The organism is Streptomyces anulatus, assembly GCF_000721175.1.
Lineage (GTDB): Bacteria > Actinomycetota > Actinomycetes > Streptomycetales > Streptomycetaceae > Streptomyces > Streptomyces anulatus_C.
Genome location: NZ_JOEZ01000015.1, coordinates 108816 through 164328, shown reverse-complemented (window position 1 = coordinate 164328; position 55513 = coordinate 108816). Strand labels below are relative to the sequence as shown.

Annotated in this window: 54 protein-coding genes and 3 pseudogenes (1 of these 57 running past the window's edge); 30 read left to right on the top strand and 27 right to left on the bottom strand. The window is 71.7% G+C overall.

Annotated elements, in window-relative coordinates; all coding sequences use genetic code 11:
* Positions 1-238 precede the first annotated feature (238 nt).
* Positions 239-571, top strand: a complete 333-nt coding sequence (locus tag IG90_RS44330) for a histidine phosphatase family protein (RefSeq protein WP_157846317.1) — start codon at positions 239-241, stop codon at positions 569-571.
* 240 nt (positions 572-811) lie between these two features.
* On the opposite strand, the gene IG90_RS0118085 is transcribed toward IG90_RS44330, so the two are convergent.
* The 3 genes from IG90_RS0118085 to IG90_RS0118075 all read right to left on the bottom strand — a co-directional run bounded on the left by IG90_RS0118085 (position 812) and on the right by IG90_RS0118075 (position 2882).
* Positions 812-1300: a GNAT family N-acetyltransferase gene (locus IG90_RS0118085; RefSeq protein ID WP_030585169.1), complete on the bottom strand. Its 489-nt coding sequence runs from the start codon at positions 1298-1300 to the stop codon at positions 812-814.
* A 39-nt stretch (positions 1301-1339) separates the two neighbouring features.
* Entirely contained in the window at positions 1340-2350 is a 1011-nt protein-coding gene (locus IG90_RS0118080) for a DUF6397 family protein (protein ID WP_030585166.1), read from the bottom strand.
* Positions 2351-2468: 118 nt separating this feature from the next.
* Positions 2469-2882, bottom strand: a complete 414-nt coding sequence (locus IG90_RS0118075; protein WP_030585163.1) for a roadblock/LC7 domain-containing protein — start codon at positions 2880-2882, stop codon at positions 2469-2471.
* Between the two features lie 140 nt (positions 2883-3022).
* Here IG90_RS0118075 and IG90_RS0118070 point away from each other — a divergent pair, with 140 nt between their 5' ends.
* Entirely contained in the window at positions 3023-3451 is a 429-nt protein-coding gene (locus tag IG90_RS0118070) for a PPOX class F420-dependent oxidoreductase (protein ID WP_030585160.1), read from the top strand.
* A gap of 25 nt (positions 3452-3476) precedes the next feature.
* On the opposite strand, the gene IG90_RS0118065 is transcribed toward IG90_RS0118070, so the two are convergent.
* Positions 3477-4133, bottom strand: coding sequence for a GTP-binding protein (locus tag IG90_RS0118065; protein ID WP_030585157.1), 657 nt, complete (start codon positions 4131-4133; stop codon positions 3477-3479).
* 350 nt (positions 4134-4483) lie between these two features.
* On the opposite strand from IG90_RS0118065, the gene IG90_RS0118060 reads away from it, so the two are divergent.
* The 5 genes and pseudogenes from IG90_RS0118060 to IG90_RS0118040 all read left to right on the top strand — a co-directional run bounded on the left by IG90_RS0118060 (position 4484) and on the right by IG90_RS0118040 (position 8187).
* Positions 4484-4849, top strand: a complete 366-nt coding sequence (locus tag IG90_RS0118060; RefSeq protein WP_030585154.1) for an ArsR/SmtB family transcription factor — start codon at positions 4484-4486, stop codon at positions 4847-4849.
* A 255-nt stretch (positions 4850-5104) separates the two neighbouring features.
* Positions 5105-6483 (top strand): annotated as a pseudogene (locus IG90_RS39515) (HAD-IC family P-type ATPase); the annotation flags it as partial.
* A 92-nt stretch (positions 6484-6575) separates the two neighbouring features.
* Positions 6576-6740, top strand: a complete 165-nt coding sequence (tatA, locus tag IG90_RS0118050) for a Sec-independent protein translocase subunit TatA (RefSeq protein ID WP_030585151.1) — start codon at positions 6576-6578, stop codon at positions 6738-6740.
* 212 nt (positions 6741-6952) lie between these two features.
* Positions 6953-7528 (top strand): TerD family protein, encoded by a 576-nt coding sequence (locus tag IG90_RS0118045; protein ID WP_030585148.1) that lies wholly within the window; start codon positions 6953-6955, stop codon positions 7526-7528.
* Positions 7529-7587: 59 nt separating this feature from the next.
* The gene (locus IG90_RS0118040) at positions 7588-8187 is read left to right on the top strand and encodes a class I SAM-dependent methyltransferase (protein WP_030585145.1); all 600 of its coding nucleotides are present in this window, start codon (positions 7588-7590) and stop codon (positions 8185-8187) included.
* 255 nt (positions 8188-8442) lie between these two features.
* Here the strand turns inward: IG90_RS0118040 and IG90_RS0118035 are convergent, their stop codons facing one another.
* Entirely contained in the window at positions 8443-9354 is a 912-nt protein-coding gene (locus IG90_RS0118035; RefSeq protein WP_030585142.1) for an oxygenase MpaB family protein, read from the bottom strand.
* Between the two features lie 202 nt (positions 9355-9556).
* On the opposite strand from IG90_RS0118035, the gene IG90_RS0118030 reads away from it, so the two are divergent.
* Positions 9557-10417: a hypothetical protein gene (locus IG90_RS0118030; RefSeq protein ID WP_030585139.1), complete on the top strand. Its 861-nt coding sequence runs from the start codon at positions 9557-9559 to the stop codon at positions 10415-10417.
* Positions 10418-10439: 22 nt separating this feature from the next.
* Here the strand turns inward: IG90_RS0118030 and IG90_RS0118025 are convergent, their stop codons facing one another.
* Together IG90_RS0118025 and IG90_RS0118020 are read right to left on the bottom strand one after the other, a co-directional pair.
* Positions 10440-10622 carry a hypothetical protein gene (locus IG90_RS0118025; protein ID WP_030585137.1) on the bottom strand — a complete coding sequence of 61 codons (183 nt, stop codon included), beginning with the start codon at positions 10620-10622 and terminating at the stop codon, positions 10440-10442.
* An 81-nt stretch (positions 10623-10703) separates the two neighbouring features.
* The gene (locus IG90_RS0118020) at positions 10704-11774 is read right to left on the bottom strand and encodes an acyl-CoA desaturase (RefSeq protein ID WP_030585135.1); all 1071 of its coding nucleotides are present in this window, start codon (positions 11772-11774) and stop codon (positions 10704-10706) included.
* 255 nt (positions 11775-12029) lie between these two features.
* On the opposite strand from IG90_RS0118020, the gene IG90_RS0118015 reads away from it, so the two are divergent.
* From IG90_RS0118015 to IG90_RS0117990, 5 genes are all read left to right on the top strand, one after another.
* Entirely contained in the window at positions 12030-15047 is a 3018-nt protein-coding gene (locus IG90_RS0118015; RefSeq protein WP_030585133.1) for a DEAD/DEAH box helicase, read from the top strand.
* Positions 15044-16468, top strand: coding sequence for an SWIM zinc finger family protein (locus IG90_RS0118010; protein WP_030585132.1), 1425 nt, complete (start codon positions 15044-15046; stop codon positions 16466-16468). Before IG90_RS0118015 ends, IG90_RS0118010 begins: the two co-directional genes overlap by 4 nt.
* Before the next feature lie 336 nt (positions 16469-16804).
* The gene (locus IG90_RS0118005) at positions 16805-17389 is read left to right on the top strand and encodes an N-acetylmuramoyl-L-alanine amidase (protein WP_030585129.1); all 585 of its coding nucleotides are present in this window, start codon (positions 16805-16807) and stop codon (positions 17387-17389) included.
* Positions 17390-18051: 662 nt separating this feature from the next.
* Positions 18052-18798, top strand: a complete 747-nt coding sequence (locus tag IG90_RS0117995) for an ABC transporter ATP-binding protein (RefSeq protein WP_106972937.1) — start codon at positions 18052-18054, stop codon at positions 18796-18798.
* A 2-nt stretch (positions 18799-18800) separates the two neighbouring features.
* Positions 18801-21737, top strand: a complete 2937-nt coding sequence (locus IG90_RS0117990; protein ID WP_030585123.1) for an ABC transporter permease — start codon at positions 18801-18803, stop codon at positions 21735-21737.
* Positions 21738-22654: 917 nt separating this feature from the next.
* Here the strand turns inward: IG90_RS0117990 and IG90_RS40735 are convergent.
* Together IG90_RS40735 and IG90_RS0117980 are read right to left on the bottom strand one after the other, a co-directional pair.
* Positions 22655-23323 carry a hypothetical protein gene (locus IG90_RS40735; protein WP_051860117.1) on the bottom strand — a complete coding sequence of 223 codons (669 nt, stop codon included), beginning with the start codon at positions 23321-23323 and terminating at the stop codon, positions 22655-22657.
* A gap of 493 nt (positions 23324-23816) precedes the next feature.
* Positions 23817-24494 (bottom strand): FadR/GntR family transcriptional regulator, encoded by a 678-nt coding sequence (locus IG90_RS0117980; protein WP_030585116.1) that lies wholly within the window; start codon positions 24492-24494, stop codon positions 23817-23819.
* 92 nt (positions 24495-24586) lie between these two features.
* Between IG90_RS0117980 and IG90_RS0117975 the strand changes: the two genes are divergently transcribed.
* The 3 genes from IG90_RS0117975 (at position 24587) to IG90_RS0117965 (ending at position 27036) form a co-directional block, all read left to right on the top strand.
* On the top strand, positions 24587-25024 hold the full coding sequence (locus IG90_RS0117975) for a RidA family protein (RefSeq protein WP_206433929.1): 438 nt from the start codon (positions 24587-24589) through the stop codon (positions 25022-25024).
* A 111-nt stretch (positions 25025-25135) separates the two neighbouring features.
* Positions 25136-25660 carry a cupin domain-containing protein gene (locus IG90_RS0117970; protein ID WP_030585110.1) on the top strand — a complete coding sequence of 175 codons (525 nt, stop codon included), beginning with the start codon at positions 25136-25138 and terminating at the stop codon, positions 25658-25660.
* Between the two features lie 602 nt (positions 25661-26262).
* Positions 26263-27036 carry a PASTA domain-containing protein gene (locus IG90_RS0117965; protein WP_030585107.1) on the top strand — a complete coding sequence of 258 codons (774 nt, stop codon included), beginning with the start codon at positions 26263-26265 and terminating at the stop codon, positions 27034-27036.
* 473 nt (positions 27037-27509) lie between these two features.
* Here the strand turns inward: IG90_RS0117965 and IG90_RS0117960 are convergent, their stop codons facing one another.
* Positions 27510-28079, bottom strand: a complete 570-nt coding sequence (locus IG90_RS0117960) for a TetR/AcrR family transcriptional regulator (RefSeq protein ID WP_030585104.1) — start codon at positions 28077-28079, stop codon at positions 27510-27512.
* A gap of 103 nt (positions 28080-28182) precedes the next feature.
* Between IG90_RS0117960 and IG90_RS0117955 the strand changes: the two are divergent.
* A pseudogene (locus IG90_RS0117955) lies at positions 28183-28449 on the top strand (alpha/beta hydrolase); the annotation flags it as partial.
* Here IG90_RS0117955 and IG90_RS0117950 read toward each other — a convergent pair.
* Positions 28430-28600: a hypothetical protein gene (locus IG90_RS0117950; RefSeq protein WP_411572628.1), complete on the bottom strand. Its 171-nt coding sequence runs from the start codon at positions 28598-28600 to the stop codon at positions 28430-28432. The pseudogene IG90_RS0117955 and the gene IG90_RS0117950 overlap by 20 nt on opposite strands.
* 9 nt (positions 28601-28609) lie before the next feature.
* Here IG90_RS0117950 and IG90_RS43575 point away from each other — a divergent pair, with 9 nt between their 5' ends.
* Positions 28610-28876 (top strand): hypothetical protein, encoded by a 267-nt coding sequence (locus IG90_RS43575; protein WP_411572627.1) that lies wholly within the window; start codon positions 28610-28612, stop codon positions 28874-28876.
* Positions 28877-29405: 529 nt separating this feature from the next.
* Entirely contained in the window at positions 29406-29846 is a 441-nt protein-coding gene (locus IG90_RS0117940; protein WP_030585095.1) for a hypothetical protein, read from the top strand.
* Between the two features lie 38 nt (positions 29847-29884).
* Here the strand turns inward: IG90_RS0117940 and IG90_RS0117935 are convergent, their stop codons facing one another.
* The 10 genes from IG90_RS0117935 to IG90_RS0117890 form a co-directional block, all read right to left on the bottom strand.
* Positions 29885-31393 carry an ABC transporter ATP-binding protein gene (locus tag IG90_RS0117935; protein WP_078585292.1) on the bottom strand — a complete coding sequence of 503 codons (1509 nt, stop codon included), beginning with the start codon at positions 31391-31393 and terminating at the stop codon, positions 29885-29887.
* Between the two features lie 5 nt (positions 31394-31398).
* On the bottom strand, positions 31399-32184 hold the full coding sequence (locus IG90_RS45925) for an ABC transporter permease (protein WP_030585091.1): 786 nt from the start codon (positions 32182-32184) through the stop codon (positions 31399-31401).
* Positions 32181-33143, bottom strand: coding sequence for an ABC transporter permease (locus IG90_RS0117925; protein ID WP_411572626.1), 963 nt, complete (start codon positions 33141-33143; stop codon positions 32181-32183). Before IG90_RS0117925 ends, IG90_RS45925 begins: the two co-directional genes overlap by 4 nt.
* Positions 33131-34723 carry an ABC transporter substrate-binding protein gene (locus IG90_RS0117920; protein ID WP_411572625.1) on the bottom strand — a complete coding sequence of 531 codons (1593 nt, stop codon included), beginning with the start codon at positions 34721-34723 and terminating at the stop codon, positions 33131-33133. Before IG90_RS0117920 ends, IG90_RS0117925 begins: the two co-directional genes overlap by 13 nt.
* Positions 34724-34831: 108 nt before the next feature.
* Positions 34832-35635 carry a class I SAM-dependent methyltransferase gene (locus IG90_RS0117915; protein ID WP_030585082.1) on the bottom strand — a complete coding sequence of 268 codons (804 nt, stop codon included), beginning with the start codon at positions 35633-35635 and terminating at the stop codon, positions 34832-34834.
* Positions 35632-36945, bottom strand: a complete 1314-nt coding sequence (locus IG90_RS0117910) for an MFS transporter (protein WP_033894337.1) — start codon at positions 36943-36945, stop codon at positions 35632-35634. Before IG90_RS0117910 ends, IG90_RS0117915 begins: the two co-directional genes overlap by 4 nt.
* Complete coding sequence (locus tag IG90_RS0117905; RefSeq protein WP_030585077.1) at positions 36942-38000, bottom strand: enolase C-terminal domain-like protein; 1059 nt, start codon at positions 37998-38000, stop codon at positions 36942-36944. The genes IG90_RS0117910 and IG90_RS0117905 overlap by 4 nt, the downstream gene beginning before the upstream one ends.
* Positions 37997-39064 carry a PLP-dependent cysteine synthase family protein gene (locus IG90_RS0117900; protein WP_030585075.1) on the bottom strand — a complete coding sequence of 356 codons (1068 nt, stop codon included), beginning with the start codon at positions 39062-39064 and terminating at the stop codon, positions 37997-37999. The genes IG90_RS0117905 and IG90_RS0117900 overlap by 4 nt, the downstream gene beginning before the upstream one ends.
* 44 nt (positions 39065-39108) lie before the next feature.
* On the bottom strand, positions 39109-39942 hold the full coding sequence (locus IG90_RS0117895; protein ID WP_030585067.1) for a hypothetical protein: 834 nt from the start codon (positions 39940-39942) through the stop codon (positions 39109-39111).
* Entirely contained in the window at positions 39939-41195 is a 1257-nt protein-coding gene (locus IG90_RS0117890) for an ATP-grasp domain-containing protein (RefSeq protein WP_030585064.1), read from the bottom strand. Before IG90_RS0117890 ends, IG90_RS0117895 begins: the two co-directional genes overlap by 4 nt.
* A 194-nt stretch (positions 41196-41389) precedes the next feature.
* On the opposite strand from IG90_RS0117890, the gene IG90_RS0117885 reads away from it, so the two are divergent.
* Together IG90_RS0117885 and IG90_RS0117880 are read left to right on the top strand one after the other, a co-directional pair.
* Positions 41390-41950: a GNAT family N-acetyltransferase gene (locus IG90_RS0117885; protein WP_030585061.1), complete on the top strand. Its 561-nt coding sequence runs from the start codon at positions 41390-41392 to the stop codon at positions 41948-41950.
* Between the two features lie 68 nt (positions 41951-42018).
* Positions 42019-42369: pseudogene (locus IG90_RS0117880) on the top strand (DNA alkylation response protein); the annotation flags it as partial.
* A gap of 9 nt (positions 42370-42378) precedes the next feature.
* Here the strand turns inward: IG90_RS0117880 and IG90_RS0117875 are convergent.
* Entirely contained in the window at positions 42379-43155 is a 777-nt protein-coding gene (locus IG90_RS0117875; protein ID WP_030585055.1) for a TioE family transcriptional regulator, read from the bottom strand.
* 59 nt (positions 43156-43214) lie between these two features.
* Between IG90_RS0117875 and IG90_RS0117870 the strand changes: the two genes are divergently transcribed.
* The 8 genes from IG90_RS0117870 to IG90_RS0117835 all read left to right on the top strand — a co-directional run bounded on the left by IG90_RS0117870 (position 43215) and on the right by IG90_RS0117835 (position 51841).
* Positions 43215-44417, top strand: a complete 1203-nt coding sequence (locus tag IG90_RS0117870; RefSeq protein WP_030585052.1) for an erythromycin esterase family protein — start codon at positions 43215-43217, stop codon at positions 44415-44417.
* 66 nt (positions 44418-44483) lie between these two features.
* Positions 44484-45383 (top strand): TIGR03620 family F420-dependent LLM class oxidoreductase, encoded by a 900-nt coding sequence (locus tag IG90_RS0117865; protein ID WP_030585049.1) that lies wholly within the window; start codon positions 44484-44486, stop codon positions 45381-45383.
* A gap of 432 nt (positions 45384-45815) precedes the next feature.
* Complete coding sequence (locus tag IG90_RS0117860; protein WP_030585046.1) at positions 45816-46577, top strand: DeoR/GlpR family DNA-binding transcription regulator; 762 nt, start codon at positions 45816-45818, stop codon at positions 46575-46577.
* Between the two features lie 126 nt (positions 46578-46703).
* Positions 46704-48071, top strand: a complete 1368-nt coding sequence (locus IG90_RS0117855) for an ABC transporter substrate-binding protein (RefSeq protein ID WP_030585043.1) — start codon at positions 46704-46706, stop codon at positions 48069-48071.
* Positions 48068-49030 carry a carbohydrate ABC transporter permease gene (locus IG90_RS0117850; protein WP_030585040.1) on the top strand — a complete coding sequence of 321 codons (963 nt, stop codon included), beginning with the start codon at positions 48068-48070 and terminating at the stop codon, positions 49028-49030. The genes IG90_RS0117855 and IG90_RS0117850 overlap by 4 nt, the downstream gene beginning before the upstream one ends.
* On the top strand, positions 49027-49914 hold the full coding sequence (locus IG90_RS0117845) for a carbohydrate ABC transporter permease (RefSeq protein ID WP_030585037.1): 888 nt from the start codon (positions 49027-49029) through the stop codon (positions 49912-49914). The genes IG90_RS0117850 and IG90_RS0117845 overlap by 4 nt, the downstream gene beginning before the upstream one ends.
* Positions 49911-50900, top strand: coding sequence for a zinc-dependent alcohol dehydrogenase family protein (locus IG90_RS0117840; protein WP_030585034.1), 990 nt, complete (start codon positions 49911-49913; stop codon positions 50898-50900). Before IG90_RS0117845 ends, IG90_RS0117840 begins: the two co-directional genes overlap by 4 nt.
* Positions 50897-51841, top strand: coding sequence for a PfkB family carbohydrate kinase (locus IG90_RS0117835; RefSeq protein WP_233435998.1), 945 nt, complete (start codon positions 50897-50899; stop codon positions 51839-51841). The genes IG90_RS0117840 and IG90_RS0117835 overlap by 4 nt, the downstream gene beginning before the upstream one ends.
* A 117-nt stretch (positions 51842-51958) precedes the next feature.
* On the opposite strand, the gene IG90_RS47105 is transcribed toward IG90_RS0117835, so the two are convergent.
* From IG90_RS47105 to IG90_RS0117815, 5 genes are all read right to left on the bottom strand, one after another.
* On the bottom strand, positions 51959-52036 hold the full coding sequence (locus IG90_RS47105) for a 50S ribosomal protein bL37 (protein ID WP_370454205.1): 78 nt from the start codon (positions 52034-52036) through the stop codon (positions 51959-51961).
* Positions 52037-52373: 337 nt separating this feature from the next.
* Positions 52374-52760 (bottom strand): VOC family protein, encoded by a 387-nt coding sequence (locus IG90_RS0117830; RefSeq protein ID WP_030585028.1) that lies wholly within the window; start codon positions 52758-52760, stop codon positions 52374-52376.
* A 50-nt stretch (positions 52761-52810) separates the two neighbouring features.
* On the bottom strand, positions 52811-53239 hold the full coding sequence (locus tag IG90_RS0117825) for a hypothetical protein (RefSeq protein WP_030585025.1): 429 nt from the start codon (positions 53237-53239) through the stop codon (positions 52811-52813).
* Between the two features lie 55 nt (positions 53240-53294).
* Positions 53295-53891: a nitrobindin family protein gene (locus IG90_RS0117820; protein WP_051860114.1), complete on the bottom strand. Its 597-nt coding sequence runs from the start codon at positions 53889-53891 to the stop codon at positions 53295-53297.
* A gap of 318 nt (positions 53892-54209) precedes the next feature.
* Positions 54210-55106, bottom strand: coding sequence for a siderophore-interacting protein (locus IG90_RS0117815; RefSeq protein ID WP_030585019.1), 897 nt, complete (start codon positions 55104-55106; stop codon positions 54210-54212).
* 152 nt (positions 55107-55258) lie between these two features.
* Between IG90_RS0117815 and IG90_RS0117810 the strand changes: the two genes are divergently transcribed.
* Positions 55259-55513, top strand: partial view of a S66 family peptidase gene (locus IG90_RS0117810; RefSeq protein ID WP_033894332.1) — the 5' portion only. Its footprint extends 774 nt past the window's final position; 255 of the gene's 1029 nt are visible here — the first part of the coding sequence; it begins with the start codon at positions 55259-55261; its stop codon lies beyond the right edge, outside the window.

The window sequence follows — 55513 nt, the reverse complement described above, 5'->3', positions numbered from 1 at the left end:
GGATTCTTCCTCCAGATGCTTCTCATCGCCCGAATGGCGGTGGGGCGCACAGTACTGTCATCACCCAGGCACGGCGCAGTCGCCCCGCGCCTATCCTCTCGCACCAACTCCGCCCATAACACCGTCACTTCCGGCAAGGCGGGCAGACCCCCCTGTCGCACTGTCCTCCGACGGTGGCCGAATGAGAGGGTGGGTTGGGGGATCTGTCTGCCGCCGGCCGCTCGCCGGAGCCTGGAGCGTGACCCGTTCTATGCGAATGCTGCTGATCCGTCACGGTCAGACACCGTCCAACCTCGGCCACTTCCTGGACACCGCGCGGCCTGGGCCGGCCTCACCGACCTGGGTCAGCGGCAGGCGGCGGCGCTGCCCGGAGCGCCCGCCGGGGAGGACATCGCCGCGTTTGTACGCCTCCACCCTGGCGCGTACGCAACTCACGGCCGCGCCGCTGGCCCCAGAGCGGGGCATCGAGGTCCGGATCCGTGACGGGATCCGGGAACTGTCGGCCGGTGACCTGGAGATGCGGGCCGACGAGGACGCCGTCAGGCGGTATCTGACGACCGCCTTCTCCTGATCCGGCGGGGACATCGCCCGCCGGATGCCCGGGGGCGAGAGCGGGACGGGCACGGGACAGCACTTTCCTGGGCCGGGACGGTCGTCCCGGCGGTCACCGCGAGCGGTGCGGCGGACGGCGGCCCGGCCGGGCGCACGCTTCCGGGCCCGGAGCTGTGACCGACAGCTGATCATCCCTTCGGCTGATCGCCGCGCTCGCCCCCTCCGGCGGGGGGCGGGGCGCTGGCAGGACGCTACGGCGTCACAGTGCTTTGTGCATGATGTGCAGCCCCACATAGCCCTGGGTCGGGTGGTGGAAGCCCTCCGGAAGGGTGCCGATCACGTCGAAGCCGATCGACCGGTATAGCTTGACGGCGTGGGTGTTGGTCTCGACCACCGCGTTGAACTGCATGGCCCGATACCCTTCGGCGCGAGCCCAGTCGACCGAGTGTTCGCACAGCGCGCGCCCCACTCCCCGGCCGGAGTGAGCGGGGTCGACCATATAGGTGGCGCTGGCTATGTGGGACCCGTTGCCCATGTGGTTGCGGTTCATCTTCGCCGTGCCGAGCACCGTCCCGGCATCGTCCACGGCGACGACCACTCGACTCGGCGCCGCGACGAACCACCATCCCTCGGCGTCCTCCTCACCGAGCTCGAGCGGATAGGTGAGCGTCTCGCCCGCGGAGACGATCGCATGGAAGAACGGCCAGATGGCGGGCCAGTCCTCGGAGGTTGCTTCCCTGATCAACATCCGGACAGGATGACCTATCCGAACGATCGGCGCGGAACTTTATCCGGCGCCCCGCCCACGCCACCCCAGCCTGGCGAGGAACCCCTTTCCGGTCGGCACGCCCACCGCTGCGGACTCGGACAGGACGGCCGGCGCCGCCCGGACTCGCCCGCCGTCGTCCCCGGGACGCGGGGCCGGCCGGTCCTCGCGTGCCCGGTCCAGCTCCAGCGTCAGGTTGACCCGCCGCCAGAGGATTTCGTCGGGGTCGTCGGCCAGCGTCAACTCCCCCATGGCCTCTCTCGCCACCATCGACCCCGGACGTCCGAAGACCGACTCCGGCCGGACCCGTACGAGATAGGCGCGTTCATAGGGGTCGTCCACCACTTCCGCCAGTTGCACCGGGTCCAGTGCCGACGCCTGGACCGCCGATCGCGCCCAGGGGTCCCACGTGCGGTTCAGCAGCCGGTCGATGCGCTGCGAACGCCAGTTGCGTGCCCGCCAGTCGGCACCGGACTCCAGCATCGTGCGCATCCCCAGGGGCGTCCGCCCGGCAAGCAGCTCGGGCTCCCGGGCCGCGAACGCCGCAAGCTCGTCGGCGAGGTAGAGCCAGACCACCGCACGATACCGGTTCAGATAGAACGTGACCGGTGAGACGCAGCCCGCCCGTGCGAGCCGGGTGAACCGTGCCGGAGCGATGTCCAGCAGGCCCGCTCCTTCCGCCGTGCCGACAGTGCGGACCCGCTCCGCCAGGCCGTCGGGGAAGCCCGGCTGCTCCCGCAGGCGCGCGATCTCCTCCTCATGCACCCGTGACCGCCCACCGCCCGGTGCACCGACGACGGCGATCAGCCCCAGGTGCACCGCGAGCTCGAACTGCGCACGCCGGAGGCCCAGTTCCTGGGCCGCGCGCCCGGCCGCCACCGTCGCCGCCGGGGCGGCGGACGAGGTGTGCCCGCCCTCACTCTCTGCCTCCGCGCTCACACCCCCGGCATGAGCGCCGACCCGCACGCTCGTGCGCTCGGCCCGCGCGTCCTGAGTCCTGGCGTGTGCTCGGAGCACTTCCCTGACCGTCATGACTGTCCTCCCCCGTCGGCTCGAATACTCTCCGTGATCACGGTAGCCCGAGGGAGTCATCGTCCGTCAGCCCTGTGGATAACTCGCCACCGGCGACGAGAATTGCAGGTCAGACAGGTCAGAAGGGCCCGATGTCCTCGGGACCGCCCTGGCGGACGGAGACTCCGAGGTGCTCTCCGACCCGGTTGACGAGCAGGGTCATCTCGTAGGCGACCTGGCCGACGTCGGCTTCGGCCGCCGTCAGCACGCACAGGCAGCTGCCGTCGCCCGCGGCCGTCACGAAGAGCAGTGCCTCGTCGAACTCGACCATCGTCTGGCGGGCACGGCCAGCCCGGAAGTGGCGCCCCGACCCGCGCGCCAGACTCTGCAGCCCGGAGGAGACCGCCGCCAGGTGCTCCGCGTCCTCACGGGCGAGCCCGGTGCTGGCCCCGGTGACCAGTCCGTCGTTCGACAGCACCAAGGCGTGCCGTACGTATTGCACCCTGCTGGTGAGATCGTCAAGGAGCCAGTCAAGTCCCCGGTCAAGCGGCATGTGCTCGTCCTCCCCGTACCTTCGTTCCCCGTACCCCGCTACGCGCGTAAGCCTTGCGCAACGGCCTCGTGGGGGCAAGCGCCCCTCACCGCCCAAGGTGCCGCTTCGCGCCACGCGGGGATCGGGCTCAGGATGGGCCCATGGCACACCACATGACCGATGAAGAATGGCGGGCCTTCCTCTCGGAGGGCACGCGCACGGCGAAGGTTTCCACGGTGCGGGCCGACGGCAGTCCGCACATCGCGCCCGTCTGGTTCCTTCTCGACGGCGACTCGGTGGTCTTCAACACCGGCAAGGAAAGCGTGAAGGGGCGCAATCTCGCACGCGACGGGCGGGTAGCCCTGTGCGTCGACGACGACCGGCCTCCCTACGCGTTCGCGGTGGTGCAGGGGCATGCCGAGCTGAGCGAGGACCCGGGCGAACTCCTTCGCTGGGCGACGCTGATCGCCGGCCGATACGTGGCGGCCGACGCCGCCGAGGAGTTCGGCCGGCGCAACGGCGTGCCCGGCGAACTGATCGTGCGGGTGCGGATCGACAAGGTGGTCGCGATGGCCGACATGGCCGGCTGACCGACGGGGCCTCGGCGCCGGGCCGTCAGCCGACGGAGGCGAGGAGGCGGGCGGTGTGCATGCGCCCGGCATACTCGACCGTACGGATCAGGACTTCTTTTCCGGAGGCCCGGTCGCGGGCGTCGCACGGCACGACCGGCGTGCCGGGGTCGAGGTCGAGCGCCTGCGCGACCTCGTGCTCCGTATGGTCAGGAGCGCCGGGGAAGCCGTTGACGGCGACGACGAACGGAATCCTGCTGCGCTCGAAGTGGTCGACAGCGGCGAAGCAGTCCTCCAGCCGCCGGGTGTCGGCCAGCACGATCGCCGCGAGGGCGCCCTCGCACAGCTCGTCCCACAGGAACCGGAAGCGGTCCTGGCCCGGCGTGCCGAACAGGTGGAGCGACAGGCCGGAGTGGACGGTGATACGGCCGAAATCCATCGCTACGGTCGTGGTGGCCCTCCGCTCCACGTCGCCGGTCTCGTCCTTGTGCCGCCCGCTCTCGCCCAGCGCCTCCTCCGAGTACAGCGGGCGGATCTCGCTGACCGCGCCGACCAGGGTCGTCTTCCCGGCCCCGCAGCCGCCCGCCACGACGATCTTCAGGGTGAGCGCGATGTCCTCTACGCTCATGCTCCTGCCGACGCTCCCGGAGGTGCGGTGGGCGGTGCTGGGGCTCTCGTCGCTGTCGACGTGCTCGGAGGGCATGCGTCCCCTCTTCTCTCTTCTGGAACCGCTTCGGCTTCCGGAATCGCTTCAGGTTTCAGGAATCGCTTCAGGTTTCAGGAATCGCTTCGGAGTGGTGGAATCGCTTGGGCCGACAGCATGGCAACCTGTCCGCTTCGTTCGAGCGCGTTGATCGTTCTTGACCGATGCGACTTCTCCACGGTCATTCCTTGCCGCATCCCGACCTCAATGAGTCTCTCTTCGACGGGCCGGATGCCTCGCGCGGGCCCCGGGCCCTTCCGGCACGGCCCCTACACTGGTCCTTTCGGCTGCCCGCGACGGGCAGCGGTGTCGGGTCCGTGCGTACGGCCCGGGAACGAGGAGATACGAGCGTGTCGACAGGTTCCGGCGGCGGCTTCCAGGATCCGCCCGCTGAGGTGCTCACGGAGGCCGCAGCGGCGTTCGGGCTCCTGGCGACACCGGCACGGCTGCACATCGTGTGGGCGCTGGCCCAGGGCGAGAGCGATGTGACAGGGCTCGCCGAGCGGGTGGGCGGCACGCTTCCCTCGGTCAGCCAGCATCTGACGAAGCTGAAGCTGGCCGGTCTGGTCCGTTCCCGCCGCGAAGGCCGACGGCAGGTCTACCTGGTCGACGATCCCGATGTGGTGACGGTCGTCCGGCTCATGGTCGGCCAATTGGCCGAACGCGCCGGGCACTTCTCCCAAGGGCCCGTCCGCCTGCGTGAGCTCGGTGCCTGAGAGCAGTTCAGTCGCGGGTCACGGACACATCACCGGCCGCACGGCGGCCTCCGTCACACCGTTTCCCCGGACCGGCACGAATGCCGCAACGGGAACCGGCGGAGGCCGTGAGACCGCCGCCCCGGCCTCCGCCACCGGGCCCACCTCACTGCAGCCGCTGCGCACCCTCGACAGCGGGCCGCGGGGGCTGCTGGAGACGGAGGCCGAGATCCGCCTCGGGCGGACGGGCGAGAACCTGCTGCCCGCCCGGCGGCCCGTGCCCTGGAGATGCTGCCGTTCGCCATGGCCGTCGCCGTGGGGCTCACCCCGGAGATGCTGCCGGTCATCGTCACGACGACGCTCGCGCGTGGCGCATCCCGCCTGGCCCGCACCAGCGGAGTGATCGTCAAGCGGCTCCCGGCGCTGCACGACCTGGGGGCGGTCGATGTGCTGTCCCTGGACAAGACCGGCACCCTGACCGAGGATCGGCCCGTCGTCGCAGGTTCGACCGACGGTACGGACCGGCCCGATCCGGATGTACTGCGGTGGGCGGCGATCAGCGCGCTGTGGACGCTCCAGCTGGCGGAGCTGCCCGCCGCCGACGCGCTCGACGAGGCGGTTCTGGACGCCGCCGAGGAGTGCGGTCCGTCCGCTGCCGGGGAGGTGGATCCGGACGCGCACGAGGGCGTTGCGGTAGTGCCCTTCGATCCGGTGCGCCGCGTCGCGACCGCCGTGGTCACCCCCGCGCACAAGGCCCGGATCGTCTCGGCCCTGCGCGCCAGAGGTCACACGACCGGCTTCCTCGGCGACGGCGTCAACGACCTGCACGCCCTGCACGCCGCCGATGTCGGGATCTGCCCCCGCAACGCCGTGGACGTGGCCCGGGAGGCGGCCGACGTCGTCCTGGCGGAGAAGGACCTCACCGCGATCGACCGTGCGGTGCTGGCGGGGCGGCGCAGCAGCGGGAACATCGCCACCTATCTGCGGATCACGCTCTCGTCGGACCTCGGCAATGTCATCGCCATGCTGACGGCCGGTCTGATGCTGCCCTTCCTTCCCATGCTCCCGGCGCAGGTGCTGGTGCAGAACCTCTGCTTCGACGCGGCGCAGCTGGCGTTCGCGTTCGACCGTCCGGCGGCGTCGGCCCTGCGCCGCCCCACCGTGCTGCGGCCGCGCGACTCCTGCGCTTCATCACGGGTTTCGGCCTGCTCAACGCGGCCGCCGACCTCGCCACCTTCGGGGTGCTCGCGCTCGCCCTCCACAACGCGTCCGGGGACGGCGGTGAGGCGGCGTTCCACGCCGGGTGGTTCACGGAGAACCTGCTCACCCAGGCCCTCGTGATGATCCTGCTGCGGACCGGTCGCAGTGCGGCCGAACGCCGGGCGGGTGGGCCTCTGCGGTCCGCCGCCGCGAGTCTCGCCGCCGTCGGGGTCGCCCTCCCGCTCACCCCGCTCGGGCCGTTGCTGGGCATGAGCGTCCTGCCGCCCCTCTACTACCTGTTGCTCGGCTCCGTCCTGGGGCTGTACGCGGTCGGGCTCACGGCGGCCCGCCGCCGCTACGAGCGCCGCCACCTGCTGGACGCGGCGCCGGACCACGTACGGCAGGAAGAGCAGGAAGGGAAGCGGGAAGGTAAGGGCGAGCGCGCCGAACGCTGAGGGGCGGCCGCTTCCGCCCCGAGCGACAGTTGCACAGTTGCGCAACATGGCAACTGTTGCTGCGCGAACGGAGCGAGGAGGGCGGGACCAGAATGTTGCGCAACGGCCTGGAGCCCTGGCACCCGCCGATCCTGGCGGTCATCGTGATCGTCGTCTTCGGCTCGAAGAAGCTGCCGGACACCGCCCGTGCGCTGGGGAAGTCCCTGCGCATCCTCAAGAGCGAGGCCAAGGCGATGAAGGACGAGAACGCCCGCTGACGCGCCCCGGGGCCGGGCGGCGACCTGGCGTTGCCGTCCGTCGCCCATTTCATGGCTTGCGCAATCCGGGAACCCGGAGCGCCGCGCCGAGCGTTCGTACGGGTAGCGGCCACGAGAGTGACAGCAGAACAGCACAGATCACCGGACCCGGACGCGGTGAGCCGCAGGATCCCGGATCGCACGTGCGGACCGACGGACACTGGAGGAAATTCATGGGTGTGACCCTGGCCAAGGGCGGCAACGTCTCCCTGTCGAAGGAGGCCCCCGGACTGACCGCCGTGACGGTCGGGCTCGGCTGGGACGTACGGACCACGACCGGCGCCGATCACGACCTGGATGCCAGTGCGCTGTTGTGCTCCGAGGCGGGCAAGGTCCTCTCCGACAGCCACTTCGTCTTCTACAACAACCTCACCAGCCCCGACGGTTCCGTGCGCCACACGGGTGACAACCTGACGGGTGAGGGCGAGGGCGACGACGAGTCGGTCGAGGTCGACCTGGCGTCGGTCCCCGCCGAGATCGCGAAGATCGTGTTCCCTGTCTCGATCCACGACGCCCAGAGCCGGGGCCAGAGTTTCGGTCAGGTGCGCAACGCGTTCATCCGTGTGGTGAACCGGGCCAACGGCGTCGAGCTCGCCCGTTACGACCTGAGCGAGGACGCCTCCACCGAGACCGCGATGGTCTTCGGCGAGTTGTACCGGCACGGCACCGAGTGGAAGTTCCGGGCCGTAGGCCAGGGGTACGCATCGGGCCTGGCGGGCATCGCCTCGGACTACGGCGTCAACGTCTGACCCGGCAGGTCGGCTTGCGGTGATCGCGGGGCCCGCGCCGGTTGCGCGATCATGTCCGCATGGCCGACGACCACACTCATGTCCTGGACTTCTTCACCCCGCGTGCGGCCGGCTGGGACAGCCGGTTCCCCGATGACGGTCCCGCCTATACCGCTGCGGCGGGTCTGCTGGGGCTGCGCCCCGGCGATGCCGTGCTCGACGCGGGCTGCGGGACGGGGCGTGCGCTGCCCGCGCTGCGGGCGGTGGTCGGGCCACGGGGCACGGTACTGGGCGCCGACCTGACTCCGGCCATGCTGGAGGAAGCGGCACGGGCGGGGCGAGGGGACAGCGGGACACTGCTCCGTGCCGATGTCGCGCGTCTGCCGCTGCGCGACGGAGTCCTGGACGCGGTGTTCGGAGCCGGGCTGATCTCGCATCTGGCCCGCCCCGGGGCCGATCTGACGGAACTCGCCCGGGTGGTCCGGCCGGGCGGAGTCCTGGCCCTGTTCCATCCGATCGGCCGGGCCGCCCTCGCCGCGCGTCATGGACGCACCATCACCGACGACGACCTGCGGGCCGAGCCAAGGCTGCGTGAACTTCTGGCCGGTGCGGGGTGGCGGCTGGAGTCCTACACCGACGAGGACGACCGCTTTCTCGCCCTCGCGGTAAGGCAGGCCTGAGAGCCTGTCGGGGGTGGCCTTCGATCGGAAAGCGGACGCGGTCCGGTGCGTGCGGTTCCAAGGCGCCGAGAGGTCCTCGTAGCGGAGCTGCCAGGGCATTTCGGCAACGCCGGAAGCGTGGCGTCCAGGGCGTGGGGCCCGGTCAGGGGTCACCCGTCAGGCTCTGAGCCGGGGCGCGGCCGGGGCCCGCACCGTACAGGGAGCGCCGGAGCGCTAGGGTCCCGGCGCATGGCCCGGTCGGGGCGGCCGGTCGCATCAGTCGACGGGCGACTGCGGCGGCGACGTCCTGCGGCCGGGAACCGGGCAGCCGCGGACGCCCGGCGTGGGGAACGTACCGAGCCCGGCGATCTCGTACCCGTCCGGATATCCCTTGATCTCGGGGTTCTGGCGCGCGTAGTGAGGCGTCCGCCGGGGTGGCAGGAGCCTAACGGCCCGAGCCCTGAGCCGGAGCGCGCCCCTGGTCAGCCCGCGGGCGACCGGCCCCGGGCGGCGGTAGCGGAACGCCTCGAGCAAGGAGTCGTCCAGGAGCGCGAGGCTGGCGCCGCGCACCACCGGGGCGAGGGGCGCCGGATACCAGGATCCCATCAGCGCCAGGGTGGCGTCCGAGACCCGGCGGGCTCCTTCGTCCCAGCCGAAATGCTCGTCCTCGTAGGCGTCGAGGGTGCGCTCGAAGTCCTCGTAGCTCCCCGGAAGGTCCTTGATCCCCATGCGGGCGCCGAGCGTGCGGTAGTAGGCGGCGAAGGCGGCCAGTTCGTGGCAGCAGAGGCGCCGCCAGCCGAAACCGTCCAGCCAGCGCTTCGGGGTGACGACGAACGTGCACAGGACGTAGCGCATGTCGTCGTTGCTGATGTCGTAGCTGCGGTGCATCTGGTTGATCCGGCGGACGGCCGTGCGGCCTTCGTCGGTGTCGAAGCCGTGCTCCACCACGGTGTCGAGCAGCAGGGCGGTGTCGTCGTAGCGCTTCTGGGAGCGCTCAGTCAACTCCGCCGTCTCGTCGAGGAGTCGGCCGATGCTGGGCACGGCATAGGTGCGGTAGAGGGCCAGTTCGAGGGCGCGGGTGATGTCCCAGGGGAACTCGTAGGTGACGGTGAGGCGGTAGATCTCCAGGAAGTCCCGCTCGGGGTGCAGTCGCTGAATATCTTTCAGCCGGTCGTACCGCTTCACCATGCTGCCCCCCTCGTTCGGCCGGAGGACCAAGCTTACGCGGAGGCGTCCCGCACGACCGGACCTCCGGCCTCCGCGCACCCTGGCGGGGCGGCCACGGCTCCGGTTCGCCGCTGCTCGTCGGGGCCTCGACGAGGAGGTTACCGAGTAGTTAAGGTGCGCCGACGGACCAAGGACGCAGGACCGAGCGATGGGCAGATGGGCGATGAGCGATGGGGAGGACACCATGGCCGGTACGGACGATGCGGTCGCCGACGACGCGCTGATGGTGCTGACCGCGATGCTGCTGACGCCCGCGCGGTTCCCGAGCGTGCTGGGTGACGACTACGTGGCCGCGTGCGAGGCTCTCGCGCTCGAACCGTACGAGGAGGGTTACGGCCTCGTCCTCGGGCAGGACGGCGAGGGGGCCCGGTGGACCGTGGTCGTCGAGGACGCCTCCCAGGTGGCCGTCGCCATCGCCGCGTGGGACTGCGGCATGGAGCACGACCTCTCCCCCGACGAGCGTTCCATGGTGTGCGCGCTGCCGGGCTGGCCGATGGATCTGGCCGTGTCGGCGCCCGGTGTCCCGGATCCGCACGACCCGGAGACCGACGGGGAGGGCCCCGCCCCGCTGGCCCCTCCGGACGCGGAGGCCTGGGGTCCGGCGCAACGGCGGCTCGGGGCGGACGAGATCGCCGCGCAGTGGTCGGTGTGGCGCGAGCAGATCGACGACGCGCGGTTCCCACGGCCGGGGAGCGGGGCAGCGCCGAAGAACGACACGGAGCGTGCGCCGGAGAGCGATCCCCCTGTGTCCCCCCGGCACCCCGGTGTGCGTAGGGCACTGTCGGAGGCGGACGGCTATACGAAGGCTCCGCCGCCACCCGGGCGGATCCGTTCCTCGTACGCCTCGGCGGACGCACGCACTCTGCGCGTCGACGGTCCGGGGTGGTCGATGGTGGCCCGGACCGACGACATCGCCCTGTTCCTGCTGGACGAGGAGCCGGGCACGGTCATTCCCGTCGGCCGGGGAGCCGAGCTGCCCGGTCTGCTCACCGCTCTGGAGGAACTGGCCGTCCACCCCACGTGATGCCCTCAGGGGTGGTCCGGGCTCAGCGGCCGATCTCCTTGCGGTTGATTCTGCGGAGCCTGCGCCGCTGGGACGGGTCCAGCAGCAGGTAGCCCACCACGGGAACTCCGATCACGATCAGCAGCGCCCACCAGAAACCGATCAGGGGCCACAGGATGGCTGCCGCGAGTACTCCCCCGATAGCGACCTTCGCACCATTCGACATGGTCCACGCCTCCCTTCGCGGCCGGCGCCGCTCCTGTTGTGTGAACGCGTCCGCGTTCCCTTACGTTCCCCATCGGCCGCGCTATCGCAGCGGCTCGCCCACCTCGTGCATGTGTGACAGTGCCTGCCGGTAGGACTCGATCAGTCCGGTCTCCGCGTACGGCATGCCGGTCCCGGCGCAGTGCGCCTTGACCAGGGGCTGGGCGAGCCGCAGGTTGGGGCGCGGCATGCTCGGGAAGAGGTGGTGCTCGATCTGGTAGTTCAGCCCCCCGAGGAACCAGTCCGTCAGGACGGTGCCGCGTACGTTGCGCGAGGTCAGGACCTGCCGCTGGAGGTGGCCCCAGCGCTCGCCGTCGGGGTCGGGCATTTCCATGCCCTTGTGATTCGGGGCGAAGGCCATACCCAGGTGGAGGCCGAACAGCGCGTGGAGCACCAGAGCGAAGACGATCGCCTTACCCAGGGACAGTGTGCTCAGCAGCAGCGTCGCGAAGAGGGCTATGTGCGCGGTCAGCAGCAACGCCGAGACGGCCCGCTCCCGTAGGGGCTGACGGCGCAGGAACTGGAATCCGTAGATCTTCAGCGCGACGCCTTCGAGCAACAGCATGGGAAAGAACAGGCGGGCCTGGTTCCTGGTCAGCCAGCGGGCGAAGCCCTCACGCTGCGCCGCCTGCTTCTGGGTCCAGACCAGGGCGCCGACACCGACATCGGGGTCCTTGTCGATGTGGTTGGGGTTGGCGTGGTGACGTACGTGCTTGTCGTTCCACCACGCCTCGTTCATGCCGAGGAGCAGATTGGCGTGAACGAGGCCGATCAGCCTGCTCGTCCGGCGGTCACCGGATATCTGCGCATGCCCCGCGTCGTGGGCGACGAAGGCCGTACGGGTCCACAGGACCGCCAGCGGAAGGGTCAGGAGCAGGCTCCACCAGGTGTCGCCCAGCAGGACGAAGCCGGTGATCACCGCACCCAGGGCCGCCAGGTTGACGGCGATGGCGAGCACATACCGGTCCGTGCGGCGCTCGAGCAGGCCCTGGTCCCGCACGGCACGCAGCAGCGGCGCGAAGTCGCTTCCGGCCGCCGCCCCGCGCGCACCTGCCGGGCTGTCCGGACTGCTCTCGTCGGCGGGATCCGCAACAGTGGCTGTCGCCTGGGGCATGACGTCTCCGGTCTCTGGAACTATGCGCTGACCTCATCGAACGTACGGACCGGGGGCCGGTGGGGGCCATGGCGCCACCACCCCAGGTCCCCTGGGGCAGACCCCCGTGCCCGATGGTGGGGCTGGCTGCACCATGAGGCCGGAGAGAGAAGAAAAGTGACGCATGCCACACAGCCGCACGGCCTGTCGCCGCCCAAAGTGGAGTACCCTCGGCGACTCCGCCCACTAGTCAAATTTGAGGAATCTGACATCGCTGTGCACAAGCACCCCGCCGCAACGCCCTCCGAGATCGCCGAACTGTCCCGCTGCTCCGCGGTCTTCGTCCCCGCGGACCCGGCCCGTACCGGCAAGATCGCGTTCTGGAACCCGGACGGTAGCACCCCTGCCGACACTCCCGGGCATTCGTCGGAACTGACCGTGGTCGGAGCCGGCCTCCGACCTCGTACGGTTTCGGCGCTGTGCTTCCCCGTGCGGGACGCTCTTCCGGTGCTGACCCGGGCGCGCGCCGTCGCGCAGGCCTCCCCGGCCACCGCCTTCTGGGGCGCCGCCGCGCTGCTGGCTCTCCAGTTCGTCGCCCGTGGTCTCCTGCTGCCGGGGCTGAGTTCCTCCGACCACGACGCCTGGCGCATCGGACCGTTGGGCGCCGAGGACCTCGAACGGATCCGGGAGCTGGCGGCGTCGATGCCGCCGACCGCGCACGCGACTCCCCTACCGGAGGAGGGCGACGGGAAGCCGGGCGGAGAGCGGGAGCGGAACGCGACGAACGGCGCCGTCGGCGAACCGTTTCCGCCCGAACCCTTGCTGCCCGAACCGGAGCGCCTGCTCCGCGCGTTCCTCGATGCCGTGGCCGACGCGATGCCCCGGACGCCGGCTGCCGGTCTCGCCGCCGCCGGGCCCGCGTTCACCGCCCAGCAGCCGCAACACCTGCCCGAGGGGCGCGCCTGGGCCTCCGATGTGGCGGCCGGTCACGACGCGGGCGTACGGCTCTCGTTGCGTATCGAGGTCGCGGGCGTGACCTCGTGGAAGAGCGGTGCGGAGGCGGCCTCCGACGCCGCCCCGGGAGCGGTGGGGCCGGGGTCCGGTCCGGACGTGGTCGCGCCGTCGTTCCGTGCCGTGCTGCAGATCCACAGTGTCAGCGATCCCTCCCTGGTCGCCGATGCGGCCGAAGTGTGGGCGGGCGGCTCGCGGACCGCCGCCGCGTTCGGACCACGGGCCCGGATGGACGCCCTCCTCACCCTGCGTCGGGCCGCCCGCGCCTGGCCACCGCTGGCGCCCTTGCTCTCCGCCGCGGTGCCCGACTCGGTGGAACCGGCCGACGAGGAGATCGCCGAGCTCCTCGGGCCCGCCTCGCGATCCCTGGCCGCCGCCGGTGTTCAGGTGCACTGGCCCAGGGAAATGGCCAGGAAGCTCACCGCGCGCGCGGTGATCGGACCGGACGACGCGGACTCCCCGGACCGGGAGGCCGACGGCTCGGAGGCCGGGCGTCAGGGGCGTACCACTGCGGACACGCCCTCCTTCCTCTCCGCCGACGCCCTGCTGTCGTTCGACTGGCGGTTCGCCCTGGGCGACCAGAAGCTGACCCGCGAGGAGCTGGACCGGCTCGCCGAGTCCACCAGGCCCATCGTGCGGCTGCGCGACCAATGGGTGCTCATCGACCCGGAGGAGGCGCGCCGGGCCAGGGAGACCCAGGACCGCAAGGTCACCCCGATCGACGCGCTCGGCGCGGTGCTGACCGGTTCGACGGATGTGGACGGCCGTCGCGTCGAGGTGGCGGCGACCGGCTGGCTCCAGCGGTTGCGGGACCGGCTGGCCGATCCCGAGTCCGCCGCCCAGCAGGCGATCGGGCAGCCCGAGGCGCTCACCGCGACCCTGCGCGACTACCAGTTGCGCGGTCTGAACTGGCTGAACACGATGACCTCGCTCGGCCTCGGCGGCTGCCTCGCCGACGACATGGGCCTCGGCAAGACGATCACCCTCATCGCCCTGCATCTGCATCGGCAGAGCGACCGCGACGCGGCCGGCCCGACGCTGGTGGTGTGTCCGACGTCGTTGATGGGCAACTGGCAGCGGGAGATCGAGAGGTTCGCGCCGGGCACCCCGGTCCGCCGCTTCCACGGCGCGTCGCGTTCCCTGGAAGGCCTGGTGGACGGCGAGTTCGTCCTCACGACGTACGGCACGATGCGTCTCGACGCGCCCAGGCTCGCCGCCGTGTCCTGGGGCATGGTCGTCATCGACGAGGCGCAGCACGTCAAGAACCCGCACTCGGCGACGGCCAAGCAGTTGCGCACCCTCGGTGCCCGTGCCCGCGTCGCGCTCACCGGCACCCCCGTCGAGAACAACCTCTCCGAGCTGTGGGCGATCCTGGACTGGACGACGCCCGGCCTGCTCGGCCGGCTCGCCACCTTCCGTACGCGGTACGCCGCCGCGGTCGAGGGCGGCAACGACCCGGGCGCCGCGGAGCGGCTCGCGGCGCTGGTGCGGCCGTTCCTGCTGCGCCGCCGGAAGTCCGACCCGGGGATCGCGCCCGAGCTTCCGCCGAAGACCGAGACCGACCGGGCCGTTTCGCTGACGCCGGAACAGACCGGTCTGTACGAAGCGGTGGTTCGCGAGACCCTGGCGGAGATCTCCGCCGCCGACGGCTTCGAGCGGCGGGGGCTCGTGATGAAGCTGCTGACAGCGCTGAAGCAGATCTGCAACCACCCGGCGCAGTACCTCAAGGAGGAGCAGCCGCGGATCGCGGACCGGTCGGGGAAGGTCGAGCTGCTGGACGAACTCCTGGACACGATCCTGGCCGAGCAGGGTTCGGTGCTGGTCTTCACGCAGTACGTGCAGATGGCCCGGCTGCTGGAGGAACACCTGGCCGCGCGCGGGGTGGCCACGCAGTTCCTGCACGGTGGTACGCCGGTGGCCCGCCGCGAGGAGATGGTGGCCCGCTTCCAGGCGGGCGAGGCGCCGGTGTTCCTGCTCTCCCTCAAAGCGGCGGGCACCGGGCTCAATCTCACCCGGGCCGGTCATGTCGTGCACTTCGACCGCTGGTGGAATCCGGCGGTCGAGGCGCAGGCGACGGACCGGGCGTACCGCATCGGCCAGACGCAGCCGGTGCAGGTGCACCGGCTGATCGCCGAGGGCACGATCGAGGACCGGATCGCCGAGATGCTCGCCCGCAAGCAGGGCCTGGCGGACGCGGTGCTCGGCTCCGGTGAGGCGGCACTGACCGAACTGACCGATGCGGAACTGGCCGACCTGGTCGAGCTGCGAGGGGGCGCACGATGAGCGACGGGTACGAGGACGCCTTCGCGTACGAGGACGCGTACGAGGCGGAGTCCGGGGCGGGCGGCGCGGACGCGTCCACCGCCTCGGACGGAAGCGACGACGGGGCGCCGCGGGACGGCCGGCGCGGACCGGAGCGTACGTTCTCGGCGCTTCCCCCGGCGCACGGCCGGGGTTTCGCCACCTCCTGGTGGGGCCGGGCGTGGCTCAAGGCCCTGGAGGACACGGCTCTCGACGGCCAACAGCTCAAGCAGGGCCGGCGGCTGGCCCGGGAGGGAGGGGTGGGGGCGGTCTCCGTACGGCCGGGGCGGATCACGGCCGTGGTGCGGGACCGTGACGGCACGGCGTACCGTAGCGACGTCCTGCTCCAGCAGCTCGGCGCGGGCGCCTGGGACCGGTTCCTGGACATGGCGGTGGACCGGGCCGGGCACATCGCGGCGTTGCTGGACCGGGAGATGCCGCCACACCTCGTGGAGGACGCGGCGGGCGCCGGGGTCGATCTCCTGCCCGGCATCGGGGATCTGGAGCCGGAGTGCACCTGCGGGACCTGGGACCACTGCCCGCACTCGGGTGCACTCTGCTACCAGGTGGCACGATTGCTGGACGAGGACCCGTTCGTCCTGCTGCTGATGCGGGGGCGCGACGAGCGGCGGCTGCTGGACGAGCTCCAGGTGCGCAGCACCGCCCGCGCGGTCCGGGCGGGGGACGACGGGACGCGCGAGGCCGCGGATGACGCGGAGCGGGAGGTTCGCGGGGTCCCGGCCGGGGAAGCCTTCGCGGCCGCCGGGATTCTGCCGCCGCTCCCCACTCCCCCGCCGGCCCCCGACGAGCCGGGGACCGGACCGTCGCTGGACACGGAGACCGGGCCCGTGCCCGGGATCGACCCGGCGGCGCTGGAGGTGCTGGCAGCCGACAGTGCTGTGCGGGCCCACCGGATGCTGCTGGACGCCCTGGCCCCGGGGCACGAAGGACAGCCGCTCCCCGTGGAGCTGACCCCACAGCAGGACGCGGTGCGGATGGCCGCCGACGCCCGGCCGGAGCCGCGGATCGGGGCCCGGCTGGCCACGGGGTCCGGCCGCCCGACCGCGGACCTGGACGCGGCGGTCCGCGCCTGGCGGTACGGCGGGGTCGCGGCGCTCGCCGTGCTGGACGAGGCGTGGACGCCGGATCCGGAGCAGCTGGGGCGGGCCCGTGCCCGGCTCGGTGAGGCGTGGGAGGCGGGCGAGCGGCCGGCGCTGCGGGCGAGCGGGAATGCCCGCTGGACGGTGGTGGGCACCGGCGTCCAGCTCCGGTTCGACCCGAGCGGGCGGTGGTGGCCCTACCGCAAGGAGCGAGGTCGATGGGTGCCTGCGGGGCCGGCTGACGACGATCCGGCGGGGGCGCTGGCGGGAGCCGGGGGCGGCGCGGCGGACGCGGCGGTCTGAAACGCCGGGGACCGGGCTGACGGGCCGGGGCAATGGTGGATGCCGGGGCGCTGGGGCGCTGGTGGATGCCGGGGTGCTGGGGGTGCTGGGTGCTGGGCGCTGGGCGCTGGGCGCTGGGCGCTGGGCGCTGGGCGATCACAACGCTCCGCGAGGAAGCGGCGCATCCGGATGCGTAGGGGACACGCGTCCGGAAGGCTGCTGCGGGGAACCGGACGTCCGGCGGGCTCGTCATCCGCATAGGCGGAGGGGTGATCCACAGCCGGGGAGCCTCACCGCCTCAGCTCCGTACGCCCCCGTCCCAGCCCGGCCCCCCGGCCCCGCGCCTCAGGAGTGCTGTTGCACCGCAGAAGGATCTTTCAGTGCGCCGCCGCCACCATGGCGGCGGCTGTCCTGCCCGCCTCCACCCGGGCGGTGGCGGCGACGCAGGGTCCCACCGACTACGCGACGGCCTTCTGGGCTCCGGCCGCTCCCGCCAACTACACCGTGCCCTCCAGCCCTTCGGAGCGTCGGGTCGACCGCGTCGTCATCCATGTCGCCCAACAGTTGTTCACGCCGACCGCGGGCATCTTCCGCACCCCCTCCAAGCAGGTGTCGGCCCATTACGTGGTGCGCTCGGGCGACGGCCACGTCGCCCAGTGCGTACGCGAGAAGGACATCGCCTGGCACGCGGGCAACTGGAGCTGGAACACCCGGAGCATCGGCATCGAGCACGAGGGGTGGGTGGACCGCCCGGAGTTCTTCACGGACGTCATGTACCTGCGGTCCGCCAGGCTCACCGCGGACATCTGCGAGCGCCACGGCATCCCCAAGGACCGGCAGCACATCGTCGGCCACCATGAGGTACCGGGCAGCGACCACACCGACCCGGGCGTCCACTGGGACTGGGAGCGCTACCTCAGGCTCGTCGGCGACGTCACCTGAGGCACCACCCGAGTTCCGTCCCGCACACCGAACCGCGCGGCGTCCTCCGGATGCAGGTCCAGGCGGTCGTGCGCGTCGAGAAGAAGGTTGTCGCCGCGACGGGTCATGCTCCCGGAGTAGTGGCCCATCGACGCCCGGTGACGATCACCGGAGGATAGTCCTGGTCCGGTTCTTCGCCGGGCGGCAGATAGGGCGCCGCCGACAAGTGGGCGCGCCCGTCGGAGGCGGCGAACTCGTCAGCGTACAGAGTTCCTTAGCCCGGCCGGTCCGGCTCGGGGCAGGGCCAGGGCACGGCCCTTCGAGGCCCACGGCACGGGGGTCGGCCACGATCAGGGAGGCGCCTGCAAGCACCCTTGAAGGAGGCGGGCGCCGTTCCGCCCCGCGCAGGGCGGTCCGGGCTCCGCCGGTACTCCTCCGCGTCGATCTCACCACGCACCGGTCGCTCGCCAGGATCTCGGGATTCGTCCTCCTCGCCGTTACCGCTGCCGGCGCGGGAGCCCTGGCGGCCACCGCTGTCCGGCAGCGCGCCCGGGCGGCGGCAGACACCTGACCTCGGCTGCGGGACCGCTCATGGGGGGCCTCGCGGTGACCCGGTGATTGGGCCGTTCGGCCCCTTTCCGGGCCTGGGTGGCCGTAGCCGCCGGTTCCTTCCGGAGGTTGGTATGGAAGACATGAACGCCGACCAGGGACTCCTCGTCGCCACCGGGGTACGCAAGATCTACCGGACGGGATCCGTGGAGGTCACCGCCCTGCTCGACCTGGATCTCGTCGTACGTCGCGGGGAGATGGTCGCCGTCATGGGACCGTCCGGTTCCGGGAAGACCACGCTCCTGAACTGTCTGTCCGGGCTCGACGACATCGACGCCGGCCGGGTGGAGGTCGACGGCCATGACCTGTTCGCGATGTCGGACGCGGCGCGCACGGAACACCGGGCGCACACCATGGGGTTCATCTTCCAGGCATTCAACCTCATCCCGGTCTTCTCAGCGGTGGAGAACGTCGAACTGCCCCTGCTCCTCGTGGGCACCCAGCCGCGTGAAGCGCGTCGCAGAGCGCTGGAGATGCTCGACCGGGTGGGCCTCGGCCACCGGGTCGAGCACCGGCCGAGCGAGATGTCCGGGGGCGAGCAGCAGCGAGTGACCATCGCCCGCGCCCTGGCTGGACGCCCGGCCATCGTGTGGGCGGACGAACCGACGGGCAACCTCGACAGCGCGATGGCCGACCAGGTCATGGACCTGCTGTGCGAGCTCAACCAGGACGAGGGCCAGACGATCGTCCTGGTCACCCACGACAGCGCCGTCGGCGGCCGCGCGCCCCGGCTGATCCGCATGCGTGACGGGCAGCTGGTCGACGACGTCCGCCAGACCGTCACGGCCCGAGCCCCCGTCCCCGACGCCCCTTGGGGCTGACCATGTACCCGAACCTCCTCATCCCACTGCTCGCCGCCTTGGCGCTCGCCCTCGCGGCGCTGGTGCTGGTCGGCGTCCGCCAGCCGGTGTCGCGGCGGCTGGCCTTCCGGCAGGTCGCCCGCCGACGCACCGAGGCAGCACTGGTGATCGGCGGATCGATGCTCGGAACGGCCATCGTCATCGGGGCCCTGGTCGTCGGCGACACCCTGAACTTCTCCGTACGGCAGGAGGCGTACAGAACCCTGGGGCCCGTGGACGAGCGGGTCGTGGCACCCCCCGGCCCGGCCGGGCGTGCCGTGACGGAACGGATGGCCTCCCTGGCGAGCGATCCCGACATCGACGGAGTGCTGGACGCCCAGGCCACCCAGGCATCGGCGGTCAGCGGTGCCGGCGACCGCACGGTCGCCGAGCCACGCGTCCTGGCCTGGCAGATGGACTTCGACAAGGCGGCGCGGTTCGGCGCGCCGGGTGGAGACTCCGGACTCGGCGGACCGAATCCGAAGCCCGGCGAGGTCATGGTCAACGAGCCGCTGGCCCGCTCCCTGAGCGTGGAGGCGGGGGACCCGGTCACCCTGTACCTGTTCGGAGTGCCGGGGACGTTCCGGGTCGAGCGGGTGGTGCCGGAGGAGGGCCTGGCCGGTGTAGGCCTCGGCGGCAGGATGAACCGCAACCTTTTCCTGGCACCGGGGACCCTGGACTCCGCCGCCCGGGCCACCGGCGCGGAACCGCGCTCAGTCACCTTCGTCTCCAACCGAGGCGGCGTCGAAAGCGGCGAAGCCCTCACCGGCCAGGTGACAGCCGACATCCGGCAGGCTCTGGGCCCGCTCGCCGGAAAGACGGAGATCGAGACACCGAAGCAGACCGTCCTGCGCGACGCGAGGCAGGCCGGGGACTCCCTCGGCGCGCTGTTCCTCATGATCGGCAGTTTCAGCATCATCGCCGGCGCACTGCTCCTGGTGAACATCTTCGTGATGCTCGGCGAGGAGCGGAAGTCCCAGATGGGCATGGTGCGGGCCGTGGGGATGAAGCGCTCGCGGCTGGTCGGGGCGTTCACGCTCGAAGGGGCGACGTACGCGTTGCTGTCCGCGCTGCCGGGCGTGGCCATCGGAGTCGCCGTCGGCTGGGGCGTCGCTGTGGTGGCCGCGCAGATCTTCCAGGGGTGGTCGGTCGGCGGAAGCAGCATCCGCATCGCGTTCGCCGTCACCCCCACGAGCGTCCTCAATGGCCTGGCCATGGGCCTGCTCATCGCCTTCGCCGCCGTCCTGGCCACCAGCGTGCGCATCAGCAGGTTCAACATCATCGCCGCGATCCGCGACCTCCCTGCCACGCCCGGACAGGGACCGCGCCGCCGGCTGCTCGCGGTCTCCAGCACCCTGGCGCTCCTGTGCGCGCTCGTGGCCATCCCCGCCGTGGCACGCAGCCAGCCCGACGCAACGTACCTCATGCCGGCGCTCGCGCTCGCCTTCTCCACTCCCGCGCTGCTCCGCATCCTCCCCCCTCACACCGTGACCACCTCGGTCGCTGGGGCCGTCCTCGCGTGGACGCTCCTGGCGCCCGTCGTCCGCCCCAGGATCTTCGACACACCCTCGATGTCCGTGTACGTCATCCAGGGCGCCTTGGCCGCCTTCTCCGCAGTGGTACTCGTGAGCGACAACCAGAAGTCGCTGCTGCGCCCCGTACGGCGGCTCCTCCAGCGCCCGACGGAGGGCGGCCTGGCGGCGCGGCTCGCCGTCGCGTACCCGCTGGCCAAGCGTTTCAGGACCGGCGTGACGCTGGTGATGTACACGCTGATCGTGTTCGTCCTGGTGCTCCTGACGGAGATCTCGGGGATCATCAGCGCCGGCGTCGACGGAGTCGTCGCCGATGCCACCGCCGGATACTCCCTGCGGCTGGACTACAACCCGCAGGTCGCCGGCGACCGGCTGCTCGCCGATCTGCGCGGCGGCCCGTCCGCCGCGGGGATCGCCGACGTGACACCGCTGCTCAACGCCACAGGGCGAGCCACCGATCCGGGACACCGCAGCCCCCAACCGCTCGACACCGCCGTCGTCGGCGTGCCCGACGGAGCGATCACCGGCATCACATTCCGGGAGCGCCTGCCCGGACTGACCAACGACACCGCCGTGTGGCAAGCCCTCGCCTCCGATCCCCGCTACATCGTGCTCGACGGCCTCTTCGGCAGCACCGGCGGACCGGCCGGCGACTACTACGACCCCGGCGACACCCTCACCCTGACCGACCCCCGCACGGGCCGCAGCGAACAGAAGGTCATCGCCGGTGTACTCAGCAACGGGTTGGTCTTCTACCCGGGTACCGGCGCCAGTTCGACCACCTACCCCGTGGTGATGAGCGAGCAGGCGACGCGCGAGCTCTTCGGTGCCCAGGCCCAGAGCGCCTCCGCGCTGGTGAGAACCAGCCCCGGAACCTCCCCCGACGCCCTGGCGACCCGACTGCAGGGCGAGCAGCTCTCGTCCAGCCTGGTCGCCACACCCATAGAGTCGGACATCCGCCAGCAGTTCGACTCCAGCACCGCCTTCTTCCGCCTCATGCAGGGCTACCTCGCGCTGGGCCTCGGGGTGGGCATCATCGGCCTCGGCGTCGTCATGGTCCGAGCCGTACGCGAACGCCGCCGCACCATCGGAATTCTGCGGGCCCTCGGCTTCCGGGCACGGACGGTCCAGCGGTCCTTCCTGTGGGAGAGCTCCTTCATCGCCGTAGAGGGAATCGTCCTCGGATCGCTGCTGGGCGTGCTCACCACCTGGCTGATGTACAGCAACAGCGCCGCATTCGAGGGCCTCGAAGGAGGCTTCCCTGTCGAATGGACCAGCATCTGCGGCCTGGCGGCAGCCACGTTCACCGCGTCGCTCCTGGCCACGATCGGGCCGGCACGCCGCGCGGCCGCCATCCGCCCCGCGCTCGCGGTCCGCGTCACCGAATGAAGGGCACCCCTCTCGGACCGGGTCGGCGAGCGCCGACGACCGACAGTCGGCGGGGTGGGTGGCCACATCCGCGAGGTTGCCACCCACACCCTTGACTCGCTGGGCCGGGTCACGTCGTCTCCGACGGCGCTGCGGAGCCGACCTCGGGTCCGAGCGGATCGCGTCTGCCGACCACCTCTCGGCGTCCGAAATGCTCGACTGGGCGCCGGACCGGCTCGCAAGGACGGCAACGCCCCGCAAGCCTCACTGCCCTTGGCAGTAACCGGCTGAACGGCGGTGACTCCTCCTCAGGAGAGACGTCTGCGCGGGCGCGGTGCCGCCCGGTTCCGTACCAGGTTGAGGATCTCTACGGATGCCCGCACGAGACGGCGTGTGCGAGGCTCCTTCCGAGGCCGCCGTGCCCTCCCGGACACCCATACCGCCGCCGTACATCCCCCGAACAGCCGCGGCCCGGTGGCGGGATGGGCCCGGCGGCTCTCCCACCCCTCCCGCGTTCCCAGCCGTCGTGATCCCTCCATCGCCCAGCGGCGGGCGTCGCCCACGTTCTGGAGCGACACCATGAGACGGGTGGCCCTGAGGTGCCAGCCTTCGGCCCCATCCTGTCCGTCCTCATCGCGGAGTCCACCCGCCATGTCGCCGAGCAGGTCTGCCGTCTCCTGCGCGAACGGTCGCACGGGCGTGGCCCCCGAAAATGATCGGGCGGCGCGCACCGGGGGCTGGGGTGCCGGCGCGGCTGCGTGCGAGATTTCCAGAGCTCGCACGCACTGATGTCTGTTCAACCGATTGTGGACAGCAGGAGGAACTGCCGCCCGCGGTACGGATACTTCTGCCACCGGCTCACATGACTGCCGTGCCGACAAGGGGACCGTGGTGGCCGAGCCGGATTCGTCGGCTCTCTTGGGCGCCTGCGGGGCCTGTCACCACCGCGACCCGTCCGACCCGCCCGAGCGGCCCTTCTTCGGATCGGGGGAACCGTCGGCCCCATCGTTCTGCTCGTACTGCGTACGGTCGGAACCCTCGCGCCCTCGATCACCGCTGTCCGAGTCCCTGGCCGGGACCGGCCGACCTCGCGGTGCCGACGCCTGCTGCTCCGGCCGCCGGACCATGCGCTGCGGTGGACCGCCCTCTCCCGATGCGGTCTGGCGGTCGGGACCGGCGCCGGTCACGTCCCGTGCCTCCTGGTCCCGGGCGGCCATGCCGTACGAGCGCTCGCCCTCGGCGCCGCGGCTCTCCCGTTCCTCGTGGTCCGACGCGCTCCGCTCCTGCTGGTCCTGCCCGTGACGCGCCTTGCGCACGGCCCTGCGCTCACGACCACCCATCACGGCCGCGCCGATCAGCATGAGGAGACCACCGAGCAGAGCGAGCCCCACTCCGCTGCCGAGCCCGTCGCTGTCGCCGGTGACCGTCAGACTGCCCTCAGCCTGCCCTTGTCGCACCATCCAGAGGATGGCGAACCCGAGGGTGATGATTCCGGCGGTGAGGACCAGCAGTCGCGATCGGAACACCACTCCGAGAACCGCGAGGACCGCGCCGACCAGGAGAGGCAGGAACATGGACGCGAACAGTCCCGCGCCCGAGTCCGTCACGCCGGCTCCGGTGAAGAGTTCCCAGACTCGGAAGTCGTGTCCGGCCCGACCGTTGTACCAACTGCGAAATGGCGCCCAGAGCGCCGCGGCAGCGCCGACGACTGCCAAGATGAGTCCTATGGTGTTGCGGATACTCCGTGACATGCCGCTACCTCCCGGCAAGTCGGAATGATGCATGCAGAGCCCCGCATGCAGTACCTCGCCCCCATCTACGCTACGTCCGTCCCGCACTCCACGCCATGCGGCTCCGTACGAGATCGCGGGTTGCCCGGGACCGGCGATTTCGACCGTCCTGGTCGGTGAGTCCGGTGCCGCGGACACCCCGTTCGCCACCCAGGACGGTCTTCACCAGGACTCCAGGTGTTCGTGGCCGCCCGTAGGGCAAAAAACATGGGGCAGTTGTCTGCCACCTCCCGCCCGAGGAATTCGAGGCACGGCGCTACCAACCCCCAGGCACATCACGGACACCGCCTGAAACCATAGAAACCGGACGCTACGAAACTCGGGACCGCTCGGTGAGCGCGTCGAGGCTCGGCCGGATCGCCGCCGCAGCCGCGGCGGCGGCAGCGGCTTCATCTCCGGCCTCGATCGCCGCCATCAGTGCGTCGTGGGGTTCGGCGCCGCTCTCCTGGATCACGTCCTGGCTACGCAGCGCGTGCAGGCTGTCATGGAGTCGGCCGACGAAGAAGCGGTAGCACTCCAGCAGCACGCTGTTCCCCGCTGCTTCCACCACGGCCAGGTGGAAGTCCGCGTCGGCACGGGCGAAGTCCTCCGGCGCAGTGGCGTGATTTCGGGCAGCGAGCAGGCTGCGCAGCCGCCGCAGGTCGACTTCGGTGCGGCGCATGGCGGCGAGCTGGGCCGCCTGAACGTCGAAGCCGAGCTGGACCTCGAACACTTCGCGTACGTCGGCAGTCCCGAACCGTCGCAGCATGGGGGCCGGGTCGGTGGTGGAGACCACGTAGGTACCGGCCCCCTGCCGGGTCTCCAGTACGCCCAGGTGCACCAGGGCCCGTACCGCCTCTCGGACCACGGTACGACTCACTCCCAGCTCCTCGGTGAGCCGCTGCTCGGTCGGCAGCCGGTCCCCGATCACCCAAGTGCCTTGCGTCAGAGCTTCGTTGAGCTGGCCTACCACCTCGTCGACCGAGGACCTGCGGCCGATCATTCGCATGGGGGTTCCTTCGCCGGTTGCAATCTTCCAGCCCCACAGTATCCTGATCACCTGCTGTCAGTCATCAGTCATCATACAAATTTGGAGTCACCGTGAAGCAATTCATCACACCCGATTCCTTGGCATGGGCCGCACAGCTGCGCGAGGACACCGGGGCAGACGCCATGCCGTTCGCCCCGGCGGTCGTCACGCGCGGCGACACTGTGTGGCTTTCGGGCGCCACCGCCTATCCGCTCGTACATCAGCACCCCCACGACGAGGCCGAGCTCTCCGTGCCCGAGGGAATCGCGGAGCAGACCCGGGCCTGCCTGGAGAACCTGCTCATCGCGTTGAAGGCGGCCGGCGGCAACCTCCAGGACATCGTCAAGATCACCATTTTCAACACCGACATGGACGCCCAGAACGAGGTCAACCAGGTCTACGCGGAGTTCTTCGGCGCACACAGGCCGGCACGCAGCCATATCGGCGTCAACCGTCTGGTCGGCCCCGAGCTGAAGATCGAGATCGAGGCCGTAGCGGTACTCGGCTGACAGCGTGCGGCCGCTGGCTGACGGCGCGCTTCCCGATCAGGGCGCGCCACTCTCCCCTGCCTGCCCGGTAGTTCCTGCCTTTCCGCAGGATCAGATATTGCAGGAGCAAAAATGTCTCTCCACATTCCCGACTTCGACGGAACCGTCGTCGTGCGATCTGCTGACGCCGAATTGACAGGCGAGGGCGGCCCGGTGACCAACCAGTTGCTCGTCGACAGCTCCGCCACGGGCGGGGCGCTCTCCAGCATGCGTGTCACCCTCGGCAGGGGTGCCAACGGCGCCCGTCCTCACCACCACCGCAGGTCCGCCGAGATGTTCTACGTCCTCGATGGCACCGCCCAGCTCCTGTCCGGCGATCACGTGGTCACCGCGGAGCGCGGAGACGTTGTCGTCGTACCACCCGGTACACAGCATGCCTTCGCCGCCGCCCCCGGCGAGATCGCGAACATGCTGGTCATCATCACGCCCGGGGTGGAGCGCTTCGAGTACTTCCGCCACCTCGAGCGCATCCGCTACGGCAAGGTACCGCCAGAGAGCCTCCTCGACGTTCAGGAACTCTACGACTCCTATTTCGGAACGAGTCCTGTCTGGAACGCTGCGCGCGAACAACGATGTTCAGCGCAACAATGCCCGTGACGTGCGGATTTCCGGGTCCTCGAAGGTGACCAGGAGTTTGCGGGGTCTCCCCTCGCAGCGCGTGGCGTCGAAGGCACCGGCCAGGAACCGCAGCCCCGCCGCGTCCCCCACAACGAAGCGTGCCGTCGCGGCGAGCCCCGCCCGCCGGGCGCGTTCCCCGGCCGTCTGCAGTAGGGAGCTCGCGGTCCAGGCCCGCAGCCGAGGCTCCGGCGCGGGCAGCGGCGAGGGCGGCGGGCCCGGTGCCGGTGGCCACATCAAGCACACGCGGTGCGGGCCCGGTCGTGGTACGCCCGAGCTCGGCCTGGGAGCCCCTCCCGCGCGTACGAGACCGGAGGGGTGACCAAGTCGTACAGAACCAAGCCCGGAACTTCCGCCCCCTACCGCGGCGAGGTCGGACAACTTCTGCGGCAGGAGGCTGGTCTGCTGACCCATCAGGCCGTCACGCCCAAGGCTGAGGTCGCCGTCCCCCCGACGGGCCCGCGACCCAGCACACCTTTCCCCCGCCCCTTGGTCACAACTCCGTCACCAGCGGAACAAGTGGCTCCTTCGGTCGCATGCGCGCCGATACGTTCATGCCTCCACGTGCCACACAAGGGGAACACATGTCATATCAGCACCCCGACTGGGGGCAGCAGCCTTTCGCACCCGAACCGTCGAAGCCCGCCGGACCGAAGTGGGCGCAGAAGCGGATAGTGATCCCTGTCGGCGTCGGCCTGTTCGTCGCCGGCATCGTGGTCGGCGCCGCGGGAAGCGGCGGTACCGAGACCACCACCAGCGGCAAGCCGGCCCCCATCGTGACGAAGACGGTGACCGCCCAACCCGAGAAGCCGGCGGAAGACAAGGCCGACGACAAGCCGGCGAAGACTGAGAAGTCGAAGCAGGCCGCCGAGGAGAAGCAGGAGCAGCGAAAGGTGCCCGACTTCGTCGGCATGGGCCTCCAGTCCGCGCAGGACGCAGCGCAGGCGAAGGGCTTCTACTCGCTGAAGTCACACGACAGCACCGGCCGGGACAGGTTCCAGGCGCTCGACCGTAACTGGAAGGTCTGCTCCCAGAACGTCCAGGCGGGCAAGACGGCCCCCACTGACACCACTTTGGATTTCGGCGCGGTGAAGCTGAAGGAGGCCTGCCCCGCCAGCGACGCGAAGGCGCCTGAAGCGGTGGGCGGGAAGATGCCGGACTTCGTCGGGGAGTCCGTGAAGGCGGCGCGCGGCGCCTTGGACTCCGGTACGTCCATCACCGTCACCGACGCGGCGGAGGGTCGGATGGTTCTGGTGGAAAGCAACTGGAAGGTGTGTACCCAGTCGCCGCCCCCCGGGGCGGGCTTGAAGGGGCAACCGGTCGAGTTCACCGCGGTGAAGTTCGATGAGAGCTGCTGATGCGTTCCCGCACTGCTGCCGCGGCAGCCCTTCTCCTCGGCTGGGGCGCTGTTCCGAAGGAGGAGTGGTAGCGGCGGGGACGGCGGACCGAGCACGGATCTGCTGTTCCAGAAGCCCTGCGCGTGGCCGGACGGTCTGGAGGTCACCGTCGTCGGGGCGAAGGTGTTCGCGGACCACGGCTGACGGGTTCGGGGTGTTCCCCGAGTTCACCGGCACGTTCGAGCAGGCCGGGTGGGCGGCGCCTCGCCACTCGGCTTCCTGCTCGGCACCCTGCTGACGGCGGGCGCTTTCCCCTGCTCGGCGTACTCGGCAGCCGTCAGCTCCCCCACCAGCCCGGCCGCAGGCCGGCGGCGCTCGCCCGGCCGGCACCGCACCGGACGGCTGTGACCTCCGGCCGTCACGTGGTGGGGGCGTCACGCCTCCACTTCGCGGGCAGAGAGCGTTGTCGCGCAGCAGGCGGCCGGGTCCTGTCGTCATGCCGTGCGACGGCAGCCGGCGAGGAGGGTCGCGACCATGCGCTCGGCCTCGGTCCGGTCGTAGTCGGGGCCGGTGATGCAGAGGTTTCCGATGGCGCGCATGAGTGTGTAGGCGGTGATGCCGGGGCGGAGTTCGCCGGCGGCGGCGCAGGCGTCGAGCAGCGTTGCGCAGGCCGGGACCAGGGTGTCGAGCATGAGGGCGTGGAGGTTCTCCAGCCCCGGATCACCGGACCCCAGGGCGGCACCGAGACCGTGCTTGGTCACCAGGAACTCCACGAACGCGTCCACCCAGCGGGTCAGGGCGGTGAACGGGGAGGCCGACTCCTCCAGGAGCCGGGGCGCTAGTGCCGTGCAGGTGTCGATCTGGTGCCGGTAGACGGCGGTGACGAGGTCCGCCCGTGTCGGGAAGTTCCGGTAGATCGTGCCGACGCCGACGCCGGCGCGTTCGGCGATGTCACGGATGGGGGCTTGGACGCCCTGGTCCACGAAGACCGCCGATGCGGCCGCCAGCACGCCGCTTCGGGTGCGCTGCGCCTGTGCTTGGCGTACTCCGGCCGGTTCCGGCACGAGACCCTCCCTTTACTCGCGGAACATTGTTCCGCTAAATTGGCGGAACGACGCTCCGCCAAAGTATGGCAGAGCGGTCCCAGGGAGAAAGCGCAGGTTCCCCATGTCTTCCAGCCACCTCGACCAGCGGATCGTCGCGGTCAAGCCCATCACCGTTCCCGCGCCCGGCCGCGGCGTCGACCTCCAGGTGAAGGTCACCGCCCCGCTGTCGGGCCAGAACCTTCCTGTCATCGTGTTCTCCCACGGCAACGCATGGTCCCTGGACGGATACGAGCCCCTCGTCGACCGGTGGGCAGCCGCCGGATTCGTCGTCGTACAACCCACCCACCTGGACTCCCGCCGCAACGGCATCACATGGGACGACCCGCGCCCTCGGCGATGGTGAGCAGGCTCTTCGGGGACGGGCTGAGGTGGTAGGCGTCGGTGAACCACTCCGGTCCCCGGGTGGAGAGCTGGGACCGGTCCCTGCCGCCCGCGACGACGAGGGCAGGGGTGGTCATGGTGGAGTAGTCCGGCCTCATGAACGGAAGGTGTTCGGCGGCGAACGGGGTGAGGGTGTCACCGGTTCCGGTCGCGGCGATCAGCGCGCCGGCCGAGACGGCGAGCACACCCTGGGCGGCCTCGCCGGCGAGATGGCCGCCGAGACCACCGACGAGGACCCCGCCCGCGTCGCCCTCGTCGCCGACGCGATCTCCGCCTACCTCCAGGACGCCTTCAAGATCGACGACGCCGCCTGGGCCGCCCTCGGCGAGGCCGCCGCGGACAGCGATGGCACGTGGAGCATCACCGGCAGGTGAACCCGGCGAGGCCGCGCTGTCGACCGAGCCGGGTGCGGGCGGAACGGGCCCAGAGGTCCACACCGGCCGTGACTGCCTGCGCTACGCGGAATCCGCTGCGCGATTCCGAAGGCGGCGCGGGCTGCGACTCCGGTTCCGACGTGGCGTCCACCGTCGCGGCAGTCCTCCTCGGAGCCGCCCCGGACTCACGAAACTCCGCAACCACTTATGTGGTGATCGGTGAGCCGTGCCCGGCTCGCCGCGGTGGCAGGGCCGACCTTCGCGGTGCCGCGGCGATAGGCCCATCCTACGAGCGCTGCGGCGGGCTGTCGCCGAAGCGAGGCTTCCTCATGGCCGAGTGCGGCGACGGGGCCGGGCGGTATCGCCGACGACGGCGACGGTGTCCGGCCGGTCGCGAGGAGACGACGCCCCGAGTCGTGTGCGGAGCGTGGCGACGAGACTGCCCGTGCCGTCTTCGGTGAGCAGCGAGGAGAGGAGGTGGAACCGACCCGCGTGCACAGGGTGACGGTGAGGCGGCTAGTTTGCTCGGATGAGCCTTCTCCATGATGTGGCCGAGCGCGATGGCTGGCGATGCTGGGTGTGCGACGAACCGGTCGACCCCGACAAGTCGGTGAACGACCTGCAGGGGCCCAGTGTCGACAGCCGGACCGCCGACCGGAAGGCCAAGGTGGCCGAGCGGCTCGCACACCGAGGGTGCAACTCTCGCAAGGGTGCGGTCAAGGTGGTCATCGCCTGGCCGGACCGCCCGTACGTGGTCGAACCCGCGCCGCTGATCGCTGTTGCCTCCCGGCTGGAGCGCAAGGGGGGCCGTGAGATGGTGGGCCGTTGTCCGACCAGGCAGGACGCCCAGGAAGCGGCGGACTGGCTGGTGGACCGGTTCTCCCGACTGGTACCGGAGCTGCCGGTGACCGCGGACATCGAGCCGGGGGGCGGCCAGTTCCTCCTCGTCCTTGCCGCCGGCCGCCGCTGACCGGAAGTCACCACACCGGACCGGGCCCGCCTGGGCGTTCAATCCGTGGCCGGGACCTCCGTCGGCCGGATGCCGAGGGGGTGCCGCGGAGCGGTGAGCAGCTGCCGTGACGGCGCCTCCTCGACGAGGGCGCCGGCCTCCAGTACGGCGATGTGGGTGGCCAGTGCGGCCGTGGTGAGGTCGTGGGTGATCAGCACCAGGGACAGGTCGCCCCGCTCGCGTACCCGCCCGGCGAGCGTGTCGAGGATGGCCCGGCGGGTGACCGTGTCGAGGCCGGAGGTGATCTCGTCGCAGATCAGCACGCGCGGGCGGGCCAGCAGGGCGCGGGCCAGTGCGGCGCGCTGGAGTTCGCCGCCGGACAGGTGGCCCGGGCGACGGTGTACGAGGTCGTCGGCGAGGCCTAGGCCGAGGAGAGTGGACCGGGCTTCGGCCAGGGCGTCGGTCTCGGTCATCCCCCGTAGCCGCACCGCCGTCCGTGCCACCTGGTGCAGCACCGGGCGGTGTTCGTCGAAGGACGCCCCGGCGTCCTGGAAGACGTACTGGACTGCCGCGAGTTGTCGACGCGTGCGGTCCCTCAGGCTGCGCGGCAGAGGGGTGCCGTCGAGGTGGATCACGCCGTCGTGATTCCGGTGCAGGCCGGCCAGGCAGCGGGCCAGGGTGGTCTTTCCGCTGCCCGAGCGGCCGACGACTGCGAGACATTGCCCGGCGTGGAGGGAGAGTTCGGGCAGTCGGAGCACCGCGGTCCGGCCGTGGCGGGCCGTCAGCCGGCCGACGCGGAGGACCTCGGCGCCCTCGGAGGCAGGCTCGATGCGGGCGGTCGGAGCCCCGGACGCCAGGAGTTCGGCCGTCCAGGGGTGGCGTGGTGCGAGCCACAGGCGTTCGGCCGGCCCGGACTCCACCACGTGCCCGTCCCGCAGGACCAGAACCTCGTCGGCGAGTGCGCGCACGACGTCCAGGTCATGACTGAGCAGGACGACGCCGATGCCTTCCCGGGAGACGGCGGCGAGCTGGTCGACGATGCCCCGCTTGGTCAGCGCGTCCTGACCGGTGGTCGGCTCGTCGGCCACCACCACCTTGGCGCCGAGCAGCAGCGCCTGCGCGAGGACGACGCGTTGCTGCTGGCCGCCCGACAGCTGGTGGGGAAAGCGGCGCAGCATCGCCGTGGCCTCGGGGAGCTGGGCCAGTGCCAGGGCCCGCAGGACCCGCGCGCGGACTGCGGCCCGGCGGTCCCGCCGCGGCAGGTGGCGTACCTGTGTGCGGGCGATGTCCCGCAGCAGGGCGCCGACGCGGCGTGCGGGGTTGAGTACGGCGCCCGGCTGCTGCGGGACGTAGCCGACCAAACCGTCCGGCACGCGTACGTCACCGCTCACGCGTGCACCGGCCGGATACTCCCCGAGCAGCGCCAGACCTGTGGTCGTCTTGCCGCTGCCGGACGCGCCCACGAGGGCGGTGATCCGGCCGGGGAGCACGCGGAGGTTCACTCCGTCGACGATCGCCCGGTCGCCGACGATCACCCGCAGGTTGTCGATCTCCGCGACCGCGTTCACGGGGTTCACGTCCGTTTCCTCTTCTTGAGTCCTGCGTCGACGAGCAGGTTGGTCCCCATGGTGAGGGCGATGATGAGCAGGGCGGGCACGACCACGGCCCAGGGCTGGACGTACAGTCCGGTGCGGTTGCGGTCCACCATCACCGCCCAGTCGGCCGCGTCCGGCTCGACGCCGACGCCGAGGAACGCCGCGGTGGCGACGAGGTACAGCACACCGGTCAGCCGTACGCCCGCATCGGCGGCGAGCGTACGCGTGAGGGACCTGCCGACGTAGCCGACGGCCGTGCGCCACCAGGTCTCCCCCTGCATGCGCAGTGCTTCGACCGCCGGGCGCGACGCGGCCTCCCCCGCCGCGGCCCGTACGATCCTGGCGGCGTCGGGGATGTTGACGAGGGCCACCAGCAGGGTGAGCCCGACGGCGCCCGGTGCGAAGACGGCGGCGGCGAGCAGGATCATCAGCAGCGACGGCACGGCGAGCAGGACGTCGAGGGGCCGCATCAGCAGTTCTTCGAGCCAGGTGCGGTGGGTGAGCGCGCTGAGGAGCCCGACGGGAAACGCCACGAGGTAGGCCAGGGCGGTCGCGGCCAGCGCCACGAGCACCACCGAGCGCCCTCCGAGCAGAACCTGGCGCCAGACGTCCCGGCCGACGAAGTCGGTGCCGAGCCAGTGCCCGTCGCCGAGGGTGAACGAGGCGGCGCGAGGCCCGGGCCCCCCTGCGAACATCGGTCCCAGGAGGGCCATGGCGAGGGGGATCCCGACGACGACGGCGCCGAGTGCGTAACGGGACTTCACGCGGCCACCTCCGAGCGGGGGGCGAGGCGGCGCGAGACCAGGTCGGCGCCGAGGTTGAGCACGACCGTGGCGACGCCGAAGACGACGGCGAGTCCCTGGACCACGGGCACGTCGCGTTCCGCGACGGCGTTCATCAGGACGGTGCCGAGCCCGGGGATCACGTACAGCGCTTCCACGACGATGACACCGCACAGCAGCCAGTCGACGGTCCGCGCCAGTTGCTGGGTGGCGGGCGCCAGGGCGTTGGGCAGGGCGTGCCCGTATCGGATCCGGAAGCCGGGGATGCCGTAGCGGCGGGCGTGTGCGGCGTACGGCGAGTCCAGCGCGTCGATCATGCCGGCCCGTACGAGGCGGGCCAGGGAGCACACCGGGCGGGAGAGCAGCACGAGCACCGGCAGCACCAGGGCGGCCGGGTGGGCGAGGAGGTCGGTGCCGTATCCGACGGCGGTCGGCGGGAGCCAGCCCAGGCGCAGCGCGAAGACGGTCACCAGCAGCACACCGAGGGCGAACTCCGGCACGGCGTACACGCCGAGCGTCACCGAGCTGACCAGACGGTCCACGGGCCCGCCCTCGTGGCGGGCGGTGAGAACCCCGAGGCCGACGCCTACCGGGACCAGGAGCACGACCGTCAGGGCGGCGAGCAGCAGGGTCGGTCCGAAGCCGTCCGTGATGTACGTGCTGACGGGCCGTCCGGAGGCAAGGGAGGTGCCGAAGTCTCCGTGCGCCAGCCCGGCGGCCCACGCGGCCAGGCGTTCGTGGGCGGGCCGGTCGAGATCCATCGCCTCGCGGATGGCGGCGATGCGCTCCGGGTCCGGCTGGTCGCCGGCGAGGGCGACGGCCGCGTCGCCCGGCAGCGCCTCGGTGAGGGCGAAGACGAGCAGCACGACGGCCGCCGTCTGCGCCACGCCGAGGAGCAGCCGCCTGGCGAGCCAGGTCCGTGGTCCGCTCACGTGAGCCATACCTTGTCGAAGCGCGCCCAGTCGAGGGAGTTGGCCGGGGCCTTGGTCTCGACGCCCCGGACGTTGCGGGCGGTGCCGAGGATCCAGTCGGCGAAGCCCCAGATCAGGAAGCCGCCTTCGGCGTGCAGGCGGCGCTGCATGCGCTCGTACACGGCGGTGCGGGCGGCCTTGTCCCTGGTGGACTGCGCCTGCTGGTACAGGGCGTCGAAGTCCTTGTGGCGCCACCCGGTGGCGTTGGTGGTGGAGCCGGTGAGCAGGCGCTGGGAGATGTGGGCCTCGATGGGCATGGCGCCGGAGCGGTAGGAGCAGATGGTGCCGGAGTCGAGGATGTCCTTCCAGTAGCTGTCCTTGCTGCCGGTCCTGACGGTGATGGTGACGCCCGCCCTGGCGGCCTGGTCGCGGAAGATGGTGGCGGCCTCGGTGAATCCGGCCGCGACGGGCGAGGTGTCGAGGGTGACTTCGAGGCCCTCGGCCCCGGCCTCCTTGAGGAGCGCCTTGGCCCGGTCGAGGTCCTGTTCGCGCTGGGGCAGGCTCGCGGCGTAGTACTCGTAGCCCTTGCCGAACAGGTCGTTGCCGATCTCTCCGGCGCCGGACAGGGCGCCGTCGACCAGTTCCCCGCGGTCGGCGATCAGGAAGAACGCCTCCCGTACCCGCCGGTCGTCGAAGGGCGGCCGGTCGGTCTTCATCGCGAACGACTGCATGGCGCTGTTGCGGAGCCGGATGATCTCGATCTGTCCCTTGCCCTCATGGGCGCGGGCCGTGGCCGGATTGAGTTCGTGTGCGTACTCGACCTGGCCGCCGAGGAGGGCGTTGACGCGGGCGGACTCCTCGTTGGCGACGACGAACTCCAGCTCGTCCAGGTAGGGGGCGCCGTCCCAGTGGTCCTCGTTGCGCTTGTAGACGGCGGATTTCCCCGGGGCGAAGGAGACGAAGCGGAAGGGGCCGCTGCCGACGGGACTCCGGTCGAAGTCCTGCTCGCCCTCCGGCACGATGTACGCGCCGAACGCGGCGAGCACATTGGGGAATTCGGCGGTCGGGCGCTTGAGGACGAACTCGACGGTCCGGTCGTCCGGTGCGCGGCTGGCTTCGAGGTCGATGGGCTCCAGGGAGGCCTTGGCGCGGAAGGCCTTCTTCGGGTCGGTGATGCGCCGGTAGCTGTACAGAACGTCCTGGGCGGTGACCGGCCTGCCGTCGTGGAAGCGGGCTTCGCGCAGTGTGACCTTCCAGCGGTCCAGGCCGGCGTTGGGCTCCCACGCGTCGGCCAGCCGCGGCCGGGCGGACAGGTCGGGGCCGTGGTCGGCGAGTTTGTCGAAGAGGGCCTTGGCGCGGGCCACGTCGGCGAAGAGGTTGGCGAGGTGCGGGTCGAGCGTCTCGCTCGCGCCGCCGCCGGCGAACGCGGCGCGCAGCCGTCCGCCGCGCCGGGGCTTGCCGTCTCCCCCGGCCTTGCCGGCGGCCGGCCCGGCGCCTGAGCAGCCTGCGAGGGCGAGGGCCCCGAGGCCGACGGCGCCACCGGCGGCGGCGAGCAGGCCCCGGCGGCGCAGGCCGGGGAGGAGTGGGTCGTTCACGGGGGCCTCGTTCACGGGGACTTCGTTCCTTGCGGCTTCGTTCACCGGGGTTTCGTTCCTGGCGGCTTCGTTCATGGCGGTGTTCCTTGCTGCGGCGCATGGGTGGATGGACACGTGGGGTGCTCAGGGGCGGGAGGCGGGGGTGAGACGGGCGACCAGGTGCAGCCGGTCGCCGTCGGCCGTCCCCGTGGGCAGGTCGCCCTCCTGCCAGGGCGGTTCGGTTCGCGGGCCCGGCCCGTCGTGCAGGGCGAGCACCTCGAAGCCGTGGGCCGCGAGGACGTGGCGCAGCTCCTGGGGGAAGAGCAGGCGCCATGCGGAGCGCTGCTCGGCCGGCGGAGAGCCGTCGTCGGCCGTCCACACCCGTGAGCGGCGCAGCAGTTGGGCGGTTCTGTCCACGGACAGGGTGGTGGTGGAGCGGTAGGCGGTGCCCTGCCAGGTGAATCCGTTGACGGCCGGAGTGTCGAGGAGGTCCGTACGGCCCAGGAAGAAGGCCCCGTTGCGCATCTCGGCGACGAGCAGTCCGCCGGGCGCCAGTGACCGGCGGCAGGACGCCAGGAAGCCGTCGAGCTGGTCGTTCGTGTGGCAGTACAACAGTGCGCTGTCCAGGCACACCACCGCGTCGAAGGCACACTTCCCCGCATCGAATCCGTGCAGGTCGGCCCGGACGTAGTGGGGGCCGGGGTGCTGGACGCGGGCGTACGCCAGCATCGCGTCGGACAGGTCGGCGCCGGTGACCGCTCGGCCGGAGCGGTGCAGGTGCGCGGCGTCGCGGCCGGTGCCGCAGCCGATGTCCAGGACGCGGAGGCCGGGGGCCCCGTACCGGCGGAGGCAGTCCTCGGTCCAGCGCCCGGCTATGCGTCCGGGGTCCGGGAAGCGGGCCTCGTACAGTGCGGGGTTGTCGGTGAGGAGGTTCGTGGTGGCGGTCATCGGTGGCGCGCTCCTCGTGCTGCCGCGGGCGCGGAGGCCGGTGCGGGTGCGGAGGCCGGTGCGGAGGCCGGTGCGGGGCGGGCGGGAAGAGCCCGGCGACGGTGCAGCCGGGCGACGCCGGCGGCGGAGGTGAGGCCGATGGCCAGGCAGCACGCCCACGGCAGCCACGGCTGGTCCGCGCGCTCGCCCGCGTCCATGGCCCAGCCGAGGAGGGCGTTGCCGACGGCGGCGGCGATGCCGGAGACCACGTAGAAGAGGCCGAAGTAGGTGCCGGTGAGTTCCGACCGGCCGAAGCCGGGGATCAGTTCCATCACGAACGGCTGGGCCGTCATCACGCCCAGGTGGAGCAGTACGGCACCGACCAGGACGGGCAGGGCGCGCCAGGCTGTCTCCGCGAGGCCGTCGGGGGGCGTGCCGAGTCCCGCTACGGCCATCGGCGGTACGAACGAGAGGGCCATCAGCCCGAGTCCGGCGCTGATCCAGCGCCCCCTGCTCCCCCGTTTCTTCAGCGTGCGGGTGATGCGCAGCTGAAGACCGAGGTGGGCGAGGGTGCCGACGAGGAAGACGAGTCCGGCCGCGCCTTCCCAGCCGGTCGCCCGCCGGGCCCCGTCGGGCAGCAGCAGGTACAGCTGGTTCTCCAGGGTGAACATGCCGACCATGGCCAGGGCGAAGGCGAGGAAGCCCCGGTTGCCGATCACCTCCCGCCAGTCGGCCATCACGCTGTTCCCGGTCGGTGCTACGTGCCGGGCCGGGAGCACCAGGGCCTGGGCGACGGTGAGCACCGCGAAGATCCCTGCCGCCGTGAGCGCCGAGGCGCGGAAGTCGACCAGCAGCAGGGCGCTGCCGAGCAGCGGCCCGATCAGGGCGCCGGTGGTGGCGAAGATGTTGAACAGGGCGAACGCCTCGGCCCTGCGCTCCCCTGCCTCCAGGGTGAGGTAGGCCCGTACGGCCGGGTTGAAGAGCGCCCCGGCCAGGCCGCTGAGCACCGAAGCGGCGAGGAGCACGGGCAGTCCGTCGCCGAGCGCGAACAGTCCGAAGCCGACGGTGCGCAGGGCGCATCCGGTGATGATGACGCCGCGCGCTCCGAGCCGGTCGGATGCCGTTCCGCCGATGAGGAACAGCCCTTGCTGGCTGAGGTTGCGCACGCCGAGCACGATGCCGACGACGGCCGACGACATCCCGAGGTTCTCGCTCATGTGCAGGGCGAGGTACGGGATCAGCAGGTAGAAGCCGGTGTTGACGCCCAGTTGGTTGACCAGGAGGAGCCGTATCGCGAGCGGGAAGCCGCGTATCTCGTGCCACGTCTTCATGCCGGAGCCTCGTCGGCGCCGCTCCGGCGCACCCCGAGGCCCGGGCCGCGGCCGGCGCGTACCGTGCCGTCGGCGCCGCCGATGCCCGTCCACGGATCGGCGGCGAGCAGCAGATGTCCGTCGAGGTCGACCCAGCGGGCGCGGTCGGCGAGGTGGACGGCGGGGGCGATGCCGAGGGTGCTGGCGGTCAGGCAGCCGAGCATCAGCTCGGTTCCGGTGCCGGCGATCAGGTCGGCGATGCGGAGGGCGGCGGCGACACCGCCGCACTTGGCGAGTTTGACGTTGATTCCCTGGACGCGTCCGGCGAGACGGCGGGCGTCCTCGAAGCCGACCGCGTCCTCGTCAGCGATGACGGGCAGCGGTGAGCGCTCCGCCAGTTGTGCCAGCGCCTCGGGGTCACCGGGGGGCAGGGGCTGCTCGACGGCCTCGACGCCCAGTTCGGCGTAGAGCGGCAGCAGTCGCTCGGACTCCTGGACGGTCCACGCGCCGTTGGGGTCCAGCAGCAGCCGGGTGTGGGGGGCGGCGGCACGGACGGCCCGTACGCGGGCCAGGTCCTCGGCCGGGTCCGGTGCGCCGGCCTTGAGCTTCAGGATCGAGAATCCGTCCCGTACGAGGCGTCCCGCCCGGTCTTCGGCCCGCTCCGGTGTGGTGATGCCGATGGTGCGGGCGGTCGCGGCGGAGGGCGGTGTTCCGTGGGGGCGCAGGAGCCGGTGTACGGGGACGCCCGCGCGCTTGCCGGCGAGGTCGAGCAGCGCCGCCTCGACGGCTGCCGTCACGGCCGGCGGGGCGGCGGTCCTCTCGGTGCCGGCCCGGAGGGCCTCCAGGGCGGTCTCGGGGTCGGCGAAGCGGGCCAGCCACGGGGACTCCGCGTGCAGCAGCCGCCCGAGGGTCTCGGCGTCCAGGCCGTAGTACACGCTGGTGACGGCCTCTCCGTGACCGCGCAGGCCCTCGTGCTCGATGGTCAGCCAGACGGCCTCGCGGGCCGCCATGGTGGAGCGGGATATGCGCAGCGGCTCGGTGAGTTCGAGGCGCACTGTGCGCTGAGCGGCCTTCAACGGTTCTCTTCCGGGGGCGCGGCGACCGGATCGGTGACCGTGCCGCACCGCGCCCAGCCGGTGGCCTCCACGGCCCTGGGGTGCGGTATCTCGACGGGGCTCGTGGCGGCGGAGGCCGGGTCGATGCCGTGGGTGGCGGCGAAGTCGTCGTCGAACACGCTGCCGAGGTAGCGGTGCGGCCCGTCGGGGAAGACCGTGGCGACCACCGCGCCCGGGTGGACGCGGGCGGCCCAGGCGGCGACGAGGGCGACGGCCCCGGTGCTCCAGCCTCCGCTGACGAAGGAGGAGCGGGCCAGCCGTCGGCACGCATCGGCGGCCTCGGCCGGGCCGACCCAGTGGACCTCGTCGAAGGCGTCGTAGGCGACGTTGCGCGGGTGGATGCTGCTGCCCAGGCCCCGCATCAGCCGGGCGCGGGCGGGCTGGCCGAAGATGGTCGAGCCGGTGGCGTCCACGCCGATGAGCCGCAGGCGGGGCCAGTGGCGGCGCAGTGGGCCGATGATCCCGGCGCTGTGGCCGCCGGTTCCGACGCTGCACACCAGCACGTCGAGGTGGTCGAGCCGGTCGACCAGTTCGGCCGCGAGGGAGGCGTAACCGGCCGTGTTGTCGGGGTTGTTGTACTGGTCGGGCCAGTAGGCGTCCGGGAGCCGCGTCAGCAGTTCGCGCAGCCGGGCCAGCCGGGCGGCCTGCCAGCCGCCCTCGGCCGCCGGACGGTCGACGAGCTCCAGGCGGACCCCGTGGGCGCGCAGCAGCTGCCGCATCGAGGGCTCCAGTTCGATGTCGCCGACCAGCACGACCGGGTGGCCGAGGGCCTGCCCGGCGAAGGCCAGTCCGATGCCGAGCGTCCCGGAGGTGGACTCCACCACGGGTGCGCCCGGGCGCAGTTCGCCGCGCTTCTCGGCGCCCAGCAGCATGGAGACGGCGGCCCGTGCCTTCATGCCGCCGACGCCGAGCCCTTCGAGTTTGGCCCAGAAGCCGGGCTGCGGGCACGGCAGGTCGGCGGTGACATGGGCGAGCGGGGTCCGGCCGACCAGGTCGAGGAGTTCCCGGTTGCCCGTAGTCGCCACGGTTCGGTTGCCCGTGGTCGCTGCGGTTGCGAGGACTGCCGTGGTCACAGGGTGCTCCCGTAGCGGTGGATGGTCCCCGGGCCGCCGTCCAGCCAGAAGAAGGGGTACGGCTCCGCGCACACGGCGCTGACTCCGGAGCCGATCAGGCGGGGCAGGACCGCGCTGCCGGTCTGCGCGAACATCACCAGGGGCGTGCCGTGGTGCTGGGCCCGCTGCCGCAGCGGCTCGAAGCTGCCGTTGCCGAGGACCATGCCGGAGGCGAGGACCGCGTCGCAGCGCTCCAGTTCCGCGAGGGCGTCGGTGCGTACGGGCTCGCCCCATTCGGTCGTGCCGCCCTTGAGGTCGCAGGGGATGTACCCGAGTCCGCGCGACCGCAGGGCCTCCAGCAGCGAGTTGACCACGCCGACCACGAGCACGGTTGCTCCGGGCGCGGCGTCGATCAGCTCGACCACGGCCTCGGCGCGCGCCCGGGACTTCTCCAGGGACGTACCTGCGGGCAGTCGGCAGGGCTGTGCGCCGTGGGCGGGGGTGTGCGGCAGCGTGTGCATGAGGTAGGCGTCGAGCGCGGCGACGCGGACCGGCGAAAGTTCGTGTGCCAGCAGGCCGGCGACGTCCGCGCCGACGCAGTCCTCGACGGCGCCGTCGGGCAGCGCTCCGGGCTCGACGGCACAGGAGCCCACCGCTTCGCCGAGGCGCAGGCTGAGCACTTCGTTGCGGTAGCCGGAACCGCGGCCTTCGTGCCGGACCGCCTGCCGGGTGGTGAAGGCCACCGAGATCCGCCGGGTGCGCGGGTCGGGGCCGAGGAGGCCGGCCAGGACGCGCTCTTCGAGGTCGTCGTACGAGGTGGCCAGGGGGCCTGCGCCGGTGAGGGCGGTCATCGGGTCACCACCCGGGGGCGCAACTGCGTGAGGAGGGCTTCGACGCTCGCGCGGGCGCCCGGGCCCCGGGCGTCTCCGGCCATGACGTGGCCAAGGTATTCGTTGTTGCTGCCCGCGGCCCTGACGGCCTTGCCGGGGTCGGCGAGCTGGAGTTCGAGCAGGCCCTCCGCCGCGCGGACCACGTCCGCGCCGTCGACGGTCTCCAGAACTCCGTCCTGGTCCGGCACCAGGAAGCCGATCGCCGCGCTGGTCAGTCCGGTGGCGCGGCGGCGCAGGTCCGGCTCGCGGCCGAGGGCCACGTCCACGCAGGCGGCGGCGAGGTCGATGCCGGTCACGTGCCGGACGAGCTCGGTGATGCGGTTGCCGGCCGGCCGGGGGTTGACCTCGACCAGGCGTGGTCCGGCGGCCGTCAGCTTGATCTCGGTGTGGGCGACGACCTCGTCCAGGCCGAGTGCCCCGAGTGCCTGACGCGCGGTCTCCTCCGCGGCCGCGGTGTCCGCGGCGTCCAGGGTTGCCGGGAACATGTGTCCGGTCTCGATGAACGCGGGTGCGCCGCCGACGCTCTTGTCGGTGGCGCCGATGATGTGCACGGACCCGCCGGACGACACCGTCTCGACGCTGACCTCCGGACCGTCGAGGAGCTCCTCGATCAGCACCACGGGAGCGCGGCGCTGCCCGCGGGCGTTGACGGGGAAGGCGGCGAGCGCGCGGTAGGCGTGCGCCAGGGCGGCCTCGTCGTCGACACGGCGGACGAACATCCCGGCGCACAGGTCCACGGGCTTGAGCACCAGCGGGTAGCCGATGTCGCGGGCCTCGGCGGCGACTTCGGCCCACTCCGCGCACACCGCGAAGCGCGGTCCCGGCACGCCGGCCCCGGCCAGGATGCGGCGGGTCGCGTCCTTGCGGCACGCGTTCCCGACCGCCTCGGGCGTGGGGCCGGGCAGCCCCAGCAGCCCGGCGATCCGGGCGGCTGTCGGGAGGTAGTAGTCGCACGAGGTGATCACGCCGTCGAAGCGCAGCGCCGCGTGGGCCTGCTCGACGAAGGACAGCAGCGCGTCGGTGCCGTTGGTCTCCGTGGTGAGCACATGGCGGGCCGCGAGGAGCGGGTGCGCCGTGCCCTCGGGGGCGGAGCGCAGGTAGTGGTGGAGGTCACGGGTGAGGAAGGTGAACTCGTGACCGGCCTCGCGCACGGCCCGTGGCAGCAGTCTGCTCATGGATCCGACCCAGCTCTCGACCATCAGCAGATGAGCCACGTTCTCCCCTTACACACAGCGCGGTTGAGGCATCGGGCGGTCAGGGCGACCGTGTCGCCGCTTGACCCAGCTGGACACTATCGATAATCGTTTTCATTGTCACCTAGCGGACCGGGGCTTCCTCGTTCCACCCCGCGTCAGGCGACAGGAGCCGACGCGCCCTCGCACCACCGCAGCCGTTCACAGGAGAGCCCATGCACCGTCCCTCGCACCCCTACACCGTGCGCCCCGCGACCTCGGCCGACGCCGAAGGCGCCCGCCGGGTCATGCTCGACACCTTCTACCGGGACTTCGGCTACGGCTACGTACCCGCGTGGCACCAGGACGTCATCGACATCGAGAGCACCTATCTGGACGACCCGCGCCATGTGCTGCTGGTCGCCCTGCACAACGGGGAGGTCGTCGCCACGACGGGTGTCCGCTCGGCGGGGCCGGCCTATCCGCCGCACCCTCGGTGGCTCGCCGAGCGCTACCCCTCGGGCACCACCGCCCAGCTCGTCCGGGTCTACGTACACCCGGATCACCGGCGGCACGGTCTGGCTCGCACCCTCGTGGACCGGGCCTGCGCCTTCGCCGCCGGGACGCCCGGCTACGACTGCGTGTACCTGCACACCAACGTCGACGTCGCGGGCGCCGAGACGTTCTGGCGCAGCATGGCGAAGGAGATCTTCGACGCCCGCACGACCGGGGAGCACGGGCCCGGTGTGGGGATCGCAAGGCGGAGGGTCGCCCCGATACTGGATGTATCGGGGTGATCCCGACAACGCGGCGAGCGTGCGTGCCAGGCGTCGCCGAGCAGGCGGGACTTCCGAAACACGCCTAGGGCAATGTCAACGCCCTCGGCATGCTGCGGGCGTTGACGCGTGAACCCGATTCCCTGGATGCCTTCCACACCGAGATCGAGGCGGCGGCCGGGGCGGACGCGCGCCTCGACGCGGCGTGGCGGGAGCTGCGGGCCGAGCCGGCCCGCCCGGAGGACGCCCAGCTCCGGGCCCGCCTGGTCATCGAACGGGCCGCGCTCGTGCTCCAGGGCTCCCTCCTGGTGCCCCACGCACCGGAGGCGGTGGCCGAAGCGTTCTGCGCGTCCCGCCTCGCCGGGGACCGGGGGCCGGCTTTCGGCACGCTTCCCGCGGGCACGGACTTCGCGGCCCTGCTGGGGCGGCTGCCCGCCTGACCGTTCCGCTCACGTCGCCGCCGGGCGGTGCGCGCCCGACGGCCGTCCCGGTCCGTCACGATCACCGAGGTAGGCGTCCAGCCCGGCGGCCCCGGCCAGCATCGCGCGCCCGCGGGCGGCCAGCCGGGCGTGCCAGTCGCACAGGACGGCCGCCAGCGGCTCCACGCCGCCGGCCGCCCGGACCTGGGCGATCAGCGGTGCGATCCGGTCCAGCCGGTAGCCGCCCCGCCTGAGCTGGTGGGCCAGGCCGGCGTCCCGTACGTCGGCCCCGTTGTACACCCGGTACCCGGTTCGCGGGTCGCGGCGCGGGGCCACGAGCCCGGCGCGCTCCCATTTCCGGAGTGTGGCGGGCCGGATGCCCAGCTTTCCCGCCAGCGATCCCACGAACATGTCTCCGGGGCCCGAGACGTCGTCGGCTGCGGGCGCGGCGCCGCCGGGTCGAAGGTCGCGGAGGGCCTTCTCGACGGCGTGCAGCGTCCGCCGGTCCTCCAGGAGCTGGGCATGGCTCTCGTCGATGAGGCGGAACGCCTCCTCCGGCTCGTCACGGTTCACCGCCCGCATGATCGCCGTCGCGGTCCCGTGCCCATGGCCGGGGACCAGAGAGAGGAACGCGTCGAGGGCATGCGCGTGCAGCGGTGTGTAGGTGCGGTAGCCATGAGGGGTACGCCCGGCGGCCGGGAGGATGCCCGCCGCCTCGTAGTTCCTGACGGCCTGCGTCGACAGTCCGTGCCGGCGAGCCAGGTCGACGGGCCGGAGGCGGTCGGCTGTTTGAGGGTTATGCCGCATGAGCCCCCACGGTACAGCGGCAAAGTCTCAACCGTGGGTTCAGCGATACGGTTGAAGCCATGGCCAACGACATCAAGGACATCGCCCATGCCGTCGAGGCGGACTCCATCATGAGGCTGTTCCCCTCCCCGCCCCGGATGCTGACCCTGGGCGAGCCCACCCACGGGGTGGACGCCCCGCTCCGCCTGCGCAACGCGCTCTTCCGGCAGCTCGTCGAGCGGGAGGGCTACCGGACGATCACCATCGAGAGCGACTGCGTGGCGGGACTGCTGGTGGACGACTACGTCACGACCGGCGCGGGCACCCTCGACGAGGTGCTGGAGCGGGGGTTCAGCCACGGTCTCGGGGCGTCCGCGGCCAACCGTGAACTGGTGCGCTGGATGCGCGCGTTCAACGACGGCCGGCCCGCGTCCGACCGGGTCCGCTTCGCCGGTTTCGACGGCCCGCTGGAGATGGCGTACGCCGCGAGTCCCCGGGAGACCCTCACCTCGCTGCACCACTGCCTCGCGGACCACGTGGACCCGGGCCTGCTCCCCTGCACGGCCGAGACGCTCGACCGCCTGCTCGGCGCCTGCGACCGGTGGACCGACCCCGCGGCGATGCTGGATCCGTCCGCGTCCTTCGGGCGGTCGGCCGAGGCCGGGGAACTGCGACTGCTCGCCGATGATCTGGGGGCGCTCCTCGACGCGTGGGCGCCGCACCTGATCGCGGAGACCTCGCGGGACGCGTTCGACCGGGCGCTCCTGCACGCGCGGGCCGCCTCGGGCCTGCTGCGGTACCACTACTGGATGGCCGACACCTCACCGAGCCGTCTGGCACGGCTGACGGGCCTGCGGGATCAGATGATGGCCGGCAACCTCCTCGCGCTCGCCGAACGGGGGCCGGTCCTGGTGCACGCCCACAACGGCCATCTCCAGCGGGACATCAGCTCGATGCGGATGGGCGGCCTCCCGCTGGAGTGGTGGAGCGCGGGCTCCATCGTGCACGCCCGCCTCGGCGAGGAGTACGGCTTCCTGGCCACCGCCTTCGGCACGATGCGGCACCAAGGGGTCGACATTCCGCCGCCGGACACCGTCGAAGGAATCCTGTACGCGCTCCCGGACGAGCCTTCCCTGGTGGACGCCTCCGAGCTGGCCGCCGCCGTCGGCGCCACGGGCCCCGTACAGCGTGCGTCCCCGTACTTCGGCTACGCCCCGCTCGACCCGGCGCACCTGGCGCGTATCGACGGAGTCGTGTTCATCAAGGACGTCCCGGAGGACTGAGCACGCCCGGACAGGTGAATCCCGTCGGGCCAGGAATAGGTGGACCGGACCGTTGTTGATCACACCATGACTTCTGAGACTTCCGGGACGGGCAGGAACTTCGGACGCGTGGGGATCTGGAGCAGCGCCCTGCACGCGTCACGGGTGGACGACGCGGGCAGGGCGGCGATCGCGGAGGCGCTCGCCGAGCTCGAAGGGCTGGGGTACGGCACCGTCTGGATCGGGGGCAGTCCGACGCCCCAGGACGCCGCCGCCGTCCTGACCGCCACTCGCTCGGTCACCGTGGCCACCGGCATCCTGAGCATCTGGAACCACACGGCCGAGGAGGTCGCGGCCGGGATCGCGGCGATCGATCCGGTCGCGCGCCGGCGCTTCGTCCTCGGTCTCGGCGTCAGCCACGGGCCGATGGTGCCGCAGTACGCGAAGCCGTACAGCGCGATGGTGGCCTACCTCGACGCACTCGACGCCGCCGAAGCGTCCGTGGGCTCCGGACACCGGGTCCTGGCGGCGCTCGGGCCGAAGATGCTGAAGCTCGCGGCCGGCCGGTCGCTGGGCGCGCACCCCTACCTCGTCACCACCGAGCACACCGCGGAGGCCCGCGAGGCGCTCGGCCCCGACGCGCTGCTCGCCCCGGAGCTGACCGTGGTGCTGGACACCGACCTCGACCGGGCCCGCACCACCGCACGGACGATGCTGGGGATGTACCTCCAACTGCCCAACTACACCGACAATCTGGTGCGCCTGGGGTTCGCTGAGGGCGACTTCGAGGGCGGCGGGAGCGTCCGTCTGCTCGACGCCCTCTTCGCGCTGGGCGACGCCGAGCAGGTGAGGCGCAGGACACAGGAGTACCTCGACGCCGGGGCGGACCACGTGGCGTTGCAGGTACTCACCGCCGAGGAGGGCGGCGCCGGGCTGCCGCGTGCCGCATGGCGTGAGCTGGCCGGGGCTTTCGGCGACAAACTCTGACGGACCAGGACCAGGACCAGGACCAGGACCAGGGACAGGGCCAGGACCCGGGCGCGTCCACGAGCGCGTCCGCGGCCCTCCCCCCTTGCCTGTCGGCGCCCCTCACTTGCCTGTGACCGTCCCCGGCCCTCCTGTGCCCCTTGCCTTGGCCTTCCCGTGCCCCCTTTCGGCACCGCGGAGGCGGGCACTCCGCACTTCGGGCGCCACTCGGGCGGTGATCACGGGAAAGCGGGCGGGCCGGGCGACCGGATCGGCGGCCGTCCTGGGCGTGACCAGCGCGGTCGCACCCAGGAAAACGGGCACGAACGGGCTGAGGGGATCTGGTGAAGCGGCTGGTCGTGCCCCTGCGACTGCTTGTACAAACGACACATGAGCCCGAACGGAAGCGGGCTCCGCCCGCAACGGGCCCAGCAGCGACCAGGGAAGTGCGCCGTGGACACCGAGGAACGCCGTCGGGGAATTCTGGAGACGGCCCGGCGGGAGGGGTCGGTCGGGGTGAACGCCCTCGCGGACCTGTTCAAGGTGGCCAAGGAGACCGTCCGCCGCGATCTGCACGTGCTGGAGGAGCACGGACTCGTCCGCCGGACCCACGGCGGCGCCTACCCGGTGGAGTCGGCCGGCTTCGAGACCACGCTCGCCGTCCGCACCACCCGTAACGTTCCGCAGAAGTCGCGGATCGCGGCCGCCGCCGCCGATCTGCTCGGCGACGCCGAGACGGTCTTCGTCGACGAGGGCTTCACCCCGCAGCTCGTCGCCGAGGCGCTTCCCCAGGACCGGCCGCTGACCGTGGTCACCGCTTCCCTGGCCGTCGCCACCTCCCTCGCCGGGGTGGAGAAGACCTCGGTGCTGCTGCTGGGCGGCCGGGTGCGCGGCTCGACGATGGCGACCGTCGACCACTGGGCCTCCCGGATGCTCGCGGACTTCGTCATCGACCTCGCGTATCTCGGGGCCAACGGCATCTCCCGCGAGTACGGCCTCACCACCCCGGACCCCGCCGTCGCCGAGGTGAAGGCACAGGCGCTGCGCAGTTCGCGGCGCCGGATCTTCGCCGGGATCCACAGCAAGTTCGGGGCGGTGAGCTTCTGCCGGTTCGCCGGGGTCGGCGACTTCGAAGCCATCGTCACCGACGCCGGGCTCCCCTCGGCCGAGGCCCAGCGCTATTCCCTCCTGGGGCCCCAGGTCATCCGGGTCTGACCGGCCCACCGCCCGTACCGCCATCCACAAGGCTCCCGCACCCGCTCCACCCCCACCGCCGGGGCCTGGCTCGCCATGCCCGCAACGACCCGATCACCGAGTCGCTACGACTGATCAGGAGCCCCCATGCCTCATCCAGGACGCCGCCACCGACCACGTATGCGTGGCCGGGCCTGCGCCGTGACCGCCGCCCTGGCCCTGCTCGCCACCGGCTGCGCCGGAGCGGGCGGGACCGCCTTCGGCGGCGGCGACGCGCTCAACGTGCTGATGGTGAACAACCCGCAGATGGTCGAACTGCAGAAGCTGACCGCGCAGCACTTCACGAAGAAGACCGGTATCAAGGTCCACTTCACGGTGCTGCCCGAGAACGACGTACGGGACAAGATCAGCCAGGACTTCTCCAACCAGGCCGGTCAGTACGACGTCGCCACCATCAGCAACTTCGAGCTGCCGTTCTTCGCGAAGAACGGCTGGCTCCACCCGCTCGACGACTACGCGAAGGCCGATACCGCCTTCGACCAGGAGGACATCCTTCAACCGCTCCAGGACTCGCTCACCGCCGAGGACGGCAAGCTCTACGCCCAGCCCTTCTACGGGGAGTCGTCCTTCCTCATGTACCGCAAGGACGTCTTCGAGGAGCAGGGCCTCACCATGCCCGAGAAGCCGACCTGGGAGCAGGTGGCGAAGCTCGCCGAGCGGACGGACGGGTCGGAGCGCGGGATGAAGGGCATCTGCCTGCGCGGGCTGCCCGGCTGGGGCGAGGTCATCGCCCCGCTGACCACGGTCGTCAACACGATGGGCGGCACCTGGTTCACCGAGGACTGGGAACCGCGGCTGACCGCACCGGAGTTCAGGAAGGCGACGAAGTTCTACGTCGACCTCGTGCGCGAGCACGGTGAGCTCGGCGCCCCGCAGTCCGGGTACGCCGAGTGCCTGAACAACATGACGCAGGGCAAGACCGCCATGTGGTACGACGCCACCGCGGGCGCCGGGTCACTGGAGGCGAAGGGCTCCCCGGTGAAGGGGAAGATCGGTTACGTCCCCGCCCCGGTGGAGCGGACCAGGAGCTCCGGCTGGCTCTACACCTGGGCCTGGGGCCTGCAGAAGGCGTCCAAGAAGGCCGACGACGCCTGGAAGTTCGTGTCCTGGGCCTCCGGCAAGGAGTACGAGGAGCTCGTCGGCGCCACCAGCGGCTGGTCCAACGTCCCGGCGGGCAAACGGGCTTCCACCTACGCCAACCCCGCCTACCGGGCGGAGGCGGGGGCGTTCGCCGACGTCACCGAGCGGGCCATCTCCGAGGCCGACCCGAAGAACCCGGGCACCCAGCCCCGCCCGACGGCGGGCATCCAGTTCGTCGGCGTACCGGAGTTCACCGATCTGGGCACCCGGGTGGCGCAGGAGATCAGCGCCGCCATCGCGGGCCGCCAGTCGGTGGACGCCGCGCTCGCCGCCTCCCAGAAGCTGGCCGAGAAGGTCGCGGAGGAGTACCGATGACCGTCACCGCAACCAGAGAGACCACGTCCCCACCGGTCCCGGCGCGGAAGGCGGGCGGCGGCAACCGGCGGCGTGCGTGGGCGACCCGCGCTCCCCTGCTGCCGGCGCTGATCTTCCTGATCGCCGTCACCCAACTGCCCTTCGTGGCGACCCTGGTGATCTCACTCTTCGACTGGAACTCCCTCAAGCCGGAGAAGCGCCACTTCACCGGCCTTTCCAACTACGCCTCGGTCTTCACCGACGAGGCGTTGCGCGAATCGGTCGTGACGACCGTCGTCCTGACCGCGTCCGTCGTGATCGTCAGCGTCGTGCTGGGGCTCGTCCTCGCCCTGCTCCTGGACCGCGCCTTCTTCGGCCGGGGGTTCGTGCGCACCCTGCTGATCACCCCGTTCCTGCTGGTGCCGGTCTCCGCCGCGCTGCTGTGGAAGCACGCGCTCTACAACCCCGAGTACGGACTGTTCAACGGGGCCCTCACCTGGTTCGGCGAGCTGCTGGGCATCGAGTCCGTCGCACAGCCCGAGTGGACCTCCGAGATGCCGCTGATCGCCATCGAGGCGTCGCTCGTGTGGCAGTGGACGCCGTTCATGATGCTGATACTGCTGGCCGGGCTGCAGAGCCGGCCGGCCGAGATCATGGAGGCCGCGCGCCTGGACGGGGCCGGGCCCTGGCAGATGTTCCGCCATCTGACCCTGCCGCATCTGCGCCGCTACCTCGAACTCGGCATCCTGCTCGGGTCGGTGTACATCGTGCAGAACTTCGACGCGGTGTTCACCATCACCTCCGGCGGTCTCGGCACCGCCAATCTCCCGTACACCGTCTACGAGACCTTCTACCGGGCCCATGAGTACGGGCTGGCGTCCGCCGCGGGCGTGGTCGTGGTGATCGGCACGATCATCATCGCCACCTTCGCACTCCGGGTGGTCTCGTCGCTCTTCCGTGAGGAGGCGGGCCGCGCATGAGCGCCTCGACCGCGACATCTGCTTCCGTCAACGCTCCCACGCACAACGCCGCCACGCGTAGGGCCCGTCGGCGCTCGGCCACCCTGGGCGTGGTCGCCTGGGTCGTGGGGATCGGTTTCTGTCTGCCCGCCCTGTGGATGGTGCTGACGTCCTTCCACGCGGAGGCCGACGCGGCGACCAACCCGCCCTCGCTCGCCGCCGCGCTGACCCTCGACGGCTACCGCACGTTCTTCGGCGGCGGAGGCGGCCCGACGCCGTGGCCGCCGCTGGTCAACTCGCTGGCGGCCTCGTTCTTCTCGACCGTGCTGGTGCTGCTGCTCGCGCTTCCGGCCGCGTACGCGCTGTCCATCCGGCGGGTGCGCAAGTGGACGGACGTGATGTTCTTCTTCCTGTCCACGAAGATGCTGCCGGTGGTCGCCGGGCTGCTGCCGGTGTACCTGTTCGCGAAGAACACGGGGCTGCTGGACAACATCTGGCTGCTGGTCCTGCTCTACACCTCGATGAACCTGCCGATCGCGGTGTGGATGATGCAGTCCTTCCTCGCGGACGTCCCCGTCTCCATCATCGAGGCGGCGCAGGTCGACGGGGCCCGGCTGCCGACGGTGCTGCGCCGGGTCGTCGCCCCGGTCGCCGGTCCCGGTATCGCCGCTACCGCCCTGATCTGCTTCATCTTCAGCTGGAACGAGCTGTTGTTCGCCCGGGTGCTGACCGGCGTGGTCGCCGGGACCGCACCCGTCCATCTGACCACCTTCGTCACCAGTCAGGGCCTCTTCCTCGCCCAGCTGTGCGCGGCGTCGGTGGTCGTGTCCCTGCCGGTGCTCGTCGCCGGCTACGCCGCCCAGGACAAACTCGTCCAGGGCCTCTCCCTGGGAGCAGTCAAATGAGGGCAGCCATCGTCGAAGCCCCCGGCAAGGTCTCCGTGACCACCGTCCCGGACCCCACGCCCGGCCCTCGCGACGTGGTCGTCAAGGTGGCGTCGTGCGGCCTGTGCGGCACCGATCTCCACATCCTCCAGGGCGAGTTCGCCCCGACCCTGCCGATCGTCCCGGGCCATGAGTTCGCCGGGGAGATCGTCGGGCTCGGTGCGGACGTCACCGAACTGTCCATCGGCGACAAGGTGGCCGTGGACCCCTCGCTGCACTGCCACGAGTGCCGCTACTGCCGTTCGGGCCGGGGCAACCTCTGTGACAACTGGGCGGCGATCGGCGTCACCGTCCCCGGGGGCGCGGCCGAGTTCGCGGTGGCGCCCGTCGCCAACTGCGTACGCCTGCCGGAGCACATCGACGTGCGGGACGCGGCACTGATCGAGCCGCTGTCCTGCGCGGTGCGCGGCTACGACGTGCTCAACGGCAATCTCGGGGCCCAGGTGCTGATCTACGGGTCCGGAACCATGGGGCTGATGATGCTGGAGCTGGCCAAGCGCACCGGCGCCGCGTCGGTGGACGTGCTGGACGTCAACGCCCAGCGGCTGGCCACCGCGACGACGCTCGGCTGCACGGGCGCGGCGGCCCGCGCCGATGAGCTGGACCGTCCGGGCGGCTGGGACGTGGTCATCGACGCCACGGGCAACGCCGGGGCGATCCAGGACGGTCTGGGTAGGGTCGCCAAGGGCGGCACGTTCCTCCAGTTCGGGGTCTCCGACTACGCCACGACCGCCGTGATCGAGCCGTACCGGATCTACAACCAGGAGATCACCATCACCGGTTCGATGGCGGTGCTGCACAGTTACGAGCGGGCCGCCGCGCTCTTCGCGAGCGGGGTGCTGGACGCGTCGGTGTTCATCAGTGACCGGCTGCCGCTGGAGCAGTACCCGCGGGCGATCGAGCGCTTCCAGGCGGGGATCGGCCGCAAGATCGTGGTGGAGCCGTGAGCGAGTCCGTGGCCGTGGCCCCGGGCGCCGCTCCGGACCCCGGCGCCGTTCTGGTGCTGGGCGAGGCGCTGGTGGATCTGGTGCCGGCCGGCGGTGACGCCGGGGCCCTGTCGGCCCAGCCGGGCGGCGCGCCCGCGAACGTCGCGGTGGGTCTGGCCCGGCTCGGCGGGCGGCCGTCCTTCGTGGGCGGGCTCGGCGACGACGCCTTCGCAGGCCGCATCGAGGAGTGGCTGACCGGTGCGGGCGTCGACCTCTCGCTGAGTGCCCGGTCGGCGCTGCCCACGGCGCTCGCGGTGGCCGACCCGGGCGATCACGGGAACACGTACCACTTCCACCTCGGGGACACGGCGACCTTCCGGCTGCCGGACCGCACGGCGGAGGCGGCGCGCTTCGGCGCGGTGTACGTGGGCGGGCTCGCCGCGGTGGTGGAGCCGGCGGTCGGCATCGTGGCCGCCACCGCGCGGGCGGCCGCTCGCCGCGGGCTGCTCGCGGTGGATCCCAACGTGCGCGAGGACCGGGCGCTCGATCCCGTACGGAGCCTGGACCGGTTGCGCGAGCTGTGCTCTCTCGCGCACGTCGTGAAGGCGAGCGACGAGGATCTGGTGCGGCTGTGGCCCGGCGCGGCCCCGGAGGCGAGCTGCCGCAGGCTCGCCGGACAGGGACGGCTGGTGGTGATGACCCGAGGGGCGCATGGCGCCACCGCCTACGTCCCTGACGCCCCGGCGGTCTCCGTCCCCGCCCTGCCGGTGCGGGTGGTGAACACCATCGGCGCGGGCGACGCGTTCATGGCGGGGATGCTGACCTGGCTCGGGGTGGAGGCCGGCTGGGATCCGGCGCTGTCCGCCGGGCGGACCAAGGCCATGCTGGAGTACGCGGCCGGGACGGCCGCGTCGGTCTGCGCCCGGGCGGGAACGGAACCCACGGCCCCGCTTGGGGTGTGAACCCGGCGCCCATCGGGCATCACCATCGGGACCCGAGTTCCTTACGGCCCTCCCCCGGCCCACGGAAACCGCCCGGCCCCACCAGGCTCCTCCGCCCGGTGGGGCCGCGGCGTCGGCTCAGCTCTGCGGACGCTTGCCGTGGTTCGCGCCGTTCTTACGGCGGGCCTTCTTCTTGCGACGTCGCTTCGAGGACATGGACCCCTCCTTCTCTCTGCCGTGTGCTTCCGTTGCGGACGGTCACCGGGCGGTGCGGCCCGGAGATCACCGGGACGTCTGCCCAGGGACACCGTGGCAAACACCCGGTGTGCACGCAACCAGCGGTGCGCACCGAGCGGAGGTGGACAGGTGTGCGGAGATCTCCGGTCAGGTTCCGGCGCGCCGGCCGTCCTCGACGGCGGCCCGGATCGGTTCGAGGCGCGGGGCGTCGGGCGGGGCACCGGCACCGTGCCGCGGCCCGCGGGACGGCCGCGGGGGGGGGACTCGACACGTTCGTGGCCCGGGGGTTACGGCCGTTGACGGACGGGTCCGTCGCTCAGGGCCGGTAGCGCAACGGATGGTCCTCGGGCACCTCGACGACGGCGATCCGCACGCCGTCGGGGTCCTCGATCCACATCTCGACCAGTCCCCAGGGTTCACGCTTCGGCGGTCGCAGCACGGTCACGCCCTTCGCCCGCAGTTCGTCGTGGGCGGCCTCGGCGTCGTCGACCTGGAGCCAGATCCGCACGGCCGAGGAGGCCGGCTCCTCGCCCCGTCCGGAGACTTCCAGGAACCCGCCGCCGAGGAAGTAGACCGTGCCGCGCTCGGGGCCCGTACCGAACTCCCGGTAGACGGCGAGGCCCAGGGCCTCGCCGTAGAAGGCGCGGGAACGCTCGGGATCGGTGGGGTGCAGCAGAATCCTGCTGCCCAGTACGTGCACCATGAGCCGAGCGTACGCCTTCGGACCTTGAGGGGCAGGTCCCCCGGGATCGGTCAGTTGCCGATCCCGTCGATGAAGTCCTCCGTGCACCGACTCTCGGCCGCCTGGCCACTGGCACGGTTCATGCAGTCCTCGAAGTTCTTGAACTCCGCGGAGTCGAGGACGGAGACGACCAGCACGAGGACGATCACGGATCCGATGAGCCCGAGCGCGCCGAACGCGGCGCCGACTATCGCCATCACCCGGCGCGGCGCGCGGCCCTGGCGGGTGCGGAGCGCGGCGATGATGCCGAAGACGACGGCGAGCAGGCCGAGGAGCAGCCCGCCCACCACGGTCCAGAAGAACAGGCAGGCGATGAGGCCGAGAACGAGCGCGGCGACCGCGAATCCGTTCTTCTGTGCGGGCCCCTGGGCGGCGTAGGGGTCGTGACCGACGGTGGGCTGACCCGGGTACGAGGAATCCGGGTACGAGGGAAGGGACATCGGGGAGGCGCTCCTGTTCGCTGGCTTTTCGTCCACCTGCCCCCCGCTACGGCCTCTATGCACCGTTCTGGTCACGCTCCGGCAACGGCCGACCCTGAATCCCCTGGCCAGGGGCCTCTCGGCGGAGCCGCGCCGAGAGGTGGTGCTGGAGCGGCCGTCCGATCGCGGCGAGATCGTGGACGAAGGTGAGCGTGTCCGGATCCGTCAGGGTGTAGCGGCGCCGGGTGGCGTCGACCTCCTTCGCCGTGGGGGCGAGGGACACCCGCTCGGTGTCGAGGTCGACGGCGCCGTCGCGGGCGTGGCCGACCGAGATCTCCGCGATGCCGGTGGGCTGGGTGATCAGTGCCTCCACCCGCCCGTCCGGCTGCAGGCGCCACCACCCGCTCTCCCGGGCGGAGGGCCGCAGGGGGCGCCCGTCGGCGTCGAGCAGCCAGGCCCGTGCCTCGTACGCGAGGAAGGGCCGTCCGTCGTGGCTGAAGGTGACTTCCTGCGCGTACGTGAAGTCCGCCTCCAGCGTCGGGTACCCGCCGCGGCCGGTGCCCCGCCAGGTGCCGAGGTACCCGGCCACCGGGGCGAGCAGGGGATGCGGCGCGGGGGACGCGTCGGGGCGGAGGGCGTCGGGGAAGGGGAGTTCGCGAAGGGGGTCGTGCATGGGTGTGTGCGCTCCTGGGTCGGGCCGGCTCGGAGTCGCAGCCTAGGTGGTGTCCCGGCGATCGGCGGTCCGCAACGGGAAGTTGTGGGGCCGCTCCTGACCGGGGCTCAGTTGCGGGCGAGCAGCGGACAGTGCCGCCGTCGGGGGTGCAGATGCCGGTGATGAGCTTGGCGAGGGTTCTCTTGCCGGAGCCGGTCGATGGCTCCGGCGGCCAATCGCGTCGCCCCAGGAGGCCGGTGGGGCAGGTGAGGTGTGCGGGTCGGGAGGGACCGTCGCGCGATCCCCTCCCGGCCCGGAGCCCCGGGAGCCGGGCCCAGGTCAGAGCCCGAGATCGCTCAGCCGGGCCTCGTAGCGGATGGTGAGGTCCTCGGAGTCGCCGGCCGCCGGGTTGTCCCAGAGTGCCTCCAGCTCGGAGCGCACGGAGTCGGGCAGCGCCTCGTACCGCTCGGACCAGGTGTCGGAGTTCGGTATCCAGTAGCCGACGACCTTGAAGCGCTCCGCCGGGAGCCCCAGCTCGCGCCGGAGGTAACGGCGCACCGAACGCAGGGCGTTGGTCTCCCCCGCGACCCACACGTAACCGCCCTCGAGATCCGTGCCGGGCGGGACCGCGGCGGCCACCAGGTCGGCCAGCCGGCTCGGACCGTGACCGTTTCCGCCGTAGGTCCAGGTCATTTTGGAGTCGGGCAGCTCCCGCAGGGGCAGCACGGCGGAGGGGTCGGGCGCCTCCAGGACCACCCGGGTCCTGACCTGGTCCGGGGTGCTCTCCAGCAGGCGGGCGGCGGCGGGCAGACCGGTCTGGTCGGCGACCAGCACCTGCCAGGTGAGATCGGCCGGGGGGCTGTAGAGCCCGGTCGGGTCGTTGACGCCCACGGCATCCCCGGGCCGCGCCTCGGCGGCCCAGCCGGACGCCACTCCGCCCTCGTGGAGCACGAAGTCGATGTCGACCTCGCCGGCCTCCGGGCGCACCGCGCGGATCGTGTACGTGCGCATCGGCGCGACGGGCTGCCCCTCGGGGGTCTCCCACCCGCCCTGCTCGGTCGTCCGGGGCAGGGAGACGTCGGTGCGGTCCGGGCCGTGCGGAAGGAAGAGCCGGACGTACTCGTCACCGACCCCGGTGGTCCTGAAGGCCGCCAGGCCTTCCCCGTGGAGGGTGACGCGGGTCATGGTCGCGGTGAGCGGCCGCACTCGGGCGACGACGGCTCGGTGGATCGTCATGGACACTGCCCCTTCGTACGCGTGGTCGGCCTGGGCGCCTCGCCCGCCGGGACGAGAGAACCGATTTTGGCTTAGGCCAGCCTAACCTTGCACGGACAGCGGTTCGAGAAGGCCTCGGCCACGCGTCCGGCCGCTGTGCCAGAATCCGGCGGATGACCGTTCGATATCCTCGCCCCTTGCTGCCCGGTGACCGTGTCGGGATCACCTCCCCGTCCAGCGGCGTACCCGAGGAGCTGCGCGAGCGGCTCGCCGTGGCGGTGCGCGATGTGGAGGCGCGAGGCTACGAGGTCGTGACCGGCCGGTGCATGGACGGCTCCGGGCATGTCAGCGCACCCGCGGCCGACCGGGCGGCCGAGTTGACGGCGATGCTGACGGACCCCGGCATCAGGGCCGTGGTGCCGCCGTGG

Bases quoted from the DNA above. Each gene is read 5' to 3' on its own strand.
- IG90_RS0118085 (WP_030585169.1), bottom strand. From the start codon at position 1,300: ATGTTGATCAGGGAAGCAACCTCCGAGGACTGGCCCGCCATCTGGCCG.
- IG90_RS0117840 (WP_030585034.1), top strand. From the start codon at position 49,911: ATGAGGGCAGCCATCGTCGAAGCCCCCGGCAAGGTCTCCGTGACCACC.
- IG90_RS0117910 (WP_033894337.1), bottom strand. From the start codon at position 36,945: ATGAAGACGTGGCACGAGATACGCGGCTTCCCGCTCGCGATACGGCTC.
- IG90_RS0117885 (WP_030585061.1), top strand. From the start codon at position 41,390: ATGCACCGTCCCTCGCACCCCTACACCGTGCGCCCCGCGACCTCGGCC.
- IG90_RS0118070 (WP_030585160.1), top strand. From the start codon at position 3,023: ATGGCACACCACATGACCGATGAAGAATGGCGGGCCTTCCTCTCGGAG.
- IG90_RS0117990 (WP_030585123.1), top strand. From the start codon at position 18,801: ATGTACCCGAACCTCCTCATCCCACTGCTCGCCGCCTTGGCGCTCGCC.
- IG90_RS0117925 (WP_411572626.1), bottom strand. From the start codon at position 33,143: ATGGCTCACGTGAGCGGACCACGGACCTGGCTCGCCAGGCGGCTGCTC.
- IG90_RS47105 (WP_370454205.1), bottom strand. From the start codon at position 52,036: ATGTCCTCGAAGCGACGTCGCAAGAAGAAGGCCCGCCGTAAGAACGGC.
- IG90_RS0117825 (WP_030585025.1), bottom strand. From the start codon at position 53,239: ATGTCCCTTCCCTCGTACCCGGATTCCTCGTACCCGGGTCAGCCCACC.
- IG90_RS0117875 (WP_030585055.1), bottom strand. From the start codon at position 43,155: ATGCGGCATAACCCTCAAACAGCCGACCGCCTCCGGCCCGTCGACCTG.
- IG90_RS0118045 (WP_030585148.1), top strand. From the start codon at position 6,953: ATGGGTGTGACCCTGGCCAAGGGCGGCAACGTCTCCCTGTCGAAGGAG.
- IG90_RS0117965 (WP_030585107.1), top strand. From the start codon at position 26,263: ATGTCATATCAGCACCCCGACTGGGGGCAGCAGCCTTTCGCACCCGAA.
- IG90_RS0117950 (WP_411572628.1), bottom strand. From the start codon at position 28,600: ATGAGGCCGGACTACTCCACCATGACCACCCCTGCCCTCGTCGTCGCG.
- IG90_RS0117940 (WP_030585095.1), top strand. From the start codon at position 29,406: ATGAGCCTTCTCCATGATGTGGCCGAGCGCGATGGCTGGCGATGCTGG.
- IG90_RS0118065 (WP_030585157.1), bottom strand. From the start codon at position 4,133: ATGCCCTCCGAGCACGTCGACAGCGACGAGAGCCCCAGCACCGCCCAC.
- IG90_RS0117820 (WP_051860114.1), bottom strand. From the start codon at position 53,891: ATGCACGACCCCCTTCGCGAACTCCCCTTCCCCGACGCCCTCCGCCCC.
- IG90_RS0117980 (WP_030585116.1), bottom strand. From the start codon at position 24,494: ATGCGAATGATCGGCCGCAGGTCCTCGGTCGACGAGGTGGTAGGCCAG.
- IG90_RS0118030 (WP_030585139.1), top strand. From the start codon at position 9,557: ATGAGCGATGGGGAGGACACCATGGCCGGTACGGACGATGCGGTCGCC.
- IG90_RS0118010 (WP_030585132.1), top strand. From the start codon at position 15,044: ATGAGCGACGGGTACGAGGACGCCTTCGCGTACGAGGACGCGTACGAG.
- IG90_RS0118075 (WP_030585163.1), bottom strand. From the start codon at position 2,882: ATGCCGCTTGACCGGGGACTTGACTGGCTCCTTGACGATCTCACCAGC.
- IG90_RS0117845 (WP_030585037.1), top strand. From the start codon at position 49,027: ATGAGCGCCTCGACCGCGACATCTGCTTCCGTCAACGCTCCCACGCAC.
- IG90_RS0117970 (WP_030585110.1), top strand. From the start codon at position 25,136: ATGTCTCTCCACATTCCCGACTTCGACGGAACCGTCGTCGTGCGATCT.
- IG90_RS0117815 (WP_030585019.1), bottom strand. From the start codon at position 55,106: ATGACGATCCACCGAGCCGTCGTCGCCCGAGTGCGGCCGCTCACCGCG.
- IG90_RS0118040 (WP_030585145.1), top strand. From the start codon at position 7,588: ATGGCCGACGACCACACTCATGTCCTGGACTTCTTCACCCCGCGTGCG.
- IG90_RS0117995 (WP_106972937.1), top strand. From the start codon at position 18,052: ATGGAAGACATGAACGCCGACCAGGGACTCCTCGTCGCCACCGGGGTA.
- tatA (WP_030585151.1), top strand. From the start codon at position 6,576: ATGTTGCGCAACGGCCTGGAGCCCTGGCACCCGCCGATCCTGGCGGTC.
- IG90_RS0118035 (WP_030585142.1), bottom strand. From the start codon at position 9,354: ATGGTGAAGCGGTACGACCGGCTGAAAGATATTCAGCGACTGCACCCC.
- IG90_RS0118020 (WP_030585135.1), bottom strand. From the start codon at position 11,774: ATGCCCCAGGCGACAGCCACTGTTGCGGATCCCGCCGACGAGAGCAGT.
- IG90_RS0117830 (WP_030585028.1), bottom strand. From the start codon at position 52,760: ATGGTGCACGTACTGGGCAGCAGGATTCTGCTGCACCCCACCGATCCC.
- IG90_RS0117850 (WP_030585040.1), top strand. From the start codon at position 48,068: ATGACCGTCACCGCAACCAGAGAGACCACGTCCCCACCGGTCCCGGCG.
- IG90_RS0117865 (WP_030585049.1), top strand. From the start codon at position 44,484: ATGACTTCTGAGACTTCCGGGACGGGCAGGAACTTCGGACGCGTGGGG.
- IG90_RS0117855 (WP_030585043.1), top strand. From the start codon at position 46,704: ATGCCTCATCCAGGACGCCGCCACCGACCACGTATGCGTGGCCGGGCC.
- IG90_RS0117915 (WP_030585082.1), bottom strand. From the start codon at position 35,635: ATGACCGCCACCACGAACCTCCTCACCGACAACCCCGCACTGTACGAG.
- IG90_RS0118025 (WP_030585137.1), bottom strand. From the start codon at position 10,622: ATGTCGAATGGTGCGAAGGTCGCTATCGGGGGAGTACTCGCGGCAGCC.
- IG90_RS0117870 (WP_030585052.1), top strand. From the start codon at position 43,215: ATGGCCAACGACATCAAGGACATCGCCCATGCCGTCGAGGCGGACTCC.
- IG90_RS0117895 (WP_030585067.1), bottom strand. From the start codon at position 39,942: ATGACCGCCCTCACCGGCGCAGGCCCCCTGGCCACCTCGTACGACGAC.
- IG90_RS0118080 (WP_030585166.1), bottom strand. From the start codon at position 2,350: ATGACGGTCAGGGAAGTGCTCCGAGCACACGCCAGGACTCAGGACGCG.